Below are 56783 nucleotides of genomic sequence, written 5' to 3'. Positions count from 1 at the left end.
CTACGCACTTGCTCATCACTGAGCTGGACCATCTCCTCCATCAGCTGGCTTTCACTGACCGACAGCAGATTGCACAACCAGCGCAGACAACTGGCGGCGCTAAGCATCACACTCATCTGGTGCCAGCGGCCCGGTAACGCATGGCAAAAGGCGTGCACCCCGCAGTGAGGGTCAGCCCGTAAGCGGTCGTTTACGACAAAAATCACACCGGAGGTACCCAATGAGATAAACGCATCACCGGGATTCACCGCCCCCACACCGATTGCCGATGCGGCATTGTCACCGCCGCCTCCCGCGACAGTAACCGCAGTAGATAAACCCCACTCGCTCGCCAGCGTCGGCTGCAGGCGTCCACTTATGGCACTGCCTTCTACCAGTTCAGGCATTTGGGCACGCTTCAGTCCGGTGATGGCCAGCAGTTCTTCCGACCAGTCACGCCGGGAGACATCGAGCCACAGCGTTCCGGCAGCATCCGAAGGCTCACTGACAAAGCGCCCGGTAAGACGCCAGCGCAGGTAATCTTTCGGCAGCAGGACCTTATCGATGCCGCTGAAAATTTCTGGCTCATTTTCCGCGACCCAGTGCAGTTTCGGCAAAGTGAAGCCGGGCATAATCATATTGCCGCTAATTTCCATTATCCGGGCATTGCTCTTCCGTAGCCTTTCACACTGCGGTGCACTGCGCGTGTCGTTCCAGAGGATACACGGACGCAGCACCTTCCCCCCGGCATCCAGCAACACGGCCCCGTGCATCTGTCCCGATAATCCAATAGCGCGAATCGCGGCCCATGCCAGAGGAAACTGATGACGTAATCCCGCCAGAACCTCGCTGCAGGCTTGCCACCAGCATTCAGGATCCTGTTCAGCCCAGTGGGGATGGGGACGCTGCACACTTAGCGTGGCGTGCTGAGCCGCCACAATCTCACCGTGCGTATTAATGATCAGCGCTTTAAGCTCTGAGGTACCAATATCAATGCCGAGATACATAATTACACCGCCGCCAGTTCAGGCTGTTTCAGCCACTGCTGCAAACTCGCAACACGGCGGGTGACTAACTCATGAAACGCCTTATCAGATGCCAGTTCCGCAAACAGCGCGCTATCACTCAGGTACGCATGGAGCGGATCGGCGCTGGCGAACTGCTTACGTAGCGTATCGACCTGTAGCGCACCGTCCTGATAGCAATAGGGTAAATTGTCCTCGGCCCATCGCTGCATAAACAGGAAGAACAGTGCCGGAATCACCGCCGTTGCGGTGGGCTGCGCACCGCGCTGGTAGCACTGTTGCAGGGTTGGCGTCACCATGCCGGGAATTTTGGATAAACCATCGGCACCGACGCGCTGATTGGTATCTTTAATGTAAGGATTACTGAAGCGGGCCAGCACCACGTCACGATAATCCGCTAAATCAAGCGGGCTGGGAGACAGAGAAGGAATGACATCCTGGGTCACATAGTCGTGAGCCAGTTGATAAATCGCCGGATGGCTGGTGCTCTCATCGATATAGTTCAGACCAATCAGTGTGCCCGCCCAGGCAATCGCAGCATGTGTCGCATTGAGGATGCGAATTTTCGCCTCTTCCCACGGCAGTACCGATTCCACCAGTTCAACACCGACCTTTTCCAGCGCCGGGCGCCCGGCAATAAAATCATCCTCAATGACCCACTGAATAAAAGATTCGGCCATTACTGCTGTGCCATCCTGTTTGCCGGTCGCCGCCTGCACGCGTTCTGCCACCTCCGGAGTAGGACGGGGTGTAATGCGATCAACCATGGTATTCGGTGAACGGGTTTGCGTGCGCACCCAGTCGGCCAGCGCGGTATCGCCTTTGGCCGTAAGAAACGTCAGGAAGGCGTCACGGAAACGCTCACCATTGTGCCGCAGATTGTCGCAGTTCAGCAGCGTAACCGGCGGACCGCCTTGCGCAACACGCTGTGTCAGAATATGGCTGAGTGCACCGTAAAGGGTGCGGATATCGCCACCCAGATCGGCCTTCACATCTGCCTGATTGAGATCCAGGGTAAACGCGGGCGTCAGGTAGTAACCCGCTTCGGTCACGGTAAAGCTAATCACACGCGTTTCCGCACTGGCCCCCTGCTCGATCAACGCACTGATATCACTGTCCCAGGGCAAAATTTTGCGCAGCGAAGTGATGGTTTCGTAGTCGCGCTTACCTGCAGGAGTCACGGTTTCCAGCACATATTCTCCCTGCTGCGCCGCGAGCTGATTGAGCAGCGGCACTGCGTCATTACGGATATTGCCGAGCGCGATGCTCCAGCTTTCATCACCCTGCTCACGCAGTTTATGCAGATACCACGCCTGATGTGCACGATGAAAAGATCCCGCGCCGATGTGCATCCACACTGATTGGTTGTTCATAATCGCCTCATTTAAACATTTGCCACACCTAAGGGCATTTGCCCGACGACCTGTAGCATAGTGCCTATTACGAAGATCCTTCTGCGAGCTGAGTCACAAATAATATTTTTGCTCCCATTCCGGGCTTTTGCTCAGTTAGTGCTTTTCGACCCGCACGGCGTTAAGATGTCCCCTCAAATTCGACGGAACATCGTGATGAGCAGAGAAGAAAAAAAGCAGGAGCTGGCCGCACGTGCCGCATGGATGTATTACGTCGCAGGCGTGACACAGCAGGAGATTGCGCAGGCATTGGGATTGTCACGACAGGTAGCGCAGCGGCTGGTATCCAGTGCACGTGAAATGGGCATGGTGAACGTAAAAATTGATCATCCCGTCACACACTGTCTGCAGCTGGCGCGTGAGGTACAGGCGAAGTTTGGTCTGGATTTGTGCCGCGTTGTGCCATCTGCCAGTCTGAATGATGAGGCTATTCAACAAATGCTGGCAGTTGAAGGCGCGGCGGTGATGACACAATTCATCAATGAGGAAACGCCTCAGGTGTTCGGTATTGGTTCCGGTAAAACCCTGCGCTCAATGATTGATGCGCTACCCTGGGTTGATCGCCCGCAGCATCATTGCGTTTCCATGATTGGTGCCATCGCGCGGGATGATTCCGGTACTCGCTATGACGTACCGTTGAAGATGGCCGAAAAGATGCAAGGTAAGTATTTCTTTATCCCCGCCCCCTTATACGCCGACACCCCAGAGGATAAAGCGATGTGGGTTCAGCATAAGGTTTACCAGCGCGTCATTGATCGCGCATTACAGGCGGACGTGGCTTTTGTGGGTATTGGCGAAGTGATGCCGGGCTGTCCTTTGAATGCCGAGGGATTCATCACAGATGCGCAGGTCGAGGCGCTAAATGGGCGCGGCGTGGTGGGCGAAATGCTCGGTCACTTTTTCAATCAGCAGGGTGAGCGGGTATGGGGCGAAACGGATGAGCTACTGACCAGCGTGCGACTGGAAAGCCGCACTCAGCGTAAAATTATTGGCTTTGCGGGTAGCGAGCGCAAGTATCCAGCAATCCGTGCCGCATTACAGGGCGGCTGGGTATCGGGACTGGTGACCGATGAGGATACGGCGCTGAAGCTACTGCAAAAGTGATATCTCAGCATGGATGCAGAGTGCGAGGGCAGAACGCAGAGATGACGCAAAATCTCAAACGCGGCTCGCACTTATTCTGCGCAGGGCACGTTACGCCGGTGCCCTGATTCCCTCGCCTTAACTAACATCTAACCGTTACTTCAGCGATCCCTTGAGGAACTGCTGTAAACGCGGGCTTTTCGGGCTGCCGAACAGTTCCGCAGGCGGTCCCTGCTCTTCGATTTTACCCTGATGCAGGAAAATGACATGGCTGGAGACGTGACGGGCAAACTCCATCTCGTGGGTCACGACCACCATGGTTTTGCCCTCCTCAGCCAGCTTCTGCATGATGCGCAGTACTTCCCCGACCAGCTCCGGATCAAGCGCCGAAGTGGGTTCGTCAAACAGCAACACCTCTGGCTCCATCGCCAGCGCGCGCGCAATCGACACACGCTGCTGCTGACCGCCGGAGAGGTGAACCGGATATTTTGCCTGTGCCCGCGCATCAATTCCGACTTTATCGAGGTATTTGATGGCACGCTCACGCGCCGCCGCTTTACTCAGCCCCAGCACCTGAATCGGCGCTTCCATCACGTTTTCCAGCACGGTCATGTGACTCCACAGATTAAAGTGCTGGAACACCATGGTCAGGCTGGTACGTAACGCGCGCAGCTGCTCTTTGTCAGCCACTTTGAGCTGACCATCTTTGTCACGGACTAAGGTGATTTGTTGGTTATTCACCATGATGCTGCCTTCACTCGGTTTTTCGAGGAAGTTGATGCAGCGTAAAAAGGTACTTTTCCCTGAGCCGGACGATCCAATGATACTGATCACATCGCCCGCTTTAGCAGTTAACGAGACCCCTTTCAGCACTTCATGTTCACCGTAACGCTTATGCAATTCGGTGACGCTTAATTTATTGTCAGCCATAGTTCTACTCAATGCGATGAAGAGGGTTTCACGTGGGCCAGCCAGCGACGTTCCGCCAGGCGGAACAGGCTGATCAACACGTAAGAGATAATCAGGTACAACACAGCCGCCAGACCAAAGGCGGTAAACGGCTGATAGGTCGCCGAGTTAATATCCCGCGCGATTTTCAGCAGATCCGGCACGGTGGCGGTGAAGGCCAGCGCCGTGGAGTGCAGCATCAGAATCACTTCGTTGCTGTAGGCCGGCAGTGCCGTACGCAGCGCCGATGGCAGGATAATGCAGCGATAGAGTTTAAAAGTAGAGAAGCCGTACGCCCGTGCCGCCTCAATTTCACCGTGTGGCACCGAGCGAATCGCACCGGCAAAAATTTCCGTGGTGTAGGCGCAGGTGTTGAGGGTGAAGGCGAGCAGCGTACAGTTCAGACCACTGCGGAAAAAGGCATTCAGCAGTTCAGTGCCTTTCACAATCTCCAGCGTGTACATGCCGGAGTAGAACACCAGCAGCTGCACATAGAGCGGCGTGCCGCGAAAGACGTAGGTGAAGAGCCAGACCGGAAAGCTGATAAACCGGTTAGGGGAAACCCGCGCTATCGCCAGCAGGATTGCCAGACATCCGCCAATGGTGACCGAGAGGATCAGCAGCCACAGGGTGATAGCTACACCGGTAAAACGATAACCGTCAGTCCAGAGCAGCGATTTCCAGTATTCCTGAATAATATCAATCATAACTCGCCCTCTTCACACCCACCGTATAGCGCCGGTTCAGCCACCACAGCACACCGTTTGACAGCGTGGTAAATACCAGATAAATCACACCGGCCACAATGGCGAAGTAGAACGGCTGCCAGGTACTTTTTCCTGCCAGCTGCGTCGCCTTCACCACATCTTCCAGCCCCAGCAGCGAGACCAGCGCGGTGGCTTTCAGAATCACCTGCCAGTTGTTGCCGATGCCTGGCAGCGCGTAGCGCATCATGGCCGGAAACAGAATGCGGCGGAACACCTGCGCGCCGGTAAAGCCAAACGCGGTTGCTGCTTCAATCTGCCCCTGAGGCACGGCCATAAAGGCGCCGCGGAACGTTTCGGTGAAGTAGGCACCATAGATAAAGCCGAGCGTGATGATACCGGCGACCATCGGGTCGATATCAAACTGCGCCATACCCAGCGCATCGGTTATCTGGTTGAGGACAATCTGCAGACCGTAGAAGATCAGCAGCATCAGTACAAGGTCTGGCACGCCACGAATCAGCGTGGTGTAGCCTTCAAAAATCATCGCCAGTGGCCGGCTGCGCGACAGTTTCGCGCCTGCGCCAATCAGGCCCAGCAGCACTGCCAGCACGACGGAAGTGAGCGCCAGTTCCAGCGTCACCAGCGTGCCCCGAAGAATTACATCAGAATAGCCATACAGCATCGAGAGGGTCCTGTCGTGGGGTGAAAACGAAACGCTGCCCGCAAGCGAGACGGGCAGTTTAGCTTTACTTCTCTGTTGCAGATGCCATCCGCCATTAGCGGAAAAGAACCCGATTCTGCACCTGGCAGAACCGGCTCAGACCCGGCAAAACGGACACAGAGGGTAAAGCGACAGGATGGTTAGTCGCCGTACACGTTGAAATCGAAGTATTTCTTCGCAATCTTGTCGTAGGTGCCATCTTTACGCATGTCAGCAAAGGCTTTGTCGATGGCGGCTTTCAGTTCGCTGTCATCTTTACGCAGTCCCATGCCGGTACCGACGCCAAAAATCTTGTCATCTTTCACGGCCGGACCGGCGAAGGCGTAATTTTTACCGACCGGCTGCTTCAGGAATCCTTCGCTGGCCTGCACTTCATCCTGGAAGGCAGCATCAATACGACCGGCATTCAGATCCTGATAGACCAGATCCTGGTTTGCATAAGGCGTGACGTTTACCCCTTTTGGCCGCCAGTTCTGATTGGCGTAAGTTTCCTGGGTGGTGCCCTGCAGCAGACCGATGTTTTTGCCTTTCAGGGACTCAATGGTCGGCTCAATTTTCGATCCTTTCGGCGCGACTAAACGCGCGTTAGCGGCGTAGAGTTTTTCCGAGAAGGCGATCTCTTCCTGACGTTTCGCTGTGATGGAAAGTGAGGAGATGATGGCATCAATTTTCTTCGCTTTCAGCGAAGGGATCAGCGCATCAAAGTCGCTCTCAACATAGGTACATTGGGTATGAATACGTTTACAGATTTCGTTAGCGAGGTCGATATCGAAGCCCACTAACTTGCCTTGCGCGTTTTTCGACTCAAACGGTGGGTAAGTTGGATCTGTGCCGATACGGATTGAACCCGGAACCGCCGCGAAAACGCTGGCAGCACTGGATAAGCCCAGCATCAGGGAAAGAGCCAGAACACGCTTTTTCATAGATTACCCTCAAGTGAAGTGCTTTTTGTTATGTGGTTCGTGATGTGTTTGCGCAAAGTAATTTGCATGTTTCATGCCAGTTCTGCAAGTTAACCACGCTGTTAGCGTGATGTCAGACAGGCGAAAACGCTGTGTTTGTGAGGGGAATATAGCAGTGAAGTAAAAGAGAAAAAGCGACGTTGTTAACTTTTGGTGCGTCAAATGCACGAAGAGTGATCCGAGGCGCGCTTATGCACTAAATAAGTGCGCCAGCGGAACTTTATGCACCCTGCCAGCGCGTGAAGAGATCTTCCGATAATTCGATATCAAACTGGTCGATAACCCGGTTAACGGTCTGATCGATCAGCTGATCGATCGTTTCAGGCCGATGATAAAATGCCGGCACGGGTGGCATGATAATGGCACCCAGCTCTGCGGCGGTGGTCATCATTCGCAGATGCCCAACATGCAGCGGGGTTTCGCGCACGCACAGCACCAGCTTACGCTGCTCTTTTAACACCACGTCAGCCGCACGGGTCAGCAACGAGTCACTGTAACTGTGGACGATGCCAGAGAGCGTTTTCATTGAGCAGGGTAAAATCGCCATGCCCAGCGTTTTAAACGATCCAGATGAGATATTTGCTGCAATATCGCGCACGTCATGCACCACATCGGCCAGCGCCTGCACGTCACGCAGCGAATAATCGCTCTCCAGCCCCAGCGTCTGACGCGCCGCCTGACTCATAACCAGATGCGTTTCTACTTCTTCCACCTGCTGCAACACCTGCAGCATGCGCACGCCATAGATCACCCCGCTTGCGCCAGAGATGCCAATGATGAGTCGTTTCATATTCCAACCTTATGTCAGCCAATGGGCCATCATACGCGGCCTGCGGGTTTCTGAAAACAAACAGGGCGGGATTGCTCCCGCCCTGTTTTATGCTGCCCGCCTGCTGAAGGTATCAGCCTTCGTTGTGCAGCTCGAGGTTTTCAACTTCGTTCTGCCGCTGAAGCGCTTTGGCATCATCATTACGCAGCGACTCAAGATACTCCAGATATTGCTGATCGACATCTTTCGTCACGTAAATGCCGTTGAACACCGAGCACTCAAATTGTGCAATGTCCGGATTCTCTTCGCGAACCGCTTCGATCAGATCGTCCAGATCCTGGAAGATCAGCGCATCGGCTTTAATCAGCTGGCGAATCTCTTCCACTTCACGGCCATGCGCAATCAGTTCCGTGGCGCTGGGCATATCGATACCGTAGACGTTCGGGAAACGAATTTCCGGCGCCGCTGACGCCAGATAAACCCTTTTTGCGCCCGCTTCACGCGCCATCTCAATAATCTGCTCTGAGGTGGTACCGCGAACAATAGAGTCATCCACCAGCAGCACGTTTTTATCACGGAATTCGGCGCGGTTAGCGTTGAGCTTGCGGCGCACCGCGCTGCGGCGTAACTGCTGGCCCGGCATGATAAAAGTACGGCCAACGTACCGGTTCTTCACGAAGCCCTGGCGATAGGGTTTGTCGAGAATACGTGCAATTTCCAGCGCGATATCGGTGGAGGTTTCAGGAATCGGAATCACAACGTCGATATCGAGATCTTCCCACTCGCGCGCAATTTTCTCACCCAGCTTGGTGCCCATACGAACACGGGCGCTGTAGACCGAGATTTTGTCGAGGAAGGAGTCGGGACGCGCAAAATAGACATACTCGAACAGGCACGGATTGCTTTTCGGATTTTCAGCGCACTGGCGGGTAGACAGCTGGCCCGCCTCAGTCACATAAACCGCTTCACCCGGTGCAACGTCACGGATGAACTCAAAGCCCAGCGTATCCAGCGCCACGCTCTCGGAGGCGACCATATATTCGGTGCGGCCATCAGCGATAACGCGCTTGCCCAGCACCAGCGGACGGATACCGTTAGGATCACGGAAGGCGACCATACCGTGGCCGATAATCATCGACACCACCGCATAGGCACCGCGCACCTGCTGATGCACGGCAGCAACCGCAGCAAAGATGTTATCGGCTGTCAGCGGATCGTTTTGAAAACGATCTAACTCCTGCGCAAAGATGTTCAGCAGGATTTCAGAATCTGAGGTGGTATTAACGTGACGGCGGCCCTTTTCAAACAGGTGCTTACGCAGCACATGGGCGTTGGTCAGGTTACCGTTGTGCGCCAGGGTGATGCCATACGGGGAGTTTACATAGAATGGCTGCGCTTCAGAGGCACTGGAGCTTCCCGCGGTTGGATAACGCGCGTGACCGATCCCCATATTGCCCTGCAGACGCTGCATGTGGCGTGCTTCGAAAACGTCGCTGACCAGGCCGTTTGCCTTTCGCAGGCGAAAACATTTCAGCGCATCGATAGTACAAATGCCTGCGGCATCCTGCCCGCGGTGCTGGAGCACCGTTAACGCGTCATAGATCGACTGGTTGACCGGCATGAAACCGGTGATACCGACAATACCGCACATGTTGTCATTTCCTCATTAAGCCGCACTCCCGGTCACATCACCGGGGTAAAAAACTCGACGTGCTTTTCAGGTAATCAAAAAACCACCTGATTATATAACTGAACTCGGGAATGAGTTGAGACTGTTGCCAGTCCGGACTTTTGGAAAAGCCAGTGAATGTATCGAGGAAGAACAGCAAAGCGGCTACGATCAGCACACCACGCAATGCCCCGAAACAGACGCCCAACACCCGGTCGGTTCCCGACAGGCCGGTTTTTTCCACCAGCGTGCCGATAACGTAGTTCACAATGGCCCCCACAATCAGGGTCGCCACAAACAGCACACCGATGGCGATACCGTTACGAACCAGTTCGTCGTCAAAACCTGTAAACCAGACTGCAAGGTAGGCGTAGTAATGACTGGCGACAAAAAACGCGCATCCCCAGGTAACAAGAGATAAGGCTTCACGGACAAACCCACGGACCAGGCTGACCAGAGCCGAAAAACCAACTACCGCAATAATGACGTAATCAATCCAGATCATGAACTCTTCCAGCGCCAGTGCAATTGCACCCCTGCATCCAGTTCGGGGCGCATTCTAACAGAAAAAGAAAACGTTTGCGTAGCGGTTTTCTTTTTCTGCATCCATAAAAAAGGCGATGAAAAAATACGCTATCGCCCGGGTGATTATCAGCCGGACAGGCCGTTGAAAATCTTGACTATTTTGCACGGCAGCGCGCTTTAAACGCGCTGCCTGAGGGGTAAAAGACGCTGCCTGTTACTGCTATCGGCAGCGCCAATCGCCGGTTTTAGCGGGCGCTGTATGGCTTCACGACACCGCCCAGTCCTGAGATGCTTTTCAGCTCGCCAACCGCACTCTGCATTTTGGCTTTCGACGCATCAGGCCCAACGTAAATGCGGGTGATCTGACCCTGTACCGGCGTTGAAGGCACGGTAAAGGCGCGATAGCCCGACAGCCGCAGCTGCGCGACAATCTCATTCACTTTGCTGGCGTTTTTCAGCGCACCTAACTGCACCACATAAGCCTGCCCTGCCGGCGCTGTCGTCTCTGCCGTTTTCGGCGGCTCTTCCTGCTTCGGCTGTTCGACCACTTTAGGCTGTTCAACCGGTTTAGGTTTAGGCTGCTCCACGACTTTTGGCTTCTGCTGTTCGACCGGCTTCTGCTTAGGCTGCTCTGTTACTTTCGGTTTCTGCTGCTCAACGACCTTCGGCTTCGTCACCGTCTGTGCGGGCACAGACTGATGGACCGGCGGCGGCGAGACCACTACCGGATCGCTCTCGTCTTCCGGTTGAGTCCGACCCTGCTCTGCCGTAGCGTTGGTTTTACCGTTGCCATTGCTGCTGCTGACCGCATTGCCCGCGCCTTCCGGCGGCTGTGCCGGCAGCGACTGGGTTACCGGCGGCACCATTTCGCTGTCCTGCTGATCGTCAGGTTTCGGCACCAGCGGAATGGCGGCGAACTCCTCTTTGTAATGCTTTTTCTGACCATCCAGCAGCCCTGGCAGCACAATCACGCCAACGGCGACCAGAATAACGGTGCCGACTAAACGGTTCTGAAACTTACTTGCCACGTCCTTTCTCCGTTTCAATCGATTCCATGACCTGTGCAACGGTGTGGAATGAACCACAGACCAGCACAATGTCCTGCGGCGCTGCCCGCTGGCGTGCCTGCTGCCAGGCGAGCTCAACCGAACTAAAAGCCTCGCCCTGCGACAGGTTGTTCAGCAGTTGCTCAGCACTGGCGCCGCGCGGACCCTCGAGGGGCGCGCAGTACCAGGCATCGACCACCGGTGCCAGCGCCGCCAGCGTTCCGGCGATATCTTTATCATGCAGCATGCCCACCACGGCATGCACTTTGCCGCGTTTCGGCAGTGCAGCCAGCCGCGACGCCAGATACGCTGCCGCATGCGGGTTATGGGCGACATCCAGAATAACGCGCGGTGATTCGCTGAGGGTCTGAAAACGGCCTGGCAGCATCGCCAGCGGCAGGCTGGCGCGAATCTGCGCCTCACTGACCTCAAGCCCGGAGACCCGCAGCGCCACCAGCGCGGTCGCCGCGTTAGGCAGCGGCACCTGCGGCAGCGGCAGATCGTTCAGCTCACCCGTCGCATCACGCAGTGACCAGCTTTCTGCCTGCGCATGCCACGACCAGTCACGGTTGCGCTGCATCAGCTGCGCACCTTTTTCCTGTGCGACCACGGCAATACTCTGCGGCATATCTGGTTCACCCACTACCGCAGGTTTCCCCGCCCGGAACACACCGGCTTTTTCACGCCCAATGCTTTCGCGATCCGGGCCAAGCCAGTCGGTGTGATCGAGTGCAATGCTGGTGACCACCGCGACATCGGCATCCACGATGTTTGTCGCATCCAGCCGTCCACCGAGGCCGACTTCGAGGATCACGACATCCAGCTGCGCCTGGCGGAACAGATTCAACGCAGAGAGCGTGCCAAATTCAAAATAGGTCAGCGAAATATCTGCACGTCCGGCTTCAATCTCCGCAAAACTGGCGCAGTGCTGCGCTTCACTCAGCTCCACTCCCTGAACCCGAACGCGCTCGGTATAGCGCACCAGATGCGGTGAGCTGTACACGCCAACGCGGTAACCCGCGGCGATCAGCAGCGTTTCCAGGGTGCGACAGGTGGTGCCTTTGCCATTAGTACCGGCCACGGTAAAGACAAAAGGAGCGGGTTTCAGCAGGTCGAGACGAAGCGCTACCTGACGAATACGGTCCAGACCCAGTTCAATGGCCTGAGTATGCAGGTGCTCAAGATAATAAAGCCACGTGGCCAAAGGCGACGTGGCTTGGGGAAGGTGAAGATTGTCCATATGTCCCGTTTTGCTTATTTATACCTGGCAGGCTGCTGCTGCGGTATACGGTGCATTGGTAAGAGGTGCTTTGGACGCACCTCTCTATCTCCTGTCAGGCCTCGTTGCTTTCCGATTCAGTCGTCGCCGGAGCGGACTGTTCACCATCATGCAGCGGTGCCGGCAGGTTCATCATTTTTGCCAGCAGGCTTGCCAGTTTGTAGCGCATTTCCGGACGGCGAATGATCATATCAATCGCGCCCTTTTCAATCAGGAACTCACTGCGCTGGAAGCCCGGCGGCAGTTTTTCACGCACGGTCTGCTCAATAACGCGTGGGCCGGCAAAGCCGATCAGTGCTTTAGGTTCCGCGATATTGAGGTCGCCCAGCATGGCAAAACTGGCCGAAACACCACCCATAGTCGGGTCAGTCAGCACGGAAATATAAGGCAGACCGCGCTCACGCATTTTTGCCAGTGCCGCACTGGTTTTCGCCATCTGCATCAGCGACTGCAGCGCTTCCTGCATACGCGCCCCGCCGCTGGCGGAGAAGCAGATCAGCGGGCAGTTATCTTCTAACGCCTGCTCAACCGCACGTACAAAACGCGCACCGACCACAGAGCCCATTGAACCGCCCATAAAGGCAAATTCAAAGGCTGCCGCAACAACCGGCATGCCGTGCAGCTGACCTTTCATGACCACCAGCGCATCTTTCTCACCGGTGTCTTTCTGGGCCGCGATCAGACGATCTTTGTACTTTTTGGAGTCACGGAACTTGAGCAGATCTTTAGGTTCAAGTTCACTACCCAGCTCAACCATCGTGCCCTGATCGAGGACACTGCCGAGGCGCTCACGTGCGTGCATCCGCATGTGATGGTCACACTTCGGGCAGACCTCAAGATTACGCTCCAGCTCGGCGCGGTAGAGCACCTGACCACAGCTGTCACACTTGGTCCAGACCCCTTCCGGGATACTGGCTTTGCGCACAGGCGTTCCGGTGCTTTTATTAAGAATGCGTTCAATCCAGCTCATTGATGACCTTTCTGTTTAAAACTGACCTGGTCCAGTCGTCTTGATACTGCTGAAAACCGCTTCAGCAGACGGTAAATGTCGCTCATTAAACCACAACCTGTTCAGACTGTGGATAAAAATCTGGTCTTACCCCTGAGCGCAGCCTTACGGCTGCTTCTGCTGCTTAGCCTGACGGCGATGACGCCAGACTTCAATCACACCTGGCAGAATCGAGACCAGGATAATGCCCACAATCAGAAGCTTCAGGTTTTCCTGCACCACCGGCAGATCGCCAAACAGGTAGCCGGCATAGGAGAACAGCAGCACCCAGAGCAGCGCACCCGTTACGTTGAACAGCGCGAAGTGGCGATAGGACATATGGCCCATACCGGCAACAAACGGCGCAAAGGTTCGCACGATCGGCACGAAGCGCGCCAGGATAATGGTTTTTCCACCATGACGGGCATAAAACGCATGGGTTTTATCCAGATGGCTGCGACGGAAAATCTTCGAGTTCGGGTTACTGAACAACCGTTCGCCAAACAGGCGGCCAATGGTGTAGTTCACTGCGTCGCCCAGAACCGCGGCCACCACTAATAATGCCACCATCACATGCACATTAAGATCGTTACCCGGCAACGCCGCCAGTGCGCCCGCGACAAACAGCAACGAGTCACCCGGCAGGAAGGGCGTCACCACCAGACCGGTTTCGCAGAACAAAATCAGGAACAAAATAGCGTAAATCCAGATACCGTACTGTGCAACCAGTTCGGCAAGATGCACATCAATGTGCAGAATAAAATCAACCAGAAAATGGAGAAACTCCATGGCGCGCCCTTTTAAGTCCTGAAAGTGAATTAATCCGCGAGGAACAACGGTCCCATCGACGGCTGTGGTAACGCAAAGTGGGATGGGTAATCCACCGCCACCAGATACAACCCCTCTGCCCGGGCTGTGGCTGCGGCTAATGTCCGATCCTTCGCCGCCAGCAGCGTTGCCATCCATGACTCCGGCTTATTGCCGCAGCCTATCTCCATCAGGCTGCCCACGATATTGCGCACCATGTGATGCACAAAGGCATTGGCTTTGATATCCACAATCACGTAGGGACCCTGACGCGTCACGTTGAGGTGAATCACGTTGCGCCACGGTGTACGCGACTGGCACTGCACGGCTCGGAATGAGGTGAAATCATTCTCGCCTAACAAACACTGCCCGGCGCGCTGCATCTTCTCTGCATCCAGAGGATGGTAAAAGTGCGTCACGCCCTGCGCCAGCACCGCCGGACGCAGACGCTGATTGTAGATCAGGTAGCGATAGCGTCGGGCCGTGGCGCTGAAGCGGGCATGAAATTCATCCGGCACCGCTTTCACCCAGCGCACCGCAATATCCGGCGGCAGATTAGCGTTGACGCCCAGCGTCCAGGCGCCATCAGGCCGCTGCGAGGTGGTCTCGAAATGGACCACCTGCCCCGTCCCGTGTACGCCTGCATCGGTGCGGCCAGCACAAAAAATGCTGACCGGATGATCGGCGACTTTCGACAGCGCGCGTTCTACCTTCTCCTGCACGCTGCGGACTTCATTCTGACGCTGCCAGCCGTAGTAACGGCTACCGTCATACTCGATGCCGAGCGCCAGTTTTTGCGTCTGACCATCGGACATGGTTACAGATACTCCTGAACCAGTTTCTCAGCGGTTTTCACCGCCATCAGCGCGCCGCCAAAACGAATGTTGTCCGCTACTGACCAGAACTGCAGCAGCTCCGGGATACCGTAGTCGTTGCGCACAGCGCCGATGCTCAGTTCGCCGTTGCCTGAGGCATCCGTGACCGGCGTCGGCACTTCATCCTCTTCGCTCAGACGAATATCTGACGCCAGCGCCAGTTCGGCACGCGCTTCTTCCGCAGAGAGCGGGCGCAGGTTTTCGATATGCACAATCTGCGCATTACCGTAGAACACCGGAGCCTGTACGCTGCTGACCGCAATCGGTAAGCCTTCGTCCTGCAATACCTTACGCACCTGATCAATCAGGCGACGCTCACTCTCCACGCTGCCTTCTGCGTCGGCCTGTTGTGGCATCAGGTTAAACGCCAGCTGACGACCAAAATGGTGTTCATCGGCCGGAATACCGTTCAGCAGGCGGGCACTTTCCCCGGCCAGCGCATCGACAGCCACTTTGCCGTAGCTGGAGACTGAGATCAGGTTAGTCACCTGTAAACGACTCAATCCGGCCGCATCCACCAGCGGTTTAATTGCGGTCAGCAGCTGGCTTACCAGGTTGTCCGCCACGCTGATGATGTTGCGATTGCGATAATCTGCCAGCACCTGCGGATTCACATCCGGCACCACCAGCGGCACATCGGGTTCCAGCGCAAACAGCTCGCTGCTGTCGATTACCAGACAACCGGCATTGGCCGCTTCCTCGGCAAAGCGCGCCGAGGCGTCACGTCCCGCCACGAAAAAGGCCAGCTGCGCCTGTGACCAGTCGAACGTCTCCGCATTTTCGACCCGCACCGAGCGGCCTTCGAAACGTTTGATTTCGCCCGCGCTGTTTTCGCTGGCCAGCAAATATAATTCACCAACCGGGAACTGGCGTTCCGCCAGCAGTTCCAGTACAGCGTTCCCTACTGCGCCTGTCGCGCCAAGTAGCGCAATATTCCAGCCGTCAGACATGTTGGTTTACTCCAGACAATGACATAAAAACAGAAGGCGGTGATATTCACCGCCCAGGGATTCAGATTTATCCCCGTCGTCTTTCACGTTGCATCTTTGTTGGCTGCGTTCACTCACCCGAATCACTTACCTGAGTAAGCGCATCGGGATTCGTTCTCTTGCCGCCTCAATGCAACCCGAAATCCATTGGGTATATCCCCCCAGAACCCGCCGTCATGCAGACATGCCAGCAGCGCGCGCCTTCCGTTCACTGATTAATTCAGTGCGGAAACCGCGCCAGGGCGCCTGACCTGCAGCGCCCGCTATTCCGGGGAGATGATTGCGTTAAAGCCCAGCTGGTTCAGCAGCTCAGCGGTTGTGGCGTCATCGCAGTTCACCTGCAGCGATGACCACTCGCGGCGCTCCTGATACTGCTTGCGCAGGCGATCAAACTCGCCGGGTTTCGCCGCCACTTTACGCAGGGGGGCATCATCGCGGCGCACATCATACACCAGATGCGCCAGGCGTTTCAGCGTTGGCTGATCCAGCGGGCCATTCAGGGTGATTTCACTGAATTCCGGCACCGGCAGTAAGGTACTGAGCGGCACCTGCTGCGGCTGACCAATAAAGTCGCACCAGGCTTCAAACACCTGGGTGGTGCCGCGCGCTTTGCCTTCCAGCGTGTAGCCCGCGATGTGCGGCGTGGCGATATCGACCTTATCCAGCAGCGCCAGCGACAGATCCGGCTCCGGCTCCCAGACATCCAGCACGACGCTAAGATCGTGCCGCATTTTCAGCACCTCCAGCAGCGCGCTGTTGTCCACCACCGGGCCGCGACAGGCGTTGATCAGGATAGTATTAGGCTTTAGCGCCATCAGCAGCGCCGCATCCGCCAGATGCCAGCTTTTATACGGGCCCTCTTTAAACAGCGGCGTATGGAACGTCAGAATATCAGCCTGCTCTGTCACAGCCTCCAGCGACAGGAAATCCCCCTCGTCACCGCGATCGGCGCGCGGCGGATCGCACAGCAGGGTTTTGATGCCCCAGGCCTCAAGACGCTTTTGCAGTCGCCCACCGACGTTACCGACGCCAACGATGCCGACAGTGCGGTCACGCAGCTGGAAACCATCGCGTTCCGCCAGCAGCAGCAGCGCAGAGAAAACATATTCCACCACCGCAATGGCGTTACAGCCGGGTGCGGCAGAGAACGCAATGCCCGCCTGCTGCAGCCAGTTCTCGTCGATATGATCGGTGCCCGCCGTGGCGGTTCCGACAAATTTCACCGGCTTTCCTGCCAGCAGGGCCTCATTAACCTGGGTGACTGAGCGCACCATCAGGCCATCGGCATCGGCCAGTTCAGCCACCGGCAGCGGACGCCCCGGCACCGCGACCACGTCGCCGGTACGGCTGAATAGCTCACGGGCATAAGGCATATTTTCATCGACCAGAATTTTCACCACGGCTTTCCTGTCAGTTACATATCAGGCAATTATTCTGGCACAAAGCGACGCGTTAGCCTAACCGTGCACGGTAGCGTTCGGGCGTGGTTCCCGCCTGTTGCTGGAACATCACAATCAGTGCCGAAGCTGAACTGTATCCCAGCTCATGGGCGATGCTCTGCACGCTTTCCCCCTGCTCCAGCAGCACAATGGCGCGCAGAAACCGCAGCCGCTGCCGCCACTCGCCAAAGGTCATATGAAGCTGCTGCTGGCAGCGCCGCGCCAGCGTCCGTTCGGTGGTAAAGACCCGCGCCGCCCAGCCTGCCAGCGTGGTGTTATCGCCCGGATGCGCTTCCAGCGCATGTAACACCGGCGCCAGAAATTTATCGTCAGAGGTGGGCAGATAACTCTCCTGTACCTGCGCCAGCTGCAGGCGATCGCGCAGCACCTCGCACAGCCGCCACTGCGCATCCGTTTCGGGTTGCTCGATTTGCTGCTCAGCAAACTCATCCAAAATGGCGTGTGCAATGGGATCGACCAGCAGCAGGCAGGCGCGCCGGGGCAGATCGGCGCATAATGGGGCCGCCAGATTAAAGGTACGGAACTGTGCCTGACGATGGTTATAGCTACTATGAAGCTGACCCGGTGGGATCCAGACCGGAATATCTGCCGGTGTCAGCAATCGCTCACCCTCGACCTGCATCTCCAGTACGTGGCTTTTCACCATAATGAGCTGACCCCAGGCATGCGCATGCGGCAGATATTCGGTGCGGGCATTGGCCTGCTCATAACGCATAAAGTAGCGCAGTTGCGGCGCGTCAAGGGGCGGCTGGTAGATCACTTTCAGGGTCATTCTGTCCGCTCCACAACTAATTTTGTCCGATATTAACTATCTGAATAAATCCGGACAAGCGTACACTGCGCCTCATTATGGCGTGTGGAGAGTCAGCATGTTTTTCCTGTACCCGCTCTTTGCGGTAATAATCTGGTCGATCAACTCAATTGTCAGCAAACTCTCGGCGGATGCGATCGATCCGGCGGCAATCTCATTCTACCGCTGGTTACTGGCGCTGCTGGTGCTGACGCCTTTTGTGCTGCCCGGCGTGTGGCGCACGCGTCAGGTCATTAAACCGCACCTCTGGCGGCTGGCGATCCTTGGCCTGCTCGGCATGGTGCTCTATCAGAGTCTCGCCTACTACGCAGCACACAGTGTCAGCGCACTCTTTATGGGCATTATCGGCGCCCTCATCCCCCTGCTCACCGTACTGCTGAGCGTGGTGATCCTGCGGATTGCGCCGACGCTCGGCATCCTGCTCGGCAGCATCATCTCCTTTACCGGTCTGGTGTGGCTGGTCAGTGAGGGCAACGTGATGCAACTGATGAATCATGGCCTGGGCAAAGGTGAACTGCTGATGCTGGCCGCCTCCGCCGCCTATGCGCTGTATGGCGTGCTGACACGGCGCTGGGCACTGCCGCTGCCGATCTGGCAAAGCCTGTATGTGCAGATTTTATTCGGTGTCGTGCTGCTGTTGCCTGGTTTTCTGCTGGCCCCCGAGGTGGCGCTTAACCGGCACAACCTGCCGCTGGTGGCCTTTGCCGGTCTGTTTGCTTCGATCATCGCGCCGTTCCTGTGGATCCACGGTGTGCAGCGTCTGGGTGCCAGCACCACCAGTATCTTTATGAATCTGATCCCGGTATTTACCGCGGTGATCGCGGTGATTTTCCTGCATGAGCAACTACACAGTTACCACTGGATTGGCGGCGGTCTGACGCTTGGCGGTGTGATACTGGCGCAGCGGCTGCGTACCCCCTTATCCCGCCGTAAACCGGTGAGCCACCCGCAGCCCTGAATAGCGCGGCCGGCAGATTACGGGTAGCGGCTGTGGCGAGTGAGGGTACTGTTGAGGATGGCAGTGAAGAAAGGCTACAGCTGAAGCGTAAATCTCGCGCCGAAACGCATGTCCCCCGTGGGATTTCCCGGGGGCTTTTGCTATCATGGCCTATTCATTTTCCGGCGCACCCCACGCTGTTCTGTTTTCCCAAGGAATCCGCCATGCAACCACTCAGCGGCCCCGGTGTGCCGGTCGGCGATCGTTCATCTGTCAATCCGCAAACTGGCGTAACGCGTCACGGTTCAGTGGCCGGTGAACAGCCCCTCTCCCCTGCGCAGCGCACAACGTTAGAACGCCTGATCGTGCGTATCTCATCGCTCAGTAATCTTAAAGCGCCTGAACTGTGGGCGGGCGTACGCCATGAAGTGGGCGTAAAGAGTGAAGCGGAATTACAGTCGCGTCATTTTCCGGCAGCGGAACAGTACCTTAATGGCCGCCTTACGCAGACGCAAAATGGGCATGCCACACGCCAGCTGATGACCCAGCTCACCGATCTGCTGCCGAAAGGGAATAACCGTCAGGCCGTCAGCGACTTTATCCGTCAGCAATTTGGTCAGACCGTACTGAGCGCGCTGAGCCAGGATCAGCTGCGCCAGGTGCTGACGATGCTGCAGAACGGGCAGATGACGATTCCTCAGCCGCAGCAGATCCGCGTCAGCGATCGCACGCTGCTGCCTGCCGAGCACCATACGCTGAATCAGCAGGTAGTACGCCTGGCCGCTGCCACTGGCGAATCCACCGGTAAGCTGTGGACGGCTGCGCTGAAACTGGTCAACCTCACCAGCGGTGATCCCATCCCGTCGCGCCACTTCCCGCTGCTGACCCAGTATCTGCAGGTGCGCCAGACGTTGAGTCAGCACAGCGCACCGACGCTGCAATTGCTGGAAGCGTCCCTGAAACAGCCGCTTGATCAGCAGGAGCGGCAGCAACTGGAGGATTACAGCCAGCAGCGTTTCCAGGCGACACCGCAGACGGTGCTCACCGTAACGCAGACCCAGGATCTGCTGAACTTCCTGTTCAGCCGGCGCGCCGACCGGGCAGAAAAACTTCTCGAACAGCCGCTGGCTGCCAGCGAGATAAAACCCCAGCCGATCTGGTCACCCTTTGTTGCGTCGCTGCCGCCCGCGATTCAGCCTCTGGCAGAGCGCCCCCTGCTGGGCTTCTTTGTCGCTCTGGTTGTCATCACCCTTTTACTCTGGCTGGTCCTCTGAGTTAACAGCTACAGAATGCTTTGGGCGCGGCGACTGGCCATTCGCCCGGTGCATCACCCCAGGTCAGCGGATGACCGTCACGTTTCCAGAAATCCAGCCCGCCAATCAACTCCTTCACCTGAAATCCCAGCGAGGCCAGTTTCCAGGCCGCTTTCGTCGAGCCGTTACAGCCAATGCCGTCACAATACGTGACATAAACTTTGCTGCGATCGAGCCGGGCCGTGGTAGTGGCATCCATCTCGCGATGCGGAAAGTTGATCGCGCCGCAAATATGCCCGGCGCGATAAGCCTCCGGCGCGCGAGCATCGATTACCACGATATCCGGGATTTGCCGTTCCAGATCTTCCGCCAGATCCCAGGCGTCGGTGTAAAAAGCGAGTTTTGCCTGCAGATAGTCGAGGCTTTGCTGCGGGGTGGCGGCCGGAACTCGTAAAACCGATGACATAGCGATTCTCCTGTTGTGGTGAGTCTGCAGTTTACGGCAAAGTGGACTGCTTACTGATACCCATTCCCCATCAGGTATAAGACCCATATGTCTTCACCGTTATTACAACTTTTCCAGCATCAGACCAGTGGCGGCGTGCGCGAGCGGCTCTGCTCTACCCTGCGACTGGCGATCAACCGGCACCATCTGCATGCTGGTCAGCAGTTGCCGTCCAGTCGGCAGCTGGCGCAGGATCTGCGTCTGTCACGTGTGACGGTGGAAGCGGCCTACGGACAGCTGGAAAGTGAAGGCTATCTGCGACGCGAGACCGGTCGCGGTACTTTTGTTGCCATCATCATCCCCACCCACTCATCATCATTTCCAGCCCGGCCTCAGCCCGTCCGTTTCTCGGCGCGGGGCCAGCAGGTACTGGCAACCGGTGGCTGTCAGGATCCCCCTTTTCCCCATGCATTCGCCGCCGGTTCACCGGAGTTACGCGCTTTTCCCCATGACACGTGGCGACGCCTCGGCAGCAGCGTGCAGCGTTCACTGGGCAGTGCCGCAATGGGATACGGCGATCCCTGCGGCTACCTGCCGTTACGCAGCGCACTCGCGGATTATCTGGCACTTTCCCGGGGCGTGGCATGCCAGCCGGAACAGGTGATCATTCTGACCAGTTCACAACAGGCACTGCAGTTACTGGCAATGATGTTCGTCGATCCCGGTGATGAGGTATGGATGGAGGAGCCGGGCTATCCTGGTGCGCGTAACGCCTTTCTGGCTGCCGGCGCACAGGTGCGCGGGATTGAGGTCGATGCCGAAGGTGCCATCCCCGCCAGCGGCAGTGCAAAACTGATGTATCTGACGCCATCGCATCATTACCCTACCGGCGTGACGCTGAGCCTGACGCGACGCCTGGCGTGGCTGGACTGGGCGCAGCGCAACCGGTGCTGGCTGATCGAAGACGATTATGACAGCGAATTTCACTACGACGAACGTCCTATCCCTGCGCTACAGGGACTGGATCGCCATCAGCGGGTGATTACGCTGGGCACCTTCTCGAAGTCGCTGTTTCCCTCCCTGCGGCTGGCCTGGATGGTGGTCCCGCCTGCGCTGATTACCCCCATAGGCCAGGCACGCAGCGTGCTGGATGGACACAGCGCCCTGCTGCCGCAGGCTGTCACCGCCGCCTTTCTGCAACAGGGACATTTCGCCAGCCATCTGCGGCTGATGCGTCAGCTCTATCACAGCCGTCGCGATCTGCTGCTGACGCTAATCGCTCAGCAACTGTCGCCGTGGATCACGCCGATTGTCAGCAGCGGCGGATTACAGGTAACTGTCAGACTGCAACAGGATGAAGCGCGATTAAGCGCATTGGCGGCTCAACAGGGTTTGCTGCTGCCGCGTCTGAGTCCGCTCTATGCCGGGCCTTCATCTCAGCAAGGCTGGATGCTGGGCTTTGCCGCACTGACGCCTGACGAGATTGTGGCAGGATGCGATACATTGCTGCGGCTGCTGCAGCGGGAGGGCTAAAACGGAGGGTTGAATGAGGTAAAGCGGATGGGCTGTAAAACAAAAAGGGCCGGCAAGCCGGCCCTTCAGGGTGCTGACGTAATAATTACGCCTGATATTTACGCATGGTCAATGTGGCGTTGGTGCCGCCAAAACCAAAGCTGTTAGACATCACGGTAGTCAGCTCTTTTTCCATCGGCTCAGTGACGATGTTCATACCGGTTGCTGCCGCATCAAGCGAGGTGATGTTGATGCTTGGCGCGATAAAGCCATGCTCCAGCATCAGCAGCGAGTAGATCGCTTCCTGCACGCCAGCCGCACCCAGAGAGTGGCCGGTCATCGCTTTCGTTGCTGAGATGTATGGCGTGTTATCGCCAAACACTTCACGAATCGCACCCAGCTCTTTCACATCACCCACCGGGGTAGAGGTTCCGTGGCTGTTCAGATAGTCAATCGGGGTATCGACACCGTGCATCGCCATCTTCATGCAGCGCACTGCGCCTTCACCTGATGGAGCAACCATGTCTGCACCGTCTGAAGTGGCACCATAACCGACGATTTCGGCATAGATATGCGCACCACGTGCCAGCGCATGCTCCAGCTCTTCAACGACGACCATGCCACCGCCACCGGCGATAACAAAGCCGTCGCGCTCATTGTCATAAGTGCGTGACGCTTTTTCTGGCGTGTCGTTGTAACGGGTAGAGAGCGCGCCCATGGCGTCGAACTCACAGGCCATTTCCCAGCACAGCTCTTCGCCGCCGCCCGCAAAAACGATATCCTGTTTGCCAAGCTGGATCTGCTCAACGGCGTTACCGATACAGTGCGCAGAGGTGGCACAGGCGGAGCTAATCGAGTAGTTTACGCCATGAATTTTGAATGGCGTTGCGAGGCAGGCAGAGACGCCAGAGGCCATCGCTTTGGTGACAACATAAGGGCCAACCGCTTTCAGGCCGCGTGGGCTGCGCATTGCGTCAGCACCAAATACCTGGAAACGTGGGGAGCCGCCGCCTGAACCCGCAATCAGACCCACACGTGGGTTGCTCTGATACGCTTCAGCGCTGAGGCCAGAATCTTTAATCGCTTCTTCCATGGAAAGATAAGCATAGATGGACGCATCACTCATAAAGCGCACAACTTTGCGATCGATGAGGCCGGTGGTATCTAATTTAACGTTACCCCAGACGTGACTACGCATGCCGGAATCTTTCATCTCTTCAGAAAAGGTGATGCCAGAGCGTCCTTCACGCAGAGATGACAGCACCTCCTGCTGGTTATTACCAATACTGGAAACGATCCCTAAGCCAGTAATCACAGCACGTTTCATTCAATCTTCCTCATCCACTTCTTCTTAATTGGCATGCACTCTAGCGTACACTTGTACGCCGAACAAGTCCGATCAGCTATTTCCTTTTGTAAATTTGCGTCATGTCACGCGGGTCGCTAGAATCGCGCCACTGCCTGAAAAACGAGCCTTTACCGTGAAATTGACCCCGGTTGAACATGCAAAGCTAAACTGGAATGAACAGGGTACACCTGTTTCCCGAGCGTTTGGCGATGTCTATTTCTCTAATGACAACGGTCTGGAAGAGACACGCTATGTCTTCCTTGGCGGCAACGGTTTTCCCCAGCGTTTTACTGAGCATCCGCGCGATCTGCTGATCGTGGCGGAGAGCGGTTTTGGCACCGGTCTTAATTTCCTGACGCTGTGGCAGGCGTTCGATGCGTTTCAGCGCGAACAGCCCGACGCCACTTTAAAACGTCTGCATTTCATCAGCTTTGAGAAATTTCCGTTAACCCGTGAAGATTTAACTGCGGCGCAGCAGCACTGGCCCGAACTGGCCCCCTGGGCGGAGGCGCTGCAGGCGCAGTGGCCCGCTGCCCTGCCCGGCTGTCAGCGTCTGCTGTTTGATGGCGGCCGCATCACGCTCGACCTGTGGCTGGGCGATATTAACCTGCTGATGGGCCAGCTGGATGAGAGCCTGAATCGTCAGGTAGATGCCTGGTTTTTGGATGGGTTCGCGCCCTCAAAGAACCCGGATATGTGGACGCCGGAGCTGTTCGGCATGATGGCAAAACTGGCGCGGCCGCAGGGGACCTTCGCGACCTTTACGGCCGCAGGTATTGTCCGGCGCGGTCTGCAGCAGGCGGGCTTTGCGGTCATCCGCCGCAAAGGATTTGGTCCGAAGCGCGAAATGCTATGCGGGCCGTTGCAGGATGCGCCTCCGCTGCCCGCCGCGCAGCCCTGGTATCATCGTCAGGCTGCGGAGCAGCGTGATGTAGCCCTGATTGGCGGCGGCGTCGCCAGTGCCACCCTGGCGCTGGCGCTGCTGCGTCGCGGCTGGCGGGTAACGCTTTATTGCGCCGATGAGGCGCCCGCGCTGGGCGCATCCGGCAACCGTCAGGGAGCGCTCTATCCGCTGCTCAATCAGCACGACCCGGCACTTGCCACTTTTTTCCCCTCGGCCTTCAGCTTTGCCCGGCGGCTGTATGATCAATTAACCGTCACCTATGAGCATCACTGGAGCGGTGTGCTGCAGCTGGGCTGGGATGAGAAAAGCCGTAAGAAGATCGATCAGATGCTGGCGATGGACCTGCCTGAAATCATCGCCTGTGGCGTCGATGTGGCAGAAGCTGAAAAACTGGCAAATGTTGAACATGGCTGTGGCGGCATTTTCTATCCGCAAGGCGGCTGGCTCTCACCGGCAGAGCTGACCACCGCGATGCTGGCGCATGGCGAGACCCAGGGATTGCGCATTCACTGGCTGCACCGGGTGAGCGCGCTTTCCCGGGAGGATGATCACTGGACGCTGACGTTCAGCGATCGTCCGGCTGTGCGTCATCCGACCGTCGTACTGGCAAACGGTCATGCGATTGCTGACTTTGCGCAAAGCGCCCCGCTGCCGACCTATCCGGTGGCCGGTCAGGTAAGCCATGTTCCCTCCACGCCGGGCCTCAACGCGCTGCAAACGGTGCTCTGTTACGACGGCTATCTGACGCCTGTCAGCCCGCAGTTTGGTACGCACTGTATCGGGGCCAGCTATCACCGTGGCGATACCGCAACCGCGTATCGGGAGGAGGATCAGCAGGAGAACCGCAGCCGCCTGCTGCATTGCCTGCCTGACAGCAGCTGGGCCGAAACGGTGGATGTCAGTGACGGAGAGGCAAGAATGGGGGTGCGCTGCGCCACCCGGGATCACCTGCCGATGGTGGGCGGCGTGCCGGATTATGCTGCTACGCTGGCGCAGTATGCTGATTTACCGGCACAGCAGGCGGCAGGCAGCGATATCGCTGACGCACCCGATCTTGCGGGCTTGTATCTGTTTGGGGCGCTGGGATCGCGCGGCCTGTGCAGTGCGCCGCTGGCGGCTGAAGTGCTGGCAGCTCAGCTGGCGGGCGAGCCGCAGCCTCTGGATGCCAGTACCCTGGCAGCACTCAATCCGAATCGTTACTGGGTGAGGAAATTACTGAAGGGAAAAGCCGTTTAGCGGACGCTAAGGGCGGCACGCCGCCCTGCACCATTACGCGGAGAGCTGGCGTGCCTGAACAAACAGGTTATCCCACATCCCGACCACTAATGCCTGATCGCGCGGCGAGAGTTCTCCGGCAGCAATGGCATTTTGCAGACTGCGGGTCACCTGAATCTGCAGCGCTTCTGGCGTATGTTCGCCCAGTTGCTCCACTTCAGCGACGGCCAGTGTGAGATGCCCGCGCAGATAACCGCTGGCGAACAGCTCATCGTCACTGGCATGCTCGACCATGTCGTCAATCAGGGCCAGAATACGCGCTTCAAATTCTGCGATCATCTCAATTCCTCTTTTAATAATGCCTTTCTGCATCACAGATCGTCCGGCCAGGGAAACTGCGATGCTGTTAATGAAGGCCTGCCATAAAATTCCGCCAGGGCGGTAATAAAACGCGCGGGACGGTCGGGAATGCCCGACGTCAGATAACTCATGACCTGAGCATGCACTTTACGCTGGAACGCAATGCGATCCGGCTCACAATCCCCGTTGAGATTGTCACAACTCACGTTGAAGGGAAAGCCTGCCGCCGTACAAAACATCCACTCCAGCGCCTGTGGCTTCACTTCCACCGCTTCAAACTGACTCTGGGTCAGCGCATCGCGGCCATCCGGACAGTACCAGTAGCCAAAATCGACCAGTTTGCGGCGCGCTTCACCGGCGATGCACCAGTGAGAGATCTCATGCAAGGCGCTGGCGTAGAAGCCGTGAGCAAAGACCACACGATTCCACGGCGATTCGGCATCAGCAGGAAGATAGATCGGTTCATCATCGCCTTTAATTAGACGGGTCTGAAATTCATCGCTGAAACAGCGATCAAACAGCGTGATCAGCTGTTCATAATGATGAGTCGGGTTCATGACGGTATCAGGTTTTAGGTTACGATTGCAGCGTGGCAAGCCAGGCCATAACGGCGCTGCCATGGCTGTCCCACAGTAATTTAATGCTCATGACGGCAGACACAATCACCACCATCGGGCGGATCAGCTTCTGTCCGCGGCTCAGCACCAGTCTTGCGCCCAGACGCGCGCCGCAGAAAGCGCCGAGCATCATGATCAGGCCGGTTCCCCACACTACTTTGCCGCCGAACATAAAGAACAGCAGGCTGCCGAGGTTCGAGGTGAAGTTGAGGACCTTGGCATGGGCGGTCGCTTTGGCAAGGTTGTAGCCGCAGAGCGTGACGAAAGCCAGCGCATAAAAAGATCCTGCACCCGGTCCAAAAAATCCGTCATAGAACCCCACAGCCCCGCCGCCGACCAGGGCAAAGGCCAGACCATGCAGATGGCGCGCGCGATCCACTTCGCCGAGTCGCGGCATCAGCAGGAACCACAGACCGATAGCGATTAAAAACAGCGGCAGCATCTGGCGCAGGAAATCCGCCTGCAGGCGCTGAATCAGTATCGCGCCCAGCACGGAACCCAGCAGCGTCATGGCAATATTCAGCCATTGTCCATTCAGATTGACCGCACCACGCCGGATAAAGTAGAGACTGGCGGAAAACGATCCACCGACCGATTGCAGTTTATTGGTCGCCAGCGCCTGGGCCGGAGAGAGGCCCGCCGCCAGCAACGAAGGTACCGTAAGTAATCCCCCGCCACCCGCGATTGAATCAATAAAACCGGCGAGCATGGCGATTAAAAACAGCAGCCCGACGAGCAGCGGGCTGACCACAAACCAATCCATGGAATCCCTTACAGTAGATGTTTATCCAGCAGGGCCTGACAGGCAGGCGGTAATGGCGGCGGCTCACGTTTCACCGGCGCGCCCGAGCCAGGCTGTTTTGGCAGGAACCAGCTCTGCAGCTCTGCGCCACAGCCATCGCCAGCAGGCGGTGCGGGCTGATCTTCACAGCCGATACTGCCCGCCGGGCAGCGCAGGCGCACATGCATATGGGCACGGTGAGCAAACCACGGGCGCACTTTACGCAGCCAGTCACGATCGTTACCCGCATCGGCACAAAGCTGCTTTTTAATCGCCGGATTGACGAAGATGCGTGTCACATCATCATCTTTGGCGGCCAGTTTAATCAGGCTATCAATTTCCGGCTGCCAGTGACGCGCAATCACATTTTTGTCACCCGGCCCGACCAGATCGAGCGGCTGCGGCTTCAGCAGTTGCTGGGCGCTCCAGCGGGTTTTCGGCAGTTGCAGCCAGATATCAACATCCAGTCCGGTCTGATGGCTGGCGTGACCGCTGCTGAAACGTCCGCCTGCTGCCATGCCCATGTCACCAATCAGCACGTTGCCCAGTTGCAGGTTATGCACCTGCGTACTGAGACGCTGAATAAACTGAATCAGATCGGGATGACCAAAGTAGCGCCGCTGATCCTGACGCATCACCTGATAGTGTGGTGAATTCAGCGGCAGCGCCTCGGCGCCAACAATACAGCCGTTGGCAAAGCCGCCGATTGACTGCGGTGCACCGGTAATCGGCTGCTGGATGCGTTGCCACGGCGTCGCCGCCAGGCTGGAGGCGCTGATCAACAGCGCACTCAGGGTAAGCAGAAGAGCCTTCATGGCATCACCAGCGCGGTACGGAGCTGTTAACGTCACCGTTCTGCGCCCGCTGGCGCAGCAGATGATCCATCAGGACGATCGCCATCATCGCCTCGGCGATCGGCACTGCGCGGATCCCGACGCAGGGATCGTGGCGGCCTTTGGTGATCATCTCCACTTCTTCGCCGTCGCGGGTAATAGTTTTACCCGGCACGGTGATGCTGGAGGTTGGTTTCATCGCCAGATTGGCGCTGATGGTCTGGCCGCTGCTGATGCCGCCCAGAATCCCCCCGGCGTGGTTGCTCTGGAAACCATCGTGGCGGATCTCGTCGCGATGCTGGCTGCCGCGCTGGTTAACCACCGCAAAGCCGTCGCCGATTTCAACGCCTTTAACGGCATTGATGCTCATCAGCGCATGTGCCAGATCGGCATCCAGCCGGTCAAATACCGGCTCGCCCAGGCCTGGCGGCACGTGATCTGCCATGACCGTGACTTTAGCGCCAATTGAGTCGCCCTCTTTTTTCAGGCCGCGCATCAGTTCATCCAGCGCCTCCAGCTTGTCCGCATCCGGGCAGAAGAACGGATTCTCTTCCACGATGCTCCAGTCTTTCAGCTCACAGGCGATGTCACCAATCTGTGACAGATAGCCGCGCACCACAACACCGTGTTTCATCTGCAGGTATTTCTTGGCAATCGCACCGGCCGCCACGCGCATCGCGGTTTCGCGCGCCGACGAGCGTCCACCGCCACGGTAGTCGCGCTGACCATATTTCTGCTCGTAGGTGTAATCAGCATGGCCCGGACGGAAGAGATCTTTGATAGCGCCGTAATCCTGCGACCGCTGATCGGTATTTTCAATCAGCAGGCCAATCGAAGTACCGGTGGTCACCCCCTCAAAGACGCCGGACAAAATTTTCACCTGATCCGGCTCGCGGCGCTGCGTGGTATAGCGCGATGTGCCAGGACGACGGCGATCGAGGTCATGCTGAATATCCGCTTCGGTCAGCGGAATACCTGGCGGCACACCATCAACGATACAGCCCAGCGCAAGCCCATGGGACTCGCCAAAGGTCGTTACTCGAAAAAATTGCCCGATGCTGTTTCCGGCCATGCTGTTTCCTTCTCAGGGTTCGGCGGGCGATGCTTCGCCCCACTTTTAGTCTTTGTAAAAAGAGAAATGGTGTTTTGCGTCGACAATCTGCTGGCGCGTCAGCGTAAAGACGCCGTCACCGCCGTTGTCGAATTCCAGCCAGGTAAAGGGCACGTCGGGATACTGCTCGATCATGTGCACCATGCTGTTGCCCACTTCGCAGACCAGGACGCCCTGCTCGCTGAGATAATCCGGTGCACAGGCCAGAATGCGGCGTACCAGCTTCAGGCCGTCGCTGCCTGCCGCCAGCCCCAGCTCCGGTTCGTGGCGATATTCATTCGGCAGATCATCCATATCTTCCGCATCAACATACGGCGGATTGGTGACGATCAGATCATATTTCAGCGGTGGCAATTCGCGGAACAGGTCAGCGCGAATCGGCGTAACCTGATGAATCAGACCATGTTCTTCAATGTTCTGCTCGGCAACCGCCAGCGCACCGGTAGAGATATCCACCGCGTCCACTTCCGCTTCCGGGAAGGCATAGGCGCAGGCAATCGCGATGCAGCCGCTGCCGGTACACATATCCAGAATATGATGAGGTGGCGTGCTGACCAGACCGGCAAAGCGGTTCTCAATCAGTTCGCCAATCGGTGAACGCGGCACCAGCACGCGCTCATCAACAAAGAACTCGTGGCCGCAGAACCAGGCTTTATTGGTCAGATAGGCGACCGGAATGCGCTCGTTAACGCGACGAATGACGCGCTCAACGATCAGAAGACGTTCGCTGGCGGTCAGACGCGCATTGCGCATATCTTCAGGAATATCCAGCGGCAGCCAGAGTGACGGCAGGACCAGTTGAACGGCTTCGTCCCAGGGATTGTCTGTGCCATGTCCGTACCAGATTCCGGCAGCGGAAAAGCGGCTTACCGCCCAGCGCAGCATGTCCTGAATGGTGTGCAGCTCGTTCACTGCCTCATCGACGAAAATTTTGTCCACGTAGCCCTCCGCAGGCCTTTTGCTAAATCGGCCAGTAGTGTGCCATGAAGCCGGGGAGAATTCAGCGCAGCGAGGTGAAAAAGCTGACATTTAATGACGCTTAACGGTAAGGTATCGGCTCTGCTGTGTGACAGCCTTTTCTGATATGACTGACCTGCCATGAGTAAAAAAACACCACTAAGCCCGGATGACCAGGCGCTGTTTCGCCAGTTAATGACGGGTACGCGCCAGTTAAAACAGGACACGTTTGTCCACAAAGCGCCGGTTAAAACCCGCCACATCCCGGTAAAACGTCTGCTTTCAGAGCAGGCGGACAACAGTCATTACTTTTCGGATGAGTTTCAGCCGCTGCTCTCAACGGAAGGTGCCACCCGTTACGTGCGCGCCGATGTCAGCCATTTTGAGCTGAAAAAATTACGCCGTGGCGACTATACGCCGGAGATTTTCCTCGATCTGCACGGCTTAACGCAGCAGCAGGCCAAGCAGGAACTGGGGGCACTGATCGCCGCCTGCCGCCGTGAACATCTGTTCTGCGCCAGCGTCATGACCGGTCATGGAAAGCATATCCTGAAGCAGCAGACGCCGCTGTGGCTGGCCCAGCATCCGTGGGTGATGGCTTTTCATCAGGCACCCAAAATGTTCGGCGGTGACGCCGCGCTGCTGGTTTTGATTGAGATTGAGGAGTGGCAACCGCCTGAATTGCCCTGAGAGGGGCCGGAATGATCGGCCCACAGACGTCAGATTGCTTTAGCCAGCTTTTTGGGACTGACCTGCCACAGCAGTTTACCGGCACTCGCCGCGGGATCGAATTCCACGCAGGCAATAGCGGAAGTGGCAAACATTGGCGGTGCTTCCTGCGGGCACAGTTCAGAGACTAAATACCCCACCAACGGTAAATGTGAGATCACCAGAGCCGATTTCACGCCTTCATTCGCCAGGGCCTGCAGATAACACCCGACCATCTCCGGATCGCCGCCCGGCGTTAATTCCGGCAGAATGTCCTGGCTTTCCGGCAGGGGAAAGGCTTCACGCACGGTCGCGAGCGTTTGCTGCGCGCGTAAATAGGGACTCACCAGGACACGCTCAATGTCCGGCGTCTGGCTGTTAAGCCAGTTGGCCATCTGACGTGATTCATTGCAGCCACATAAGGTTAAAGGCCTGACTGAATCACTGGCTGCTTCCAGAGCCGCATCGCCGTGACGCATGATAAAAACTTGCATAAAGCACCGCTGTTGTTTGTCGACATCGCCCGACGCGTAGCGCCTGACTCTTCACTCTGCGAATGAACGCTGTGTTTTACCCTAATGGCTTTAGTATAGTCAACCGGTTGTTTATTAAATAAGCACTTCTCAGAATCATGCTGCGCCGCACACTCTGGCGGCGCTTTTCTAAGCCGCTGAATCGGATTGGTTATTCCATATTCAGCAGAAATGTAAAATTTCGTCTATTTTGCAGCCGCCTGAATCAGCGCCTCACAGGGTGTGAATCGTTCGCCATGCTGCTGCGCAAGCCGGGTTAATCTGTTGACCACTTCCGCCGCGCCCAGTTTGTCCATGTAGTGGAACGGGCCGCCTAAGAAAGGCGGAAAGCCGATGCCAAACACCGCACCGATATCCCCATCGCGGGCGCAGCGAACCACCTGCTCATCAAGACAGCGAGCCGCTTCGTTCAGCATCATCATCACGCAGCGTTCAGCAATCTGTGCTTCGCTCTGCCTGGCCTGCGGCGAGACTTTCAGCAACGTATACAGCGAAGCGTCCGGTTTTTTACGCTGCCAGCGCGGCTGGTCATAGCGATAAAAGCCTTTACTGTTTTTACGCCCCTTGCGGCCATCTTTCAGCACCGCATCAAAAGCAGCGGGGGCGGCAAAGCGTTCACCATAAGCCTGATACAGGATGGGGCTGATTTTGCTGCCAACGTCGATACCGACCTCATCCAGCAGCTGAATCGGGCCGACCGGAAAACCAAACTTCACCAGCGCCCGATCAATATGGTCAATCGGCTCGCCCTCCAGCAGGCAGCGCATCGCTTCATTTATATAGGGCGTCAGGATGCGGTTAACATAGAAGCCAGGCTTGTCCGCCACCACAATCGGAGTTTTACCCTGGCTGCGCGCCAGCGCCACAATCGTCACCAGCGTCGCGGTAGAGGTATTCAGATGAGGAATCACCTCCACCAGCGGCATTTTCTCTACCGGACTGAAATAGTGCAGCCCGATGACGTTCTCAGCACGTTGGGCGCCGGCGGCGATCGCCTCAATCGGCAGCGAAGAGGTATTTGAGGCAAACAGCGTATGCGGCTGACAGTGTGCCTCCACTTCGCTGACCATCTGCTGCTTCAGGGCTAAATCTTCGAATACGGCTTCAATTACCACGTCGCGCTGTGAGAAGCCCTGATAATCGATGCCGCCCGTGATACGTGCCATCTGCTGCTGACGCTGTGCCGGAGAGAGCTGGCGGCGTTTAACCTTTTTGCTCAGCAGTTCCCAGCTGGTTTTCAGCGCATGGTTCACCCCTTCCAGGCTGATATCTTTAATGCGTACCGGCAACCCGGCATTGATTGCGGTGACGCTGGCGATGCCGCCGCCCATCAGGCCGCCGCCGAGGATACCAACACGCTTAACGGTGCCGGGTTCCGCTTCACCGCCCCGCTCCTTTTTCATGGCCGTAGTCGCGAAAAAGATCCCGCGCAGCGCAACAGATTCTGGCGTCATCGCCAGCTCACCAAAAGCGCGCGCTTCAGCCTCATGTCCGGCCCGACTGCCCTGCTCCAGCCCGATGCGCACCACCTCAATAATGCGTTTTGCTGCCGGATAGTTACCCTGCGTTTTGGCTGCGGTCTGTCGGGTCGCCAGCGCAAACAGCGCCTGACGGCCAACCGGACCATGTAGCAGACGATCGCTCAGTGGCAGCGTTCGTCCACTAACCTTGCCCTTTTTCACCCGGGCAATGGCGGTCTCCAGCAGAATCGCCTGCGGCACCGCGTCATCGACCACGCCCAGCTTACGGGCCTGTTTCGCCCGCAGGGCTTTGCCAGTCAGAATCAGTGGCAGCGCCTGCTGCACGCCGATTAAGCGTGGCAGCCGCTGAGTGCCGCCAGAGCCTGGCAGTAAGCCGAGTTGCACTTCCGGCAAACCGAGGCGGGTTTTATCATCCAGCGAGCAGATACGGGCATCACAGGCCAGCGCCAGTTCCAGTCCGCCGCCGAGGCAGGTGCCGTGGATTGCCGCGACCACCGGGAACGGCAGCGCGTCGAGCGCAGCCATTACTTCCTGGCCCTGTTTTGCCAGCGCTTCGGCTTCCTGCGCGCTCTTACAGCGGTCAATCATGCTGATGTCTGCGCCCGCGATGAAGTTGTCCGCTTTGCCGGAAATCAGCACCAGGCCAGCCAGTTGCGGATCGCGTCGCGCTTCCGCAATGATGGCGGTGATCTGCCCGGCAAATTCCGCTTTCAGGGTGTTCATCTTCTCACCAGGGACATCGATCGTAATGATGCCGACGTGATCCAGTCGCATCTTCAGATGAAACGCATTCTGCTCCATTATTCGGCCTCCAGAATCATTGCCGCACCCAGGCCGCCTGCCGCGCAGGCTGTTACCAGTCCTAACCCGCCACCGCGACGGCGTAATTCATTCAGCGTCTGGGTGATCATGCGCGCACCCGTGGCGGCAAAAGGATGACCATAGGCGATCGATCCGCCCAGCACGTTAAAGCGCTCTTCATTCACTTCGCCCAGCGCGTGTGGGCGATTCAGCACTTCACGGGCAAAGCGCTCGTCGCGAAACATGTGCAGGTTGCTCAGCGTCTGGGCAGCAAAAGCTTCATGCATATCGATCAGCGTCAGATCGGCCAGGGTTATGCCGGCGCGATCCAGTGCCAGTGGTGAAGCGTATGCCGGGCCCAGCAGCATATCCTGCTGCACACCAATGGCGGTAAAGGCGTAGCTGCGCAGATAGCCCAGCGGCCTGATGCCCAGTTCACGGGCGCGGCCCTCGCGCATCAGAATCACTGCCGCCGCGCCGTCGGTGAGAGGCGTGCTGTTGGCCGCGGTAACGCTGCCGTGCTGGCGATCAAATGCCGGACGCAGTCGGGCGTAATCCTCCGCTTTGGCGTTCATCCGCACGTTATTGTCCTGATCGATGGCGCTTTTCCACGGCGGCACAAAGGCTGCCATGACTTCCTGATTCAGTACCCCGGATTGCCAGGCCCTTGCGGCATGCTGATGGGATCGCAGCGCCAGCGCATCCTGTGCTTCGCGCGTAATGCCGTGACTCTTAGCCATCTGCTCCGCAGTGTCGCCCATGCGCAGGCCGGTCGAATACTCCGCCACTGCGGGCGGGACCGGCAGCAGATCACGCGGACGCAGACGCCGCAGAATGTGCAGTTTTTGACCGAAGCTGCGAGCTTTATTGAGATCCACCAGCGCGCGGGCCAGCGTTTTACTGACACCAATCGGCAGCACCGAAGAGGAGTCCGCCCCACCAGCGATGCCCGCAGAGATGGTGCCCGCCATCAGACTTTCTGCCACATTCGCGACTGCCTGAAAACTGGTGGCGCAGGCACGGCTGATGCTGTAGGCGTCGGTATGCACACTCAGCCCGCTGCTCAAGACAATTTCACGTGCAATATTCGGCGCTTCCGGCATCTGCACCACCTGACCAAAGACCAGTTGCTCGATCACCTCTGCCGGCAATTCACTGCGCGCCATTAATTCGCTGACCACCATGCGTCCGAGTTCAATGGCGGGAATGCCATGAAAGCCGGTCGCCTGGCGCAAGAAAGGGGTGCGTAACCCGTGGGTTATTGCGATGCGTTCACCATCACGCGTCAGCAGCGGCTGCGCTTTGCTCATTGTTCTCACCTGTGGCTGGGACTGGGGCATCATTGCCTGAAGAGGTCTGACCTGATCAGTGTTAACCACAAGCGGGTGAGTCGCCAATATCGGAAAGGAAAAAGTGAGAAGGGAAACACGAAAATGAAAAACGCCGCATTGACGCGGCGTAGTAGGAATTAACGCAAACCGAGCTGAAAAATCATCGTTTCAGCCTGGCAGCTGAAGGTGAAATCAATATCCAGCTGCACACCCTGATTGATTTCACTGAAGCGGGATTCAATCACACAGGGTTCCGATTCAACGTCGCGGGCACGACGGGTCAGCTGCGCTAATTTAGCTTCCGCATCGGCACGCTGAGCAAACCACTCTGACCAGCTTGCAGTGCAATCGGTGTTATCCATTACCGTGCCCACATCAACACAACAACAGGCTGCGGTTTCGGTCGCACTGCATTTTTTAATGGCATCAGTCATTTCATTCTCCTGACCAGTAATCTGGCGGGTTGCGCGATTTTACAGGCGAAATTTTACCTGCTCGCTGAAACTTGTGCCATTCGCATGGCGCTAAGTGACGAATATCACAATAAAAATTGATCCAGAACAAACTGGAATCGGTATGCTGTGCAGAATCGGGGCTGTTTTGTTAAGCAGATCGAATTTTAAGCGATCAAACCTGAAATATTTTAAAAACAATATTGCAACATGTACACAGGTCGGACCTATACTCTCCGCACTGGTCTGATATGTGCACTTTACATCAGTCCCTACAATCCGCCGTCCTTTGTTACGCGACGTTATAGCGTTAAATAATAATTCACATGAGGTTGTGGTCATGAACCATAAAAACCTGTTTGCAAAGTCAGCCGTGGCGGCTGCAGTGGCGCTTGTCTCTTCACACGTTTACGCAGCTGGGTTTCAGTTAAATGAATTCTCTACGATTGGTTTAGGTCGCGCATATTCAGGCGAAGGGGCAATGGGTGATACGGCGGCATCCGCCAGCCGTAACCCGGCGACGATGGCATTAATGGATCGCCCGGAATTTTCTATCGGGGCAGTTTATATTGCGCCGGATGTAAATATCAGTGGTCGCAGTCCCAGCGGACGCAGCCTGGATGCTAATAATATTGCCCCGAATCAGTGGATCCCCAATATTCATTACGTCCAGCCCATCAACGATCAGTGGTGGATTGGCGCGTCTGCAACGTCAAATTATGGCTTAGCAACAGAGTTTAACAATGGCTACACCGCAGGCGGTTACGGTGGTAAAACCGACCTGATGACCGGCAATTTGAATCTCAGTACCGCTTACCGCTTAAATGAACATTTTAGTGTGGGTGTCGGTTTCGATGCGGTTTACGCCAAAGCTAAAATTGAACGCTATGCCGGTGAGTCAGGCGCGAGGCTGGGGGTTCCGGCTGATACGCAGGTTGCCCATCTGAAAGGCGATGAGTGGGGCTACGGCTGGAATGCCGGTGTCCTGTATGAGGTGGATGAAAATAACCGCTTTGGCTTTACCTATCGTTCGGAAGTGAAAGTCGACTTTGATGGTGATTACAAAAGCAACCTTTCTTCCCGGCTGAATGCGTTTAATGATCCGACAGTGACCGGTGTTCCTGATGGCACCAACGGCACCACCGTTCCGGGCGCGTTAACCCTGAATCTGCCAGAGATGTGGGAAGTGTCGGGCTGGCATAAAGTGGCACCGCAGTGGGCGGTGCACTACAGCATGGCGTACACCAGCTGGAGCCAGTTCCAGGAGCTGAAAGCCACCGGTTCTAACGGTCAGACGCTATTCTATAAAGATGAAAGCTTCCACGATGCGTACCGCATTGCGCTGGGCACCACCTATTCCTACGACAAGAACTGGACTTTCCGAACCGGTATTGCGTTTGATGATAGCCCGGTGCCGGCTGATAAGCGTTCTATCTCTATTCCGGACCAGGATCGTTTATGGCTGAGTGCTGGTACGTCCTATGCGTTTAACGATGATGCGTCGGTCGATTTGGGCATCTCTTATATGCATGGCCAGAAAGTGACAGTGAAAGAAGGTCCTTATACCTTTACCTCTGAAGGCAAGGCCTGGCTTTACGGCGCGAACTTTAACTACAAGTTCTGATTAGATAGCACGATTAAAAAGGGCGACTCTGGTGAGTCGCCCTTTTTCGTGGCCGTGGATCGCTTAATGGATCAGGGAGCATACGCCCTGCGCAAAGAGGCAAAAACCGCCATCTCTGGCGGCGCATCGCGGGCGATTACTCGGCGTCAATATCCTTAAGGTCATCCTGAATCGCGGCTGCGTTAGGATTATCTTCCGGCTTGAGCTTGCCGCCGCGCGCCAGGAAGTCGTGACGCTGGAAGTAAGCATTACGGATAAAGGCGTACGGATCGCTCTGCTGTTTCAGGATTGCATCAGAGTCCAGCAGCTGCGCGCGGGTCTCAATCCCTTCAAGCGTCCATTTACCAATCGACATTGGCCAGGTCAGCCAGCCAAGGATCGGATAAAGCGTATCGACGTAGTCGCCGCCATCCTGACGCACCGTGAAGCTGCCGTAAGCAGGCAACTCAACGTAAGGCCCGTAGCCGACGCCATAGTGACCCAGCGTGGTACCGAAACGGTGCGGCTCTTCACGCGCCAGTTCCGGGTTCGCCTTACCGGCAACGTCAATGAAGCCGCCCAGTCCCAGCACGCTGTTCAGGAAGAAACGGGTGAAGTGAATACCCGCATCACGTCCGTTACCGATCAGGATGGCGTTGACCATGCTGGCAGGTTCTTCCAGGTTGCCGAGGAAATTGCTCAGGCCGGTACGTGCCGGCACCGGCACATAATCACGCCAGGCCACAGCGACCGGACGCAATACATACGGATCCAGCACGTTGTAGTTAAAGTTAAACATCGTGCGGTTAAAGCCTTCGAACGGATCGCTGCGCTGAGCAGGATCGCTATTCGCCGGCTTTGAACTGGCACAACCTACCAGAAGGACGCTGGCGACAGCCAGGCTGGTCAGGCGATAATTCATTCCAATCTCCCTGTGCGGATGAAAAAGGTCTACCCATCGTTCAGGTCACAGCCCGGTATCGTATCGACTTACCCGATGAGCATAGCTGACTTTGTGCCAGAGGCAGCAGGCAATGGCACGCATCATCCTGAACGCGGTCAGTTGATGCGTTCAGGGAAGCTGCTGATTAATCTCTACCGCGATCGGCTGATGCCCATCCCAGGGCGTCACTGCGCTCAGGCCCAGCCAGTCACCCGGCCGGGGATTGGCTGGGTCACGGGAGATACGCACCCGGACCTCGACCTGATGCTGCGCCGAAAGCAGGCGATCCGGCATCATGGCGTTGCTGTCATCCAGCGTCAGCGACAGCGGGAAGTGACTGAGCGGCATCCGCTTAACAGCCACCGGCACCAGTGAAGCACCGTCAGAAACCGAAATATACAACACTCCGTCCTGCGGTAACATTTTTTCTGCCTTAGGTGCCAGCGTCACGGTCAGTGCCAGTTGACGACTCTGTTGCCCGGCGGCACTTCTGGCCTTTTCGATGCTGCGGGCGATCATCGCGTGTCGCGAATCACCGGCCGGCAACAGACCCAGCAGAGTCTGCCATGCGTCGATAGCCTGACCATATTGCTGCTGTCCGTAAGCATTAAATGCCAGCAGGCTCAGCGTACGCAGGTTTTGCGGATCCGCTTTTAGCAATGCCTGCAGCAGCAGTGATGCCTGACGGTTATCCTGCGGGTCGGGGGATCGCGTCAGGACTTCGGCATAATCCTGTTTTAGCGCCAGATCGTTGGGAGCAAGCTGTAGCGCATGCTCAAATGCCTGGCTGGCCGTATCGGCATTATTCAGCACCATGCCGAGCCGTCCCAGCATCGTCCAGTCAGCCAGATTATCCGGTTCCGTTTGCAACGCGGTACGCAATCCGAGCTGTAAACGCGCCAGCTCCTCCATGCTCAGCGGTTTAGCGCCAGGGTCCATCAGTCGGGCACGCAGCTCAGGATACGCCTGCTGCACCTGCTTCCAGCCCGTGAGCTGTGCCAGGCCACCGGTTTTCAGGTAAGTCCCCAGCGATACCCCAATCAGCACGATCAGGCCTGGCAGCAAAATCCAGCGACCGCTGCTGTGTGATTTCATCGTCTGTGCCGGTGGAATATCCGCCAGCAGTGTCTGCTGTAACTCCCGCTCCATCAGTGGACGCTCAGCGACGACGCCCTGATCTTCATCCTGTGCCAGCTCATCTATCCGCTGATGGTAGAAGCGCTGATTAAGGCGATCGCGATCGCCTGTGCTGGCCTGACGTTGCCGCCAGCCCGCCGCCAGGAACAGCGTACAGGCCGCCAGCAGTAACAGAAAAAGGGTAATCCAAAATGCACTCATTACGGCTTCCTGTCTGACTTCAGTAGCGCATTAAGACGCTGTTGCTCATCTTCATCCAGCTCACTGCGGGTTTTGCGCTGACGGCTGCGCAGGATAATCACCGCGCCGCCCAGCAGCGCAAATAGCACCGGACCAGCCCACAAAACCAGGGTTGAGGGCGTGACCGGTGGCGAATAGCTGACGAAGTTACCGTAACGCGCCACCATATAGTCGATGATCTGCTGGCGACTCTGGCCCTGCTTCATCAGCTGATAGACTTTCAGCCGCATATCGGCGGCAATCATGGCGTTAGAGTCGGCGATGCTGTTGTTCTGGCACTTCGGACAGCGCAGTGAAGCGGTCAGGTCGCGGTATTGTTCTTCCTGGGCCACCGAGTCAAATTGCAGCGTGTCGATGCCTGCCCACAGGTTGATGCTGAACAGCAGGCCGCAGAGCAGTAACAGCGTTCTCATGATCCCGCCTCCGCACTGTATTTCACCCACAAGGGTTTCACTTCCTGATCCCAGACGCGCGCATTGAGATCGCCCGCGTGGCGATAACGGATGATCCCCTTACCGTCGATCAGAAAGGTTTCCGGCGCGCCATAGACGCCGAGATCCAGTCCCAGCATGCCGTTGCCATCATAGAGGCTTAGTGCGTAGGGGTTGCCCAGCGTATTCAGCCAGTTAACCGCCTTGTGACGATCGTCTTTGTAGTTCAGCCCGACGACGCGAATGCCCTGCTCCGCCAGCGTATTCAGATACTGATGCTCGGCGCGACAGGTCGGACACCAGGTCGCCCAGACGTTCAGCAATATCGGTTTACCATCCGTCAGCACGCGCTGGTCGTAGGTTTTGCCTGGCTGGTCGAGTGCTTCCAGCCGGAACAGCGGCACCGGCTTGCCGATCAGAGCGGATTCGAGACGGGTCGGATCGTCGCCATCGGCATTACGTGTCAGTTGCCACAGCAGCGCCGCCGCCAGCAACAGAAACAGCATCAGGGGAATAAACAGGATTTTTTTGTTCATGTCCGCTCCTCAATTCCCGCTTTTTTGCGCGAACGATAACGGGGATCAAACAGGCAGAACAGCCCACCCAGCGCCATCAGCGCGCCACCGAACCAGATCCAGCGGACAAAGGGTTTGTAGTAGATGCGCACGGCCCAGCCGCCATCCTCCAGCTCTTCGCCCAGCGCCGCATAGAGATCGCGGCTGAAACCCCCATCAATCGCCGCTTCGGTCATCATGGTGCGGGCGGCCGTATAAAAGCGTTTCTCTGCCTGCAGCGTCGCTTCATGTTTGCCGTTGCGCGTGACATCGATGATGCCCATGCCACCGCTGTAGTTAGGCCCCTGCAGATTCTGCACGCCGCGGAAGACAAAGTGATAGTGATGAATATCGATGCTATCACCCGCCTTCATCCGCACATCGCGTTCCACGCTGTACTGGGTGCTGAATGCAATACCGATCACCGTCACCCCTACCCCAAGATGGCCCAGTACCATGCCCCAGTGACTGCGCGACAGGTGACGTAAACCGGCAAAGAACGGATGACGGTGAGTGGCGCGCTCATGCAGTTCCAGCAGCGTCAGCACGATAATCCAGAGTGACATCAGCAGGCCAACCATGGTCATCGCCTCAATGCGATCCTGCAGCCACCAGGGAATGATGACGGAACAGGCCAGGGTCGCGATCAGTGCCAGCGCCAGCCGCTTTGCCAGCTTCTGCGGCTCATCGCGACGCCAGCGCACCAGCGGTCCGATCCCCATCAGCAAAGCAAACGGCGCCATCAGCCAGCTGAACATGGTGTTGAAGAACGGCTCACCGACCGAAATGCTGCCCAGGCCCAGTTGCTTGTGCACCAGCGGCAACAACGTGCCGAGCAGAACCACCAGCATCGCGGCAATCAGCAGCACGTTATTACCCAGCAAAAACGATTCGCGCGACCAGGTTTCATTCTGCACCCGGCCACGTACCTGCCCGCCTTTAATTGCGTAGAGCAGGAGCGAACTGCCGATAACAATCACCAGAAACGCGAGGATAAACATCCCGCGCGCCGGATCCGAGGCGAAGGAATGCACCGACACCAGCACCCCGGATCGCACCAGGAACGTCCCCAGCAGGCTCAGCGAAAACGCGGTAATCGCCAGCAGCACGGTCCAGGCCTTAAAGGTGCCTCGCTTTTCCGTGACCGCCAGCGAGTGCATCAGGGCGGTACCTGCCAGCCACGGCATAAACGACGCATTTTCAACCGGGTCCCAGAACCACCAGCCGCCCCAGCCCAGCTCGTAATAGGCCCAGGCCGAGCCAAGGACAATACCAATCGTCAGAAAGACCCAGGCCGCCGTGGTCCAGGGACGCGACCAGCGCGCCCAGGCCGTATCCAGCCGTCCGGCCATCAGCGAGGCGATAGCAAAAGCAAACGCCACCGAAAAGCCGACATAACCCATATAGAGCAGCGGCGGATGGAAGATCAGGCCGATATCCTGCAGCATCGGATTCAGGTCGTGCCCGTCTATCGGAAAGTCCGGCAGCGTGCGGCCAAATGGATTCGAGGTCAGCAGGATAAACAGCAGGAAGCCGAGATTGATCATGCCCATGACCGCCAGCACGCGTGCCAGCGCATCCTGCGGCATACCGCGACTGAATATCGCCACCGCTAATGTCCAGGTGCTGAGCAGCAATACCCACAGCAGCAGCGATCCTTCATGCGCGCCCCAGGTGGCGGCGATGCGATAATAAACCGGCAGCAGGCTGTTAGAGTTTGTGACGACGTAGGCAACGGTAAAATCGTTGCTGATAAAGGCCCAGACCAGCAGCGCGAAAGCCGCCGCGATGCAGATAAACAGACCGCAGGCCAGCGGACGCGCCATCGCCATCAGGCGGGCATCCTGGCGCACTGCGCCCCACAGCGGATAGCTGCTCAGCAGCAGGGAGAGTCCCAGTGCCAGGCAGAGCAGAAAAGTACCAATCTCGGGCATCATGATGATTTATTTCCCGCCTGATACAGCGACTGCGGGCCGGTGTGATTACTCTTCATCGCGTCTTCAATCTCCGGCGGCGTATATTTCTCATCATGTTTCGCCAGGACTTCTTTGGCGATCACCTGGTTGCCCGCCGCCAGCACGCCCTGCGCGACGACGCCCTGCCCTTCACGGAACAGATCCGGCAGGATGCCTTCAAAACTGACGCTAACCACGCCGCGGGCATCATAAAGTTTGAACGACACGGCAAGCGTATTCGGATCGCGCCGGACACTGCCGGGCATCACCATGCCGCCGACGCGCAGCCGCTGACCCGCTTCGGGCTTCTCGTGCGCTTCGCCTTTGCCGTAGAGGATTTCACCTGGGGTATAGAACAGATCGATGTTTGAGCGCAGCGCATACATCACCAGCGCGGTGGCCAGGCCGAGGCCGAGCAGAATCGCCACTGCCGCATAGAGGCGGTTGCGTCGACGGGTATTCACAATGTCTCTCCTGCCGCTTCAGCCGCGGCTTTTTTAGATTTCGCTGCCCGGATGCGGCGTTTCCGCGCGTCGTGCTGGCGGATCTCAGCCAGCAGGCGGCGGCGCAGCAACAGGGTATGCAGCGTCAGCCCGACAAGCGGAATCAGCGTGCAGGCAACTGCCAGCCAGACATAGAAGGCGTAGCCCCCCATCTCAAAGAAGGCGTGCCAGGAGGAAAAGGCGGGTGTCATGCCTGCTCTCCCCGCTTCGCCACATCAATCGCCCAGGGACGGTGACGTTCGGTTAACAGAATCAGGTTGCGCAGCCGCATCAGGGTCAGCGTGATAAATACCAGCAGATAACCGATGATTGCCCAGCGCAGCGGCGTTCGCATCACCGGCGCAATCGCCTGCTGGAGAATGCCCGACGAGCCCTGATGCAGGGTATTCCACCACTGCACTGAGAAGTGAATGATCGGCAGATTAACTACGCCGACCAGGATGAGAACACCCGCGGCCCGGCCTGCGGTGCGGCGGTCATCAAAAGCGTGCCAGAGCGCAATCACGCCCATATAGAGGAACAGCAGCACCAGCTCCGAAGTGAGGCGCGCATCCCAGATCCACCAGGTCCCCCACATCGGCTTACCCCATGCGGATCCGGTGACCAGCGCAATAAAGGTAAATACCGCGCCCACCGGTGCCATGGCGGCGGAAACCAGATCGGCCATTTTCATCTGCCACACCAGGCCGATAAAGGCGGCGATGGCCATCGAGGCATAAATGCCCATCGACCACATCGCGGCGGGCACATGAATGTACATGATGCGGAAACTGTCGCCCTGCTGATAGTCAGCGGGAGCAAATCCAAAGCCCCAGGCCCAGCCCAGCAGCAACGCCGCCAGCCCTGAGATGGCGAACCACGGCACCAGTCGCCCCGAAAACTGATAGAGCCGTTCGGGCCTGGCCAGCTGATGTAACGCTTTCCACATATCAAATGCTCACATTAACGATAAAAGAGTGTTGCCGCGTCTTTTACGCGCGGTTATTTCAACGGCTGTTATTGCAAAGTAATTCTTAGCGCTGCCGCCGTGGCAAACGGGGAGAGCGTGGCGCTGCCCAGCAGCATCGCGCCGAGAATCGCCAGATAGCCATTAATCGGCAACCCCTGACTGGCCGCCTCCATCGCCGCACTGGCGAAGATCAAGACCGGAATAGCCAGCGGCAGCACCAGCAGGCTAAGCAATACGCCACCGCGCCGTAAACCCACCGTGAGACCTACACCAATGGCACCGAGAAAACTCAGGGTTGGCGTGCCGAGCAGCAGCGTCAGGGCCATCGCCCGCCAGCCATTAAAATCCAGTGACAGCAGCAGCGCGGCCAGCGGCGACAGGATAATCAGCGGCACACCTGTGACCAGCCAGTGCGCCACTACTTTACCGATAACCGTTACCGGGAGCGGCGTCGGCAGCAGTACCAGTTGCTCCAGCGAACCGTCGCTGAAGTCATCGCGAAACAGCCGCTCCAGCGCCAGCAGCGACGCCAGCAGCGCGGCAACCCAGGCTACGCCCGGTGCAATGCGCGCCAGCTGTTGCGGGTCAGGTCCGATGCCCAGCGGAAACAGGGTAATAACAATCAGGAAAAACCAGAGCGGATTGACCACATCAGCCCCGCCGCGAAAAGCGATGCGTAATTCACGCTGGATGAGGCGAAACAGCATCAGCCTGCCTCCCCGTCGCCGAGGCGAATTTTGCGCACCCGCGCAGCATCCGCGGGCAAATCCTGATGGGTTGTCAGGATCACTGCGCCACCGTTATCGGCATGCCGGGCGAATTTCGCCATTAATTTTTTAACACCCGCTTTGTCGATGGCGGTCAGCGGCTCGTCGAGAATCCATATGCGGGCCTGGCTGAGCCACAGACGCGCCAGCGCTACCCGCCGCTGCTGGCCCGCCGATAACCGGCTAACCGGCACCTCTTCGTCGCCCGTGAGATCGACGCTTTCCAGCGCAGCAAAGATCTGCGCATCACTGCAATCAGGATGGTAGAAACGCAGATTTTCCAGCGGTGTAAGCACGCCTTTGACACCGGGATGATGGCCCAGATAGAGCATCGCCTGATGCCAGGCTTCGCGCTGCCGCAGGATTGGCCGCTGCTGCCAGCGTATTTCACCCTGTTCAGGACGGCTCAGGCCAGCCAGCAGCCGCAAGAGTGAGGTCTTACCGGCACCATTTGGGCCTTCAATCTGCACAATGTCGCCTGCAGAGACGCGAAATGAGAGCTGCCGGAACAGCGCACGTTCGTCGTATGCACAAGTGAGCGTAATGATTTCCAACATCGAGGGGGGAATCGCACCAGCCAAAAGTGGCCGGGATATTACCACAATGTTGCTGTGGGCCGAAGTGTGAGCCACCGCTCAGTTTCGATGCCATGGGTTTATTCGTGCGGTATCGCCCGCAGTCTGAATAAAAATGCAGTTCCGAAAAACGTTGTTACGCTTATTCGCATCGATCGTTACATTATCGGCAAATAAAAAACGGCTACGCTTATTACGCGACAGCACTATCACCAGGAGAAAATATGAAGCCTTCATCAGGTAATGAACAGGGTCCTAACGACGTCGAGAGTGAAGAGAAGGATAAGGGCACTGACATCGAAGTCGATGAGGAAGCTTTACCCTCCCGCGCCGCCGCCATCCATGAAGAGATCCGCCAGGATGGGGAGAAGGAGCTGGAGCGCGATGGTATGGCGCTGCTCTGGTCAGCCATTGCGGCGGGCTTATCCATGGGCGCCTCGCTGATGGCGAAGGGGATATTTCAGGTGCATCTGGATGGCGTACCAGGGGCATTCCTGCTTGAAAACCTGGGTTATACCTTTGGTTTTGTTATCGTCATCATGGCGCGTCAGCAGCTGTTTACCGAAAATACCGTTACGGCAGTCCTGCCGGTGATGCACAAACCGACCTGGAGTAATGGCGCCCTGCTATTACGTTTATGGGGCATCGTCTTGCTGGGTAACCTGATCGGGACGGCTCTGGGTGCGCTGGCGTTTAATGAGATGCCGATATTTGACGAAGCTACCCGTCAGGCGTTTACCAACATCAGTATGAAGGTGATGGAAAATACGCCCGGCGAGATGTTTGCCAATGCAGTGATCTCCGGCTGGATTATCGCCACCATGGTCTGGATGTTCCCCTCGGCGGGGGGTGCCAAACTGCTGGTGATTGTGATGATGACCTGGCTGGTTGCGCTGGGTGATCTGGCGCATATCGTGGTGGGATCGGTGGAAGTGCTCTATCTGGTCTTTAATGGCAGCATCAGCTGGTATGAATTCTTCTGGCCGTTTGCCCTGCCGACGCTGCTCGGCAACATTACCGGCGGCACGCTGATTTTTGCCCTGATCAGCCACGCGCAGATCCGCAACGACATGAGTGAAGCGGCCGTGGCTAAAGCGAAGGCTGAGAAGAAGAAGCAGGAGAAACGTCGCCAGCGCGAAGAGCAGGAAAAGGCTGAGTAAATCCAGGGCAGGCAGAGCAGATTGAACCGCTCTGTCTGCCTTTCTGGTCTGTTTGCTGAAGGCGATTTGCCAGGCGGGCGACTGAAAAACGTTTACTGGAAGTGTCTGCTGCAAAGAGGGAGTGAAGATTTTAGAGTCGGGGTGCCGCTTCAGTCTGGATGACATCCCGGACTTCAGTACAGCTGTTTCCGCTTTCTGCACGTAACGTTAGCGCGCGCAGAAAACCGGGATTGCTGGCGGAATGAGCAAACGGACGGCGATGTAGTGAATCTCCTGGCCTGTTTGCGCTATACTGCGCGCCGCTGTCCTCTTAGTTAAATGGATATAACGAGCCCCTCCTAAGGGCTAGTTGCAGGTTCGATTCCTGCAGGGGACACCAGACCTGCCCTGTACTTAAACCCGCCCTATCAATTAAAACTCTTAATAATCAATATCAAGCCATTACTGACGGCTATCCCCCTTTGCCCTTTTTCTTCTCAGAATCAATAATCATTTGCCGGCCCTGGCTATGTTCTTTAGGCAAATCCATCAACACCAGTGAATGAGTTGTGATTATGACCTGCCAGGTCTGGGTTATTAGCTGGATACCTGTGCTTTAAATATCTTTTTTATTTTAATGAATCCTGATTTATTTCTGCATAACGGGCAATCAGTTGCTTCAGATGCATCTCCAGCTGAGCTCTGACAGCCGCAGGCAAAGGTTCGCCTGCTGGATTTTGTGACAATACCCTTAGCTGCTCTTCAGCCGGTATGGATTGATTAAAGGACTGCATAGCGGAAAAAACGACTGACTTCAGCTCACTGACCGTCAGGTATTTTCCTTTCTGCACATCCATTTCGTTCAGCCTGTCACTCAGTTTTTGTAGTGTCGCCATTCCCTGAGACCAGCCATTCAGCTGTTCTGTTGGCAATGCGGCAGCATTAAGTTGTTGCTGCCACTGCTGGATTAGTGGCTTAGCCTGCTCCGGCCAAAGTACCCGGACCTGTTCCAGCAACTGTCGACTGTATTCAATATTCCAGTCAGGAGGCAATTTACCCAGCCGGGCAAGCTGCTGCTGTGTTTGTGTTATTAAAACCTGTAGTAACGGAGCTTGCTGACGCCACATATCCAGCTGTTCAGACGTAAGAGGTGCAGGCAATGGAGCCAGTGAGGCTGCAAGCTGAGTCTGCAACGGGACTGGCCGATTAAGAAACTGCCAGCTCCATAGTGTGACTGTGCTTACCACCAGCATGGTACACATCCCGGCAGCGAAGAATTTCCATTTTTTTACCTGATTGGGTATTGCCGCCAATGCTTCTGCATTCGCCTGGTGTTCCGGCAGCGCCGCATAAACCCACTTCACTACGCTTGCTGACGTATCTTCAGGCGGACTACCAGCAAGGTCCTTCGTGGATGCTGCGGCACTATTCATCGCGGTGGCAGGCAACCTGATACCTGGCTGAATGTCCGGCCTGGTGCTGGTTATGCCATCGCTGTTTTCCAGCCTGGCAGCACTGTTGTGCATCAAGGTACGTAACGTATCGAGTTGGCTCAGATGCTTAAGCTCCAGGCCCTGCAGCACCTCACCCAGAGCGGTAAGCTGTTGCTCCGCCCGATACAGCTGGCTGAGGTCGCTGTGATTTAGCGGGAGCGAGCGAATCAGTTGCTGTAAACGCTGACTCAGACTGCTGAGGATTTTCATGCGGGCATGGACAGGCTGCGGCCAGAGTGCGCCCCACTGATGGCTTATCAGTGCCTCGAGTATCGCCAGCCCTTCATTGAGCCCAAATAAACCAGCCAGTTGCGTACGGGCAAGCGTATACCAGGACAGCGTCTGTAGCTCCACACCATTTTGTTCAAACAGTGAGAGACAGCGTTTTTCGGCATAACGCCAGTTCACATCCGGGCGAGCCGGATGTGTCAGCTTACTCAGTTCATCACGCAGGGCGGCATAATCCGGTAGCGTGCGCGGGTCACCACCGGTTTTGATTTTATGTGGGGGGATGTGATCCATGACCAGTTGTCCATTTTGACGCGTACGGAAAAATTGAGGATTAACGCTTATGCGGGCATATTCAGAGGAACGGGTACTGCAATACCAGCAGTTATGGCAGAAGCGCCAGAATCAGACTAAAAAAGGTGCTTTCATCAAAACTCTGTCCGGGACGGGATAATGCTCCCGGCGGAGTAAAGGACCAGTCACTGAAATGACCTGCCCGCATGAAAAGGCGCCCCACAGACGTCACACTGCCTTCTGCATGAAGGGTCACTTCCACGCATCCTGTCACGCCCTGACCGTACAAAAATACCGGTGTAAATTTTACAGAGCGGTCGTCGTAACGCAGGTTGATAGCGGCAATCTCAAAAGTCCTGTCCTCCACCAGCAGGTCCGTAACAGAGACGGTAAATGTTTCCACATTCAATCCGGTACCCACCAGCCACGCATCCATCTGTTCCTGAAGCTGCACCATTCGCAGGCGAAACTCTGCAATATCGGCCTGAGTCTTGCTGGTAGATAAGATCGGGGCTGGCTCTCTGGCCTGTAGTTTTTCGAGGAACTGTGATTTTACTGACATGGTATTAACTGGCCTTACAGACGGGTTGCTGTGTCAAGATACTGCTGTTGCTTCAGGTGTCGCAGGAGAACCCGCCCTTCTGGCATAAACTCGGTGCCATAGCGTACGAGGCCAATGCCGTTAAGTTCCGCATCAATAGCGTAGCGCAACTCACCGGGGATGTTCTGTTCCAGCAGGACAACGGCTATTTTTCTCAGGCGTGGCTCATATCTGAGCAGAACAGCCGACAGAGCACCCATCAGTTCATGAGCAGTCCCCGGCATGCCCTGCAGGATTTTGGTCATATCCGGCAGGCCATAGTCCGGCAGATGCGCCAGCGTGCCCGCACGGCAGTTAAGGATCCGTTGCATGTTATCCAGCACCGACAGGATGACCTGATTCTCTTCACTAACCTGCTGAAGGTCGAGATCACCGACAAAATTACCGTAAAGCATCTCGCATAAAGAAGGGCTATTTCTCGGCATCGTCAGTGGTTCTCACCTGTAGCGCCCACAAACACACTACCGTCGTCATCACGAACCATCAGACTCCAGCTTGCGGATGTAAATCTATCCGGACTGAAACTGCCGCTCGTGTAAACCTTCGCCTCTGGCATGCTGTCTCCTTCACGAACATAAACAAACTGCTGATGTCCGCCAGCAAGCGTGGCCCATTGTCCGGAATGAGGGCATTTATCCCCCGTCCTGCACTGGATACGTTGGGCATAATCAAGAAAACGTCTCGCTCGCCTCAATGCAGGCCTGTAGATATCAGGCACGATTTGGATACGCTTATCATTTGGATTGTTTTCCATACTGTTCTTCATTCTTATTGCAGCATCATGGACATCGTCCAGCCACCCCCAATTTTTGTGCAACACATCAAGTTCATTCTGGTAGTGTCTTGAAGTTTCTTTTGCTTGTGGTGAAATCCCCAATAACCCGGCAGAAGCATCGGCGGAGGCTAAAATATCGCCACGTTGTTTTTCATACTTCATGCATTCACAGCGGTATTGATAGTATTGTCGCCCAAGCCACTCAATATAGCTGTCCAGATGACGGTTCTGCGCTCCGATACTGACGGCGTTAAAAGGCACCGCTTGCTGATACAGCTTTGTCCATTGAGCGACAGACTTGTTCTTAACCTTGTCCTGCATGATGAAATAGGCAGCAACATCAGTATCAGTCTGATCTAGTGTTTGTAAATCTGGAAATGGAACACCAGCCATCGTTGCGGCCCGGTACATCCGGTGAAGGGCTACCCGGCAAAGTTCTGCACTCGGTTTTTGTTCATTTGGCTTCAGACCTCCCCCTACGTCCTCTGCACAGCCGGGTAACAACTCTTCCTTATGTTTATTATTACTTCCACCAAGGCAATAAACACTACGCCAGGGTCGGTTTTCATGGGCTGCGACCAGATGCAGTGCATTTTTAACCGTATCCGGCAATGCCGATTCCTGATCAACAGACTTATCGCCCATCAGCACGCTAATGCCTTTTATTGGCCCCCCGAAAGCAGAAATAAACCAGTCCACGCCATTATTATTACTGGCAGGGGTATGACGAGCACAGTCAAACAGGCCTGTAAAAACAATCTCTACGGGGATCCCCTGGTAAGTATGTTTATCACCCTGCTTCTGACAAATAGCATCAAGCAGCGTATCAATAAATTTGCGTGCGAGAGTTGCACCGACATCGTATCCAAAGAGTGAAATCGAGATTAGTTTGATCGGCACAGGGCTATTAGTTTTGGCTCGTTCAAAAAAACGCTTAAAACGTAATTTAGCCGAATTTATTCGCGTATCGACACCGGTAACTAACATATCTGCAATTACGGGATTATCACGCAACCAGGGGGTTGCCTCAATACCTGATTTCTTTGCGGCGTTTTTAACTACATCACCCGCCAGCGATTTCCACTCTGAAGGGCTTATCAGTTTTTTTCTTGAGTCCTTTAAAACCTCCCACCAGTTACCACTTTTCAAATAATCCAGGCCAGCATCTTTCGCCATTTCTTTTGGCTGATCTTTCAAATCATCCAGTGCAGAACCTTGTGCACTGTCCATAATGGTATGCAGTTTCTCAGTGAGATCTTCTTTAAATGGCGTACCAAGACCAGAAAAGTAAAATGCGTCATAGCTTTCATTAGCTGTATTTTGTTGGATACTAGGGAAAGCACGGAACAGCCGAGATATATTACTAAGCCTCTGTTCAGGAGCATCCTGATCAATATTACGGTGAATACCATCAAAGAAAAACCCGACATGCCAGATCCGAGAGCAATTTCCCAAGCCAGCATTATCGACCTGCTGAGCACGACTAGCGGCAGCAATAATAGTTTCGATATTCATCAATTTTGCCCCCGCGTTGCAGTCTTATCCTGAGTATCAAAACGTTTTTCATAAGGCGACCAGGCATTATCACTCCAGCCCAGTAACACCTTATCCCCGGGCAAAAAGTGAACATGCAAATCATTCTCTCCCCACTTTCGTTCTGGCATTGGCATTTCAACACGGCGAGTTTCTTTGCGAAGTCCCGCATCGTACTGCGCCCGCGTAGTGCTTAATGTCCATATAACTTCCGCCGTTTTCCCACTGATGTTGCCACAGCAGGTTGTCTTACCTGCACCTTTGGCATATGGATTATTTTTGTCATATGCTGAAGAATTACCGCCCGCCACTCCGTTGACACTGAATCCCAGAATGGGTCTGTCAATTTCACTGTGAATAATTAACGTCACACCCCCGGTCGGCGGTCCCCAGACTGCGGCCCAGATTAGCCAGCCACCGTATGCCAGAACCACTGCCAATAAACTGCCCCAGATCCATTTTTTACAGCGGGCATAGCCACGATTAATGGCGTTATCAATGTTGTCGTAAGTCTTAAAAAATCCCATTTGTTATTTCCCTGATTGAAGCAAACACCATTAACTGTTTAGATTTTCAGTACTGTGTATCCGCAAGGTTAACCAGCACATCTGCCAGCGATAGCGTTCCATTCAGCACCTTTGGTAATGCAGCCTTCAGTGCATCTGATTCCAGCTCCTGCCGCCCGCCATTAAGGTAATACAACACGTACAATTTCTGATCCGCTGGGGATAACGAACCCAACTCTTTACTTTTATTCAACACTTTGATCACCATCAGTCGCTGCGCGCATGGTGGAAATACTTTGCTAGTCGGCATCTTCTGCCATTCTTTCAGAATACTGGTCACTTCCGGCTTATCCGTAATCTGCTGCCAGGTCGCTTTATCAAGCCTGATAATATGATTAGTGGGCTTATCTACTTCCGGGGGATTTATGGCAAGCGTTTGCCACTGCGTTTCGCCAGGAAGCCACCATTGTGTGATGCCGTTGAACAGAAAGGCATGCCAGTCGTTCTCGGCACACTGCGCCAGCACACCGATAACGTGGCTCGCATAGAAGCGCGTCAGCGCCGTAGAACCATCAGGTTGCACAATAGTGCATCCACGTGATAGCTGCACTGCCAGCATTGATGAATAACGCGTTGAAACGAGGACTGCGGCACATCCCGGCAAAGACGTCAGATAATCAGGTAACTGCTCTGCATTATCAATTTCCAGCAACCAGGGGCCGTAGTTCTGAAATTCTGTCAATTGAGGATGGATATACAGAGAATGCAGCCTGTGAGCAGGCTGCACTTTAAACGCCAGAAAATCGGCCTCCGGCTGCGCACCCGCTTCAAACAGAAGGCAGATATTCTCGTCTGGACTGCAGGATAACGCTGTAATGAGTTCTGTACAGTCCATTGTTATGCTCCCTGCACTATCGCATCATTGGCCTGAATAGCTTTAAGCAGACAAGGAATACAAATTTTATTTTCGATTGGCGGGTACAAGACTGGCATTTCTATCCTCTGCGAAGCACCACCTTCCGTGTCCAGTCGGCTGGCCTTGCGGGTGTACGTTCCCGCCGTTTCGTATTTGATTTGTCCCTGCTCAATGAGGATGGAACTCCCGCCTCCGACCAGACGTATTCGCTTTTTACCGGCCAGCAGCATCTCCGTTGCGGAGATAAGCGTGAGCTTGTGCTCCGCGCTCAAATGCATCGCCCCATTCTGCGCCTGAAACTGTACCTGCCCCTGTGCCGAAATCAGTCTCAGCTTGCCGTGTTGGGCAAACATTCCCACGCTGTCGCCTGCCAGTCCGGTGATATGCCCTTCAGCACCCATGCTGATGTCACCACCGGCATTCAGGGCGACATTCTTCGTGGCCGCCAGTTGCAGATGCTCAGCACTGGTAAAAGCGATCCCCTTGGGTGCGGAGAAATGGATCATCTCATTGAGGGTTTTCAGCCGTGTGGCGAACATCGCCTGCTGGCTGGCAATGTCAGCTTCCAGGGCTTTCGCCTGGCGGGTGGCGCTGGCAAGCCCCTCGATTTGTGCGCGGACAGCCTCAATCTCCCGGAGTGCCACGTCCATATCCAGCACATCGCCTTCGCCGTGCACTTTGCCATCGGCTATGACCAGCTCAGCGGTGGTGTCATCCCCGGCGTTGCGGTAAAGAGCCAGGTAGCGGTAGTGCTCGCCGGTGGTGGCCGCACCGTTTCTGACGCTGACCTTTGCATCCATCGGTGTGCTGGCGGTGCGGTAGTTATAATCGCGCGTGGTGACGCTGCCGGTCACCGTGTGGTGCCACACCCGCGCATCCCACACGGCTTCAATTACGCCGTCATACAGCGCCGACAGCTCCCAGTATCAGTGTGTCTCATCAGGGCTGACGACAAAAACGCTGCCGTCGTCATCGCGATCCAACAGACTCCAGTTTGCCTGGGTAAACGTCGCCGGACCGAAACCGCCCTTAAAGACCTCCGCTTCCGGCATTTTTTGCCCCGCACGCGCATAAGTAAATTGCTGATGCCCCCCTGCCAGCGTGGCCCACTGTCCGGAATGTGGGCATTGCTCACCGGTACGACACTGGATACGTTTTCCCTGGGCTTCATTCAGAAAATACGCTGACTCATCCGGGATAATGCCATCACAATAACGGGTATCCTCCCAGACCAGACGCCATTGAACCTCACGATATCCCCAGCCGTCAGCCCGTAACATGTCTTCATAAACCTGCAAAGGCGCATTCATTCCACGTATGAAATAATTAAACGCTCCCAAAGTTTTAAATCCGCTGATAGCTGTCGGGAACACCAAAAACTTATGATTATGGGTGAGTTTTACCGGTTCCCAGATGCCATCACAGGGTACAGGCTCTCCTGTTTTGATAATGATTTCTGTTCCGTCTGGTACCGAAGGTAAATTTTTTGGGAAAACAGGGTATGGATAGACAGCAAAGGTGGAACTGTAATTTTTGGAATCCAGTAAATACCCTGCATCAAAGGTATTACAGACATTGTTATATGGCGGATAAAGTAAATTATCCCCCCAGTATTCAGCCGCCAGCCGGAGTTTGTTTAAGGATTCAATAAAATCAGGGTAGTGTTCAAACTGCATTCCACGTTCATGGCAAGGCCCGTACAGGAATGAGCCAACAAGATCAACAGGCCGAGCCAACTGATGAAATGCTCCCGTTTTGCGCTGCCAGACCTGACGGTTACCTGTTGCCAGTTCTGCCAGCCCCTCATCGAACAATCGCAATGCATCATAGATATAGATGATCCCTTTCGGATGAAATCCCCTGGTTTTTTCTTCCGGCCAGGTTTTTAGCGCCTCCTCGTATTTGTCTGCGAACAGCGCCCAGACATTCCGTTTACGCTGCCAGAGGGTGTAGCTGCTGAGGCGCTGTATCAGCCAAAAAAGGCGACGGCGAACATGCTCGTCGGTCATTGGAAAATTAGTCATTACTTACTGTCCTCTTCGCTGGTCTGGCGGTCAACGCGGACGGCATTCACCATACTACGCTGCGTCACTTTGCTTCTGAGTTCATCATCATGCAGCTTACGCGTGCTGGTCGCATAGGGGGGAGTAATCTCTTCAGGCTTACTGTACCCATACTTTCCGCTGACCTCTTTCCACTCGGAGGGATAAAATTCAGCCTTCACACCCTGGATATCGATCGTCATCGCCCGGCCACTGACTTTGACCTGATTACCATAGTTGTTCACCATTCTTTTAAACCGTTCATCCAGCTCAATAATGACCTGCTCCCCACCACCTTTCAGATATTGATCAGGTATATCTTTCCCAAACTGCTCCGCTATTTTCCCATGCCACGCACTCGCTCCCGGCATACGTGTGCCAAAATCTTCAGGGAGATGGAGGACAACCAGAAAACCGTTACCATTCCACTCATCCAGCACCGCAGACAGCTCTCGCCATTCTTCTGCTGAACCCGGTGTTTTTTGATACCCCCAGAATCCACCAGCGGCATAGGATTCACCCGCAACAGTGCTCTCGTTTCCGAAAGCACGGAATATCGTTTTTCCCGCCATTTCCCTGGCGCTTTTGGCGGTAATCTCACCGCTAAATGACGCAATGCTGGGGAACACCAGTTTGTCTCCAAATGCCGGGCTTATTTTTGCCCCACCTCGAAATAAGTCGGGATACCCCTTTTTCTCGTACTTTTGTCGCAGCGTTCGTTCAAAATCTTTCTCAGCATGAATACTCGGAAACCGCGTCCCCTGCTTTGGCCCATCCCGCAGCTCTCGCTCTATCAGATACGCTTCCGCTTCACGGCGCACATCAGCTCTGCCGGAACCTGTCGCTACAGTATGAATTTCACCTCTGTAGACCATCGCCTGAAGTACTTTCAGTTTTGTATTAAGTTCCTGCAACGCCGAAGGGATCATCCGCCTCCCCATATCCCGCAGGCTGGCAAAGCCTTCTGCCAGCGAGCGAAGCTGCCCGTGCCATTTTTCTGGCAGTGCGCGACCCAACGCTGAGCTCAGGATTTTGTTGATAACAGTAATCAGCGAGTTACAGAACACACCAAGCTTATCCAGCAGTACGGCCTGATGGGACTGGACATCCAGCGCTTTCAGCCACTTTGGTGCATTACCCTCTCCGATACGGTTTAAAAACTGCACCACCTCTTTCAGGGTTTCCGCATCTTTGGCTGCATCAGCAGTGACTTTAAGCGCCAGGCGCCCCACTCCTTTGATGACACCACCAATCACCGGGATCAGTGCAAACAGTAAAATAACAAGGAACACCCACTCAGTGGTGCTTTCCCGCTTTTTTGGATCCTGTGCAAGTCCTATCGACACGGCCAGCAAATCACGCACGGCAGTGACATCTCCCACCAGGGGGATCATTCCGATGGCGGCATCGGTAATTATCTGCCCGATGGTCTGCTTTTCATTGAACGCCCCCGACAGGGTGCCCCAAATCCACTGGCTGGTTTCAAGACTGGTCTGCTTAAACCAGGCAGTACCACTAATATCACTCATGCTTCACTTCCTGTATGGCGGGTAATCAGGTCGTCGGCCTGAGTGTCACTCATCACCTGAGCCTGGTAGCGGGAGTTTTCCTCAGTCGCCTTACGGACAAAATTGCGGCTGTCCGGCCCCATCTCAACAGTCATCGGGCCGTCCGGTACATCGTCAAGATGCAGGTAGCCCGCCCCATCGAGGTTACCGCTACGCACTGAGCCATCCGCTAGCGTCGCCGTGAACGGCGCACCGACAACCGGCATATCATCGTGGTAAAGGTACTGCATCAGGGCCTCATTACGGTCTTTCAGCGGGTCAGCCAGCCACGGCACATCCGGGGTCTTTGACGCTCCACCTTCACTATCCAGTCGGCTGGCCTTGCGGGTGTAAGTCCCCGCCGTCTCGTATTTAATTTGTCCCTGCTCAATGAGGATGGAACTCCCACCGCCGACAA

Annotated in this window: 56 protein-coding genes, 1 tRNA gene and 1 pseudogene (2 of these 58 cut by a window edge); 9 read left to right on the top strand and 49 right to left on the bottom strand. The window is 56.1% G+C overall.

Features of this window, described 5'->3' with window-relative positions; genetic code table 11:
- Positions 1 to 986 carry the 5' portion of a xylulokinase gene (gene xylB / locus ACVKSX_RS18945; protein ID WP_354438138.1) on the bottom strand. The gene continues 484 nt to the left of window position 1, outside the view, so only the first 986 of its 1470 coding nucleotides appear in the window; the start codon lies at positions 984 to 986; its stop codon lies off the left edge, out of view.
- A gap of 2 nt (positions 987 to 988) precedes the next feature.
- Positions 989 to 2377, bottom strand: coding sequence for a D-arabinitol 4-dehydrogenase (dalD, locus tag ACVKSX_RS18940; RefSeq protein ID WP_354438137.1), 1389 nt, complete (start codon positions 2375 to 2377; stop codon positions 989 to 991).
- 195 nt (positions 2378 to 2572) lie between these two features.
- Between dalD and ACVKSX_RS18935 the strand changes: the two genes are divergently transcribed.
- On the top strand, positions 2573 to 3520 hold the full coding sequence (locus ACVKSX_RS18935) for a sugar-binding transcriptional regulator (protein ID WP_010258017.1): 948 nt from the start codon (positions 2573 to 2575) through the stop codon (positions 3518 to 3520).
- Between the two features lie 135 nt (positions 3521 to 3655).
- Here ACVKSX_RS18935 and hisP read toward each other — a convergent pair whose 3' ends face one another.
- From hisP to ACVKSX_RS18860, 15 genes are all read right to left on the bottom strand, one after another.
- Positions 3656 to 4429 carry a histidine ABC transporter ATP-binding protein HisP gene (gene hisP, locus ACVKSX_RS18930; protein ID WP_010258014.1) on the bottom strand — a complete coding sequence of 258 codons (774 nt, stop codon included), beginning with the start codon at positions 4427 to 4429 and terminating at the stop codon, positions 3656 to 3658.
- An 8-nt stretch (positions 4430 to 4437) separates the two neighbouring features.
- Positions 4438 to 5154, bottom strand: a complete 717-nt coding sequence (locus ACVKSX_RS18925) for an ABC transporter permease (protein WP_010258010.1) — start codon at positions 5152 to 5154, stop codon at positions 4438 to 4440.
- Entirely contained in the window at positions 5147 to 5836 is a 690-nt protein-coding gene (locus tag ACVKSX_RS18920; RefSeq protein WP_010258006.1) for a histidine ABC transporter permease HisQ, read from the bottom strand. Before ACVKSX_RS18920 ends, ACVKSX_RS18925 begins: the two co-directional genes overlap by 8 nt.
- A 179-nt stretch (positions 5837 to 6015) precedes the next feature.
- On the bottom strand, positions 6016 to 6798 hold the full coding sequence (gene argT, locus ACVKSX_RS18915; RefSeq protein WP_010258004.1) for a lysine/arginine/ornithine ABC transporter substrate-binding protein ArgT: 783 nt from the start codon (positions 6796 to 6798) through the stop codon (positions 6016 to 6018).
- A 259-nt stretch (positions 6799 to 7057) separates the two neighbouring features.
- Entirely contained in the window at positions 7058 to 7627 is a 570-nt protein-coding gene (locus ACVKSX_RS18910) for a UbiX family flavin prenyltransferase (protein ID WP_010258003.1), read from the bottom strand.
- 112 nt (positions 7628 to 7739) lie between these two features.
- Entirely contained in the window at positions 7740 to 9257 is a 1518-nt protein-coding gene (purF, locus tag ACVKSX_RS18905; RefSeq protein ID WP_010258001.1) for an amidophosphoribosyltransferase, read from the bottom strand.
- 37 nt (positions 9258 to 9294) lie between these two features.
- Entirely contained in the window at positions 9295 to 9780 is a 486-nt protein-coding gene (gene cvpA / locus ACVKSX_RS18900) for a colicin V production protein (protein ID WP_003854265.1), read from the bottom strand.
- A gap of 265 nt (positions 9781 to 10045) precedes the next feature.
- A complete protein-coding gene (gene dedD / locus ACVKSX_RS18895; protein ID WP_010257997.1) occupies positions 10046 to 10828 on the bottom strand; it encodes a cell division protein DedD in 783 nt (260 codons plus the stop codon).
- Positions 10818 to 12086, bottom strand: a complete 1269-nt coding sequence (gene folC, locus ACVKSX_RS18890) for a bifunctional tetrahydrofolate synthase/dihydrofolate synthase (RefSeq protein ID WP_346449978.1) — start codon at positions 12084 to 12086, stop codon at positions 10818 to 10820. The genes dedD and folC overlap by 11 nt, the downstream gene beginning before the upstream one ends.
- Positions 12087 to 12180: 94 nt before the next feature.
- Complete coding sequence (gene accD, locus ACVKSX_RS18885) at positions 12181 to 13095, bottom strand: acetyl-CoA carboxylase, carboxyltransferase subunit beta (RefSeq protein ID WP_010257992.1); 915 nt, start codon at positions 13093 to 13095, stop codon at positions 12181 to 12183.
- Positions 13096 to 13239: 144 nt separating this feature from the next.
- Positions 13240 to 13902 carry a DedA family protein gene (locus ACVKSX_RS18880; RefSeq protein ID WP_010257990.1) on the bottom strand — a complete coding sequence of 221 codons (663 nt, stop codon included), beginning with the start codon at positions 13900 to 13902 and terminating at the stop codon, positions 13240 to 13242.
- A gap of 29 nt (positions 13903 to 13931) precedes the next feature.
- Positions 13932 to 14735, bottom strand: coding sequence for a tRNA pseudouridine(38-40) synthase TruA (gene truA, locus ACVKSX_RS18875; protein ID WP_008926481.1), 804 nt, complete (start codon positions 14733 to 14735; stop codon positions 13932 to 13934).
- Between the two features lie 2 nt (positions 14736 to 14737).
- A complete protein-coding gene (locus ACVKSX_RS18870) occupies positions 14738 to 15745 on the bottom strand; it encodes an aspartate-semialdehyde dehydrogenase (RefSeq protein WP_064703769.1) in 1008 nt (335 codons plus the stop codon).
- A gap of 302 nt (positions 15746 to 16047) precedes the next feature.
- The gene (gene pdxB, locus ACVKSX_RS18865; RefSeq protein WP_033778724.1) at positions 16048 to 17181 is read right to left on the bottom strand and encodes a 4-phosphoerythronate dehydrogenase PdxB; all 1134 of its coding nucleotides are present in this window, start codon (positions 17179 to 17181) and stop codon (positions 16048 to 16050) included.
- Positions 17182 to 17236: 55 nt separating this feature from the next.
- Positions 17237 to 18016: an AraC family transcriptional regulator gene (locus ACVKSX_RS18860; RefSeq protein ID WP_033772307.1), complete on the bottom strand. Its 780-nt coding sequence runs from the start codon at positions 18014 to 18016 to the stop codon at positions 17237 to 17239.
- Positions 18017 to 18113: 97 nt separating this feature from the next.
- Here ACVKSX_RS18860 and ACVKSX_RS18855 point away from each other — a divergent pair, with 97 nt between their 5' ends.
- Entirely contained in the window at positions 18114 to 19013 is a 900-nt protein-coding gene (locus tag ACVKSX_RS18855; protein WP_124890151.1) for a DMT family transporter, read from the top strand.
- A gap of 203 nt (positions 19014 to 19216) precedes the next feature.
- Positions 19217 to 20266, top strand: a complete 1050-nt coding sequence (gene flk / locus ACVKSX_RS18850) for a flagella biosynthesis regulator Flk (RefSeq protein WP_010671443.1) — start codon at positions 19217 to 19219, stop codon at positions 20264 to 20266.
- A gap of 1 nt (position 20267) precedes the next feature.
- Here flk and ACVKSX_RS18845 read toward each other — a convergent pair whose 3' ends face one another.
- Complete coding sequence (locus tag ACVKSX_RS18845) at positions 20268 to 20711, bottom strand: rhodanese-like domain-containing protein (protein ID WP_263054163.1); 444 nt, start codon at positions 20709 to 20711, stop codon at positions 20268 to 20270.
- Positions 20712 to 20798: 87 nt separating this feature from the next.
- Between ACVKSX_RS18845 and pdxR the strand changes: the two genes are divergently transcribed.
- Positions 20799 to 22223, top strand: coding sequence for a MocR-like pyridoxine biosynthesis transcription factor PdxR (pdxR, locus tag ACVKSX_RS18840; protein ID WP_010671441.1), 1425 nt, complete (start codon positions 20799 to 20801; stop codon positions 22221 to 22223).
- A gap of 85 nt (positions 22224 to 22308) precedes the next feature.
- Here the strand turns inward: pdxR and fabB are convergent, their stop codons facing one another.
- On the bottom strand, positions 22309 to 23529 hold the full coding sequence (fabB, locus tag ACVKSX_RS18835) for a beta-ketoacyl-ACP synthase I (protein ID WP_010257968.1): 1221 nt from the start codon (positions 23527 to 23529) through the stop codon (positions 22309 to 22311).
- Positions 23530 to 23683: 154 nt separating this feature from the next.
- Here fabB and mnmC point away from each other — a divergent pair, with 154 nt between their 5' ends.
- Positions 23684 to 25690 (top strand): bifunctional tRNA (5-methylaminomethyl-2-thiouridine)(34)-methyltransferase MnmD/FAD-dependent 5-carboxymethylaminomethyl-2-thiouridine(34) oxidoreductase MnmC, encoded by a 2007-nt coding sequence (mnmC, locus tag ACVKSX_RS18830; RefSeq protein WP_129063027.1) that lies wholly within the window; start codon positions 23684 to 23686, stop codon positions 25688 to 25690.
- Positions 25691 to 25723: 33 nt separating this feature from the next.
- Here the strand turns inward: mnmC and ACVKSX_RS18825 are convergent, their stop codons facing one another.
- Genes ACVKSX_RS18825 through prmB form a run of 6 tightly spaced genes read right to left on the bottom strand, consistent with a single transcriptional unit; the run spans position 25724 to position 30310 of the window.
- The gene (locus ACVKSX_RS18825; RefSeq protein ID WP_010257960.1) at positions 25724 to 26008 is read right to left on the bottom strand and encodes a YfcL family protein; all 285 of its coding nucleotides are present in this window, start codon (positions 26006 to 26008) and stop codon (positions 25724 to 25726) included.
- Positions 26009 to 26040: 32 nt separating this feature from the next.
- A complete protein-coding gene (locus tag ACVKSX_RS18820) occupies positions 26041 to 26586 on the bottom strand; it encodes an elongation factor P hydroxylase (protein ID WP_122458001.1) in 546 nt (181 codons plus the stop codon).
- 19 nt (positions 26587 to 26605) lie between these two features.
- On the bottom strand, positions 26606 to 27409 hold the full coding sequence (locus tag ACVKSX_RS18815; RefSeq protein WP_284672084.1) for a sulfite exporter TauE/SafE family protein: 804 nt from the start codon (positions 27407 to 27409) through the stop codon (positions 26606 to 26608).
- An 8-nt stretch (positions 27410 to 27417) separates the two neighbouring features.
- Positions 27418 to 28242, bottom strand: coding sequence for a penicillin-insensitive murein endopeptidase (mepA, locus tag ACVKSX_RS18810; protein ID WP_010257953.1), 825 nt, complete (start codon positions 28240 to 28242; stop codon positions 27418 to 27420).
- A 4-nt stretch (positions 28243 to 28246) separates the two neighbouring features.
- The gene (gene aroC / locus ACVKSX_RS18805) at positions 28247 to 29332 is read right to left on the bottom strand and encodes a chorismate synthase (protein ID WP_010257950.1); all 1086 of its coding nucleotides are present in this window, start codon (positions 29330 to 29332) and stop codon (positions 28247 to 28249) included.
- Between the two features lie 45 nt (positions 29333 to 29377).
- Positions 29378 to 30310 (bottom strand): 50S ribosomal protein L3 N(5)-glutamine methyltransferase, encoded by a 933-nt coding sequence (prmB, locus tag ACVKSX_RS18800; RefSeq protein ID WP_010257947.1) that lies wholly within the window; start codon positions 30308 to 30310, stop codon positions 29378 to 29380.
- A 159-nt stretch (positions 30311 to 30469) separates the two neighbouring features.
- Here prmB and smrB point away from each other — a divergent pair, with 159 nt between their 5' ends.
- On the top strand, positions 30470 to 31018 hold the full coding sequence (smrB, locus tag ACVKSX_RS18795; RefSeq protein ID WP_010257944.1) for an endonuclease SmrB: 549 nt from the start codon (positions 30470 to 30472) through the stop codon (positions 31016 to 31018).
- A 29-nt stretch (positions 31019 to 31047) separates the two neighbouring features.
- Here smrB and sixA read toward each other — a convergent pair whose 3' ends face one another.
- The 4 genes from sixA to ACVKSX_RS18775 form a co-directional block, all read right to left on the bottom strand.
- Complete coding sequence (sixA, locus tag ACVKSX_RS18790; protein ID WP_045139790.1) at positions 31048 to 31530, bottom strand: phosphohistidine phosphatase SixA; 483 nt, start codon at positions 31528 to 31530, stop codon at positions 31048 to 31050.
- A gap of 224 nt (positions 31531 to 31754) precedes the next feature.
- The gene (gene fadJ / locus ACVKSX_RS18785) at positions 31755 to 33851 is read right to left on the bottom strand and encodes a fatty acid oxidation complex subunit alpha FadJ (protein WP_354438133.1); all 2097 of its coding nucleotides are present in this window, start codon (positions 33849 to 33851) and stop codon (positions 31755 to 31757) included.
- Positions 33851 to 35161: an acetyl-CoA C-acyltransferase FadI gene (gene fadI, locus ACVKSX_RS18780; RefSeq protein WP_354438132.1), complete on the bottom strand. Its 1311-nt coding sequence runs from the start codon at positions 35159 to 35161 to the stop codon at positions 33851 to 33853. Before fadI ends, fadJ begins: the two co-directional genes overlap by 1 nt.
- A 158-nt stretch (positions 35162 to 35319) precedes the next feature.
- Positions 35320 to 35616: a YfcZ/YiiS family protein gene (locus ACVKSX_RS18775; protein ID WP_354438131.1), complete on the bottom strand. Its 297-nt coding sequence runs from the start codon at positions 35614 to 35616 to the stop codon at positions 35320 to 35322.
- A gap of 358 nt (positions 35617 to 35974) precedes the next feature.
- On the opposite strand from ACVKSX_RS18775, the gene fadL reads away from it, so the two are divergent.
- Complete coding sequence (fadL, locus tag ACVKSX_RS18770) at positions 35975 to 37258, top strand: long-chain fatty acid transporter FadL (RefSeq protein ID WP_207253993.1); 1284 nt, start codon at positions 35975 to 35977, stop codon at positions 37256 to 37258.
- Positions 37259 to 37394: 136 nt separating this feature from the next.
- Here fadL and mlaA read toward each other — a convergent pair whose 3' ends face one another.
- From mlaA to ccmA, 10 genes are all read right to left on the bottom strand, one after another.
- A complete protein-coding gene (gene mlaA, locus ACVKSX_RS18765; protein ID WP_010257927.1) occupies positions 37395 to 38159 on the bottom strand; it encodes a phospholipid-binding lipoprotein MlaA in 765 nt (254 codons plus the stop codon).
- Between the two features lie 150 nt (positions 38160 to 38309).
- A complete protein-coding gene (gene ccmI, locus ACVKSX_RS18760; RefSeq protein ID WP_207253995.1) occupies positions 38310 to 39518 on the bottom strand; it encodes a c-type cytochrome biogenesis protein CcmI in 1209 nt (402 codons plus the stop codon).
- The gene (locus tag ACVKSX_RS18755; protein ID WP_207253996.1) at positions 39518 to 39970 is read right to left on the bottom strand and encodes a cytochrome c-type biogenesis protein; all 453 of its coding nucleotides are present in this window, start codon (positions 39968 to 39970) and stop codon (positions 39518 to 39520) included. Before ACVKSX_RS18755 ends, ccmI begins: the two co-directional genes overlap by 1 nt.
- Positions 39967 to 40524, bottom strand: coding sequence for a DsbE family thiol:disulfide interchange protein (locus ACVKSX_RS18750; RefSeq protein ID WP_010257920.1), 558 nt, complete (start codon positions 40522 to 40524; stop codon positions 39967 to 39969). Before ACVKSX_RS18750 ends, ACVKSX_RS18755 begins: the two co-directional genes overlap by 4 nt.
- Positions 40521 to 42479, bottom strand: coding sequence for a heme lyase CcmF/NrfE family subunit (locus ACVKSX_RS18745; protein ID WP_187501155.1), 1959 nt, complete (start codon positions 42477 to 42479; stop codon positions 40521 to 40523). The genes ACVKSX_RS18750 and ACVKSX_RS18745 overlap by 4 nt, the downstream gene beginning before the upstream one ends.
- The gene (ccmE, locus tag ACVKSX_RS18740) at positions 42476 to 42961 is read right to left on the bottom strand and encodes a cytochrome c maturation protein CcmE (RefSeq protein WP_010671430.1); all 486 of its coding nucleotides are present in this window, start codon (positions 42959 to 42961) and stop codon (positions 42476 to 42478) included. The genes ACVKSX_RS18745 and ccmE overlap by 4 nt, the downstream gene beginning before the upstream one ends.
- Positions 42958 to 43191: a heme exporter protein CcmD gene (gene ccmD, locus ACVKSX_RS18735; RefSeq protein WP_122457990.1), complete on the bottom strand. Its 234-nt coding sequence runs from the start codon at positions 43189 to 43191 to the stop codon at positions 42958 to 42960. The genes ccmE and ccmD overlap by 4 nt, the downstream gene beginning before the upstream one ends.
- Positions 43188 to 43928: a heme ABC transporter permease gene (locus ACVKSX_RS18730; RefSeq protein ID WP_010257913.1), complete on the bottom strand. Its 741-nt coding sequence runs from the start codon at positions 43926 to 43928 to the stop codon at positions 43188 to 43190. Before ACVKSX_RS18730 ends, ccmD begins: the two co-directional genes overlap by 4 nt.
- 68 nt (positions 43929 to 43996) lie before the next feature.
- Positions 43997 to 44656, bottom strand: coding sequence for a heme exporter protein CcmB (gene ccmB / locus ACVKSX_RS18725; RefSeq protein ID WP_010671428.1), 660 nt, complete (start codon positions 44654 to 44656; stop codon positions 43997 to 43999).
- A complete protein-coding gene (gene ccmA, locus ACVKSX_RS18720; RefSeq protein ID WP_022625094.1) occupies positions 44656 to 45273 on the bottom strand; it encodes a cytochrome c biogenesis heme-transporting ATPase CcmA in 618 nt (205 codons plus the stop codon). The genes ccmB and ccmA overlap by 1 nt, the downstream gene beginning before the upstream one ends.
- A gap of 242 nt (positions 45274 to 45515) precedes the next feature.
- Between ccmA and ACVKSX_RS18715 the strand changes: the two genes are divergently transcribed.
- Complete coding sequence (locus ACVKSX_RS18715) at positions 45516 to 46451, top strand: formate/nitrite transporter family protein (RefSeq protein ID WP_010671426.1); 936 nt, start codon at positions 45516 to 45518, stop codon at positions 46449 to 46451.
- A 304-nt stretch (positions 46452 to 46755) separates the two neighbouring features.
- Positions 46756 to 46830, top strand: a tRNA-Arg gene (locus ACVKSX_RS18710).
- Between the two features lie 229 nt (positions 46831 to 47059).
- On the opposite strand, the gene ACVKSX_RS18705 is transcribed toward ACVKSX_RS18710, so the two are convergent.
- The 10 genes and pseudogenes from ACVKSX_RS18705 to ACVKSX_RS18660 form a co-directional block, all read right to left on the bottom strand.
- The gene (locus tag ACVKSX_RS18705) at positions 47060 to 48445 is read right to left on the bottom strand and encodes a VasL domain-containing protein (protein ID WP_354438129.1); all 1386 of its coding nucleotides are present in this window, start codon (positions 48443 to 48445) and stop codon (positions 47060 to 47062) included.
- Between the two features lie 91 nt (positions 48446 to 48536).
- Positions 48537 to 49007, bottom strand: a complete 471-nt coding sequence (locus ACVKSX_RS18700; protein WP_263056435.1) for a hypothetical protein — start codon at positions 49005 to 49007, stop codon at positions 48537 to 48539.
- A 14-nt stretch (positions 49008 to 49021) separates the two neighbouring features.
- Complete coding sequence (gene tssE, locus ACVKSX_RS18695; RefSeq protein ID WP_031292733.1) at positions 49022 to 49471, bottom strand: type VI secretion system baseplate subunit TssE; 450 nt, start codon at positions 49469 to 49471, stop codon at positions 49022 to 49024.
- A gap of 2 nt (positions 49472 to 49473) precedes the next feature.
- Positions 49474 to 51336 carry a DUF2235 domain-containing protein gene (locus tag ACVKSX_RS18690; RefSeq protein ID WP_354438127.1) on the bottom strand — a complete coding sequence of 621 codons (1863 nt, stop codon included), beginning with the start codon at positions 51334 to 51336 and terminating at the stop codon, positions 49474 to 49476.
- Positions 51336 to 51881: a DUF3304 domain-containing protein gene (locus ACVKSX_RS18685; RefSeq protein ID WP_346449958.1), complete on the bottom strand. Its 546-nt coding sequence runs from the start codon at positions 51879 to 51881 to the stop codon at positions 51336 to 51338. Before ACVKSX_RS18685 ends, ACVKSX_RS18690 begins: the two co-directional genes overlap by 1 nt.
- Before the next feature lie 46 nt (positions 51882 to 51927).
- Positions 51928 to 52755 (bottom strand): DUF4123 domain-containing protein, encoded by an 828-nt coding sequence (locus ACVKSX_RS18680; protein WP_354438126.1) that lies wholly within the window; start codon positions 52753 to 52755, stop codon positions 51928 to 51930.
- Between the two features lie 2 nt (positions 52756 to 52757).
- Positions 52758 to 53645 carry a DUF2345 domain-containing protein gene (locus tag ACVKSX_RS18675; RefSeq protein WP_354438125.1) on the bottom strand — a complete coding sequence of 296 codons (888 nt, stop codon included), beginning with the start codon at positions 53643 to 53645 and terminating at the stop codon, positions 52758 to 52760.
- Positions 53646 to 53702: 57 nt separating this feature from the next.
- Entirely contained in the window at positions 53703 to 54800 is a 1098-nt protein-coding gene (locus ACVKSX_RS18670; protein WP_346449955.1) for an Imm72 family immunity protein, read from the bottom strand.
- Positions 54800 to 56347, bottom strand: coding sequence for a hypothetical protein (locus tag ACVKSX_RS18665; protein WP_354438123.1), 1548 nt, complete (start codon positions 56345 to 56347; stop codon positions 54800 to 54802). The genes ACVKSX_RS18670 and ACVKSX_RS18665 overlap by 1 nt, the downstream gene beginning before the upstream one ends.
- A pseudogene (locus ACVKSX_RS18660) lies at positions 56344 to 56783 on the bottom strand (DUF2345 domain-containing protein) (its annotated part continues 1144 nt past the right edge of the window); the annotation flags it as partial. The gene ACVKSX_RS18665 and the pseudogene ACVKSX_RS18660, both read right to left, overlap by 4 nt.

Source organism: Pantoea sp. PvP021 (assembly GCF_054056055.1).
The sequence above is the reverse complement of the archived record's forward strand: the minus strand, read 5'-3'. Positions and strand labels throughout refer to the sequence as shown.

Excerpts from the sequence above, each read along its gene's own strand:
- dalD (WP_354438137.1), bottom strand. The coding sequence starts at position 2,377 with ATGAACAACCAATCAGTGTGGATGCACATCGGCGCGGGATCTTTTCAT.
- ACVKSX_RS18935 (WP_010258017.1), top strand. The coding sequence starts at position 2,573 with ATGAGCAGAGAAGAAAAAAAGCAGGAGCTGGCCGCACGTGCCGCATGG.
- hisP (WP_010258014.1), bottom strand. The coding sequence starts at position 4,429 with ATGGCTGACAATAAATTAAGCGTCACCGAATTGCATAAGCGTTACGGT.
- ACVKSX_RS18925 (WP_010258010.1), bottom strand. The coding sequence starts at position 5,154 with ATGATTGATATTATTCAGGAATACTGGAAATCGCTGCTCTGGACTGAC.
- ACVKSX_RS18920 (WP_010258006.1), bottom strand. The coding sequence starts at position 5,836 with ATGCTGTATGGCTATTCTGATGTAATTCTTCGGGGCACGCTGGTGACG.
- argT (WP_010258004.1), bottom strand. The coding sequence starts at position 6,798 with ATGAAAAAGCGTGTTCTGGCTCTTTCCCTGATGCTGGGCTTATCCAGT.
- ACVKSX_RS18910 (WP_010258003.1), bottom strand. The coding sequence starts at position 7,627 with ATGAAACGACTCATCATTGGCATCTCTGGCGCAAGCGGGGTGATCTAT.
- purF (WP_010258001.1), bottom strand. The coding sequence starts at position 9,257 with ATGTGCGGTATTGTCGGTATCACCGGTTTCATGCCGGTCAACCAGTCG.
- cvpA (WP_003854265.1), bottom strand. The coding sequence starts at position 9,780 with ATGATCTGGATTGATTACGTCATTATTGCGGTAGTTGGTTTTTCGGCT.
- folC (WP_346449978.1), bottom strand. The coding sequence starts at position 12,086 with ATGGACAATCTTCACCTTCCCCAAGCCACGTCGCCTTTGGCCACGTGG.
- accD (WP_010257992.1), bottom strand. The coding sequence starts at position 13,095 with ATGAGCTGGATTGAACGCATTCTTAATAAAAGCACCGGAACGCCTGTG.
- ACVKSX_RS18880 (WP_010257990.1), bottom strand. The coding sequence starts at position 13,902 with ATGGAGTTTCTCCATTTTCTGGTTGATTTTATTCTGCACATTGATGTG.
- truA (WP_008926481.1), bottom strand. The coding sequence starts at position 14,735 with ATGTCCGATGGTCAGACGCAAAAACTGGCGCTCGGCATCGAGTATGAC.
- ACVKSX_RS18870 (WP_064703769.1), bottom strand. The coding sequence starts at position 15,745 with ATGTCTGACGGCTGGAATATTGCGCTACTTGGCGCGACAGGCGCAGTA.
- ACVKSX_RS18860 (WP_033772307.1), bottom strand. The coding sequence starts at position 18,016 with ATGACCCTGAAAGTGATCTACCAGCCGCCCCTTGACGCGCCGCAACTG.
- ACVKSX_RS18855 (WP_124890151.1), top strand. The coding sequence starts at position 18,114 with ATGTTTTTCCTGTACCCGCTCTTTGCGGTAATAATCTGGTCGATCAAC.
- flk (WP_010671443.1), top strand. The coding sequence starts at position 19,217 with ATGCAACCACTCAGCGGCCCCGGTGTGCCGGTCGGCGATCGTTCATCT.
- ACVKSX_RS18845 (WP_263054163.1), bottom strand. The coding sequence starts at position 20,711 with ATGTCATCGGTTTTACGAGTTCCGGCCGCCACCCCGCAGCAAAGCCTC.
- pdxR (WP_010671441.1), top strand. The coding sequence starts at position 20,799 with ATGTCTTCACCGTTATTACAACTTTTCCAGCATCAGACCAGTGGCGGC.
- fabB (WP_010257968.1), bottom strand. The coding sequence starts at position 23,529 with ATGAAACGTGCTGTGATTACTGGCTTAGGGATCGTTTCCAGTATTGGT.
- ACVKSX_RS18825 (WP_010257960.1), bottom strand. The coding sequence starts at position 26,008 with ATGATCGCAGAATTTGAAGCGCGTATTCTGGCCCTGATTGACGACATG.
- ACVKSX_RS18820 (WP_122458001.1), bottom strand. The coding sequence starts at position 26,586 with ATGAACCCGACTCATCATTATGAACAGCTGATCACGCTGTTTGATCGC.
- ACVKSX_RS18815 (WP_284672084.1), bottom strand. The coding sequence starts at position 27,409 with ATGGATTGGTTTGTGGTCAGCCCGCTGCTCGTCGGGCTGCTGTTTTTA.
- mepA (WP_010257953.1), bottom strand. The coding sequence starts at position 28,242 with ATGAAGGCTCTTCTGCTTACCCTGAGTGCGCTGTTGATCAGCGCCTCC.
- aroC (WP_010257950.1), bottom strand. The coding sequence starts at position 29,332 with ATGGCCGGAAACAGCATCGGGCAATTTTTTCGAGTAACGACCTTTGGC.
- smrB (WP_010257944.1), top strand. The coding sequence starts at position 30,470 with ATGAGTAAAAAAACACCACTAAGCCCGGATGACCAGGCGCTGTTTCGC.
- sixA (WP_045139790.1), bottom strand. The coding sequence starts at position 31,530 with ATGCAAGTTTTTATCATGCGTCACGGCGATGCGGCTCTGGAAGCAGCC.
- fadJ (WP_354438133.1), bottom strand. The coding sequence starts at position 33,851 with ATGGAGCAGAATGCGTTTCATCTGAAGATGCGACTGGATCACGTCGGC.
- fadI (WP_354438132.1), bottom strand. The coding sequence starts at position 35,161 with ATGAGCAAAGCGCAGCCGCTGCTGACGCGTGATGGTGAACGCATCGCA.
- ACVKSX_RS18775 (WP_354438131.1), bottom strand. The coding sequence starts at position 35,616 with ATGACTGATGCCATTAAAAAATGCAGTGCGACCGAAACCGCAGCCTGT.
- fadL (WP_207253993.1), top strand. The coding sequence starts at position 35,975 with ATGAACCATAAAAACCTGTTTGCAAAGTCAGCCGTGGCGGCTGCAGTG.
- mlaA (WP_010257927.1), bottom strand. The coding sequence starts at position 38,159 with ATGAATTATCGCCTGACCAGCCTGGCTGTCGCCAGCGTCCTTCTGGTA.
- ccmI (WP_207253995.1), bottom strand. The coding sequence starts at position 39,518 with ATGAGTGCATTTTGGATTACCCTTTTTCTGTTACTGCTGGCGGCCTGT.
- ACVKSX_RS18755 (WP_207253996.1), bottom strand. The coding sequence starts at position 39,970 with ATGAGAACGCTGTTACTGCTCTGCGGCCTGCTGTTCAGCATCAACCTG.
- ACVKSX_RS18750 (WP_010257920.1), bottom strand. The coding sequence starts at position 40,524 with ATGAACAAAAAAATCCTGTTTATTCCCCTGATGCTGTTTCTGTTGCTG.
- ACVKSX_RS18745 (WP_187501155.1), bottom strand. The coding sequence starts at position 42,479 with ATGATGCCCGAGATTGGTACTTTTCTGCTCTGCCTGGCACTGGGACTC.
- ccmD (WP_122457990.1), bottom strand. The coding sequence starts at position 43,191 with ATGACACCCGCCTTTTCCTCCTGGCACGCCTTCTTTGAGATGGGGGGC.
- ACVKSX_RS18730 (WP_010257913.1), bottom strand. The coding sequence starts at position 43,928 with ATGTGGAAAGCGTTACATCAGCTGGCCAGGCCCGAACGGCTCTATCAG.
- ccmB (WP_010671428.1), bottom strand. The coding sequence starts at position 44,656 with ATGCTGTTTCGCCTCATCCAGCGTGAATTACGCATCGCTTTTCGCGGC.
- ccmA (WP_022625094.1), bottom strand. The coding sequence starts at position 45,273 with ATGTTGGAAATCATTACGCTCACTTGTGCATACGACGAACGTGCGCTG.
- ACVKSX_RS18715 (WP_010671426.1), top strand. The coding sequence starts at position 45,516 with ATGAAGCCTTCATCAGGTAATGAACAGGGTCCTAACGACGTCGAGAGT.
- ACVKSX_RS18705 (WP_354438129.1), bottom strand. The coding sequence starts at position 48,445 with ATGGATCACATCCCCCCACATAAAATCAAAACCGGTGGTGACCCGCGC.
- ACVKSX_RS18700 (WP_263056435.1), bottom strand. The coding sequence starts at position 49,007 with ATGTCAGTAAAATCACAGTTCCTCGAAAAACTACAGGCCAGAGAGCCA.
- tssE (WP_031292733.1), bottom strand. The coding sequence starts at position 49,471 with ATGCCGAGAAATAGCCCTTCTTTATGCGAGATGCTTTACGGTAATTTT.
- ACVKSX_RS18690 (WP_354438127.1), bottom strand. The coding sequence starts at position 51,336 with ATGAATATCGAAACTATTATTGCTGCCGCTAGTCGTGCTCAGCAGGTC.
- ACVKSX_RS18685 (WP_346449958.1), bottom strand. The coding sequence starts at position 51,881 with ATGGGATTTTTTAAGACTTACGACAACATTGATAACGCCATTAATCGT.
- ACVKSX_RS18680 (WP_354438126.1), bottom strand. The coding sequence starts at position 52,755 with ATGGACTGTACAGAACTCATTACAGCGTTATCCTGCAGTCCAGACGAG.
- ACVKSX_RS18670 (WP_346449955.1), bottom strand. The coding sequence starts at position 54,800 with ATGACTAATTTTCCAATGACCGACGAGCATGTTCGCCGTCGCCTTTTT.
- ACVKSX_RS18665 (WP_354438123.1), bottom strand. The coding sequence starts at position 56,347 with ATGAGTGATATTAGTGGTACTGCCTGGTTTAAGCAGACCAGTCTTGAA.